47 protein-coding genes and 1 pseudogene (1 of these 48 running past the window's edge) are annotated in these 57,671 nt (G+C 36.2%); 23 read left to right on the top strand and 25 right to left on the bottom strand.

The annotated features are described in order from the left end of the window. The 3 genes in view from J5V48_RS03155 to bioC are tightly spaced (each overlapping or abutting the next) and all read left to right on the top strand, a layout consistent with a single transcriptional unit that may run on beyond the window. Window positions 1–512, top strand: the final stretch of a protein-coding gene (locus J5V48_RS03155; RefSeq protein WP_219937028.1) for an aminotransferase class I/II-fold pyridoxal phosphate-dependent enzyme. Its footprint begins 661 nt before the window's first position; 512 of the gene's 1,173 nt are visible here — the last part of the coding sequence; its start codon lies beyond the left edge, outside the window; it ends in the stop codon at window positions 510–512. Then, window positions 503–1,168, top strand: a complete 666-nt coding sequence (locus tag J5V48_RS03150; protein ID WP_219937026.1) for a pimeloyl-ACP methyl esterase BioG family protein — start codon at window positions 503–505, stop codon at window positions 1,166–1,168. Before J5V48_RS03155 ends, J5V48_RS03150 begins: the two co-directional genes overlap by 10 nt. Further along, entirely contained in the window at window positions 1,161–1,919 is a 759-nt protein-coding gene (gene bioC / locus J5V48_RS03145; protein ID WP_219937024.1) for a malonyl-ACP O-methyltransferase BioC, read from the top strand. The genes J5V48_RS03150 and bioC overlap by 8 nt, the downstream gene beginning before the upstream one ends. Window positions 1,920–1,928: 9 nt before the next feature. Here the strand turns inward: bioC and J5V48_RS03140 are convergent, their stop codons facing one another. The 8 genes and pseudogenes from J5V48_RS03140 to murJ all read right to left on the bottom strand — a co-directional run bounded on the left by J5V48_RS03140 (window position 1,929) and on the right by murJ (window position 9,373). Further along, the gene (locus J5V48_RS03140) at window positions 1,929–2,873 is read right to left on the bottom strand and encodes an AEC family transporter (RefSeq protein ID WP_219937022.1); all 945 of its coding nucleotides are present in this window, start codon (window positions 2,871–2,873) and stop codon (window positions 1,929–1,931) included. Between the two features lie 153 nt (window positions 2,874–3,026). After that, complete coding sequence (uspE, locus tag J5V48_RS03135) at window positions 3,027–3,962, bottom strand: universal stress protein UspE (RefSeq protein WP_219937020.1); 936 nt, start codon at window positions 3,960–3,962, stop codon at window positions 3,027–3,029. A gap of 142 nt (window positions 3,963–4,104) precedes the next feature. Continuing rightward, on the bottom strand, window positions 4,105–4,923 hold the full coding sequence (locus tag J5V48_RS03130) for a metal ABC transporter permease (protein WP_219937018.1): 819 nt from the start codon (window positions 4,921–4,923) through the stop codon (window positions 4,105–4,107). Continuing rightward, window positions 4,920–5,615 carry a metal ABC transporter ATP-binding protein gene (locus J5V48_RS03125; protein ID WP_219937016.1) on the bottom strand — a complete coding sequence of 232 codons (696 nt, stop codon included), beginning with the start codon at window positions 5,613–5,615 and terminating at the stop codon, window positions 4,920–4,922. The genes J5V48_RS03130 and J5V48_RS03125 overlap by 4 nt, the downstream gene beginning before the upstream one ends. Before the next feature lie 35 nt (window positions 5,616–5,650). Beyond that, window positions 5,651–6,552 (bottom strand): annotated as a pseudogene (locus tag J5V48_RS03115) (metal ABC transporter substrate-binding protein). 97 nt (window positions 6,553–6,649) lie between these two features. Continuing rightward, complete coding sequence (locus J5V48_RS03110) at window positions 6,650–6,958, bottom strand: hypothetical protein (protein ID WP_219937012.1); 309 nt, start codon at window positions 6,956–6,958, stop codon at window positions 6,650–6,652. A 277-nt stretch (window positions 6,959–7,235) separates the two neighbouring features. Continuing rightward, entirely contained in the window at window positions 7,236–7,781 is a 546-nt protein-coding gene (locus tag J5V48_RS03105) for a BUD32 family EKC/KEOPS complex subunit (RefSeq protein ID WP_219937010.1), read from the bottom strand. An 11-nt stretch (window positions 7,782–7,792) separates the two neighbouring features. Next, on the bottom strand, window positions 7,793–9,373 hold the full coding sequence (gene murJ / locus J5V48_RS03100; RefSeq protein ID WP_336244983.1) for a murein biosynthesis integral membrane protein MurJ: 1,581 nt from the start codon (window positions 9,371–9,373) through the stop codon (window positions 7,793–7,795). 1,470 nt (window positions 9,374–10,843) lie between these two features. Between murJ and J5V48_RS03095 the strand changes: the two genes are divergently transcribed. The 3 genes from J5V48_RS03095 to J5V48_RS03085 are packed head-to-tail and all read left to right on the top strand — an operon-like array spanning window position 10,844 to window position 14,495. Further along, a complete protein-coding gene (locus tag J5V48_RS03095) occupies window positions 10,844–12,106 on the top strand; it encodes an alpha/beta hydrolase (protein WP_219937008.1) in 1,263 nt (420 codons plus the stop codon). A gap of 15 nt (window positions 12,107–12,121) precedes the next feature. Continuing rightward, a complete protein-coding gene (gene proB / locus J5V48_RS03090) occupies window positions 12,122–13,237 on the top strand; it encodes a glutamate 5-kinase (RefSeq protein WP_219937006.1) in 1,116 nt (371 codons plus the stop codon). Window position 13,238: 1 nt separating this feature from the next. Beyond that, window positions 13,239–14,495 carry a glutamate-5-semialdehyde dehydrogenase gene (locus J5V48_RS03085; RefSeq protein WP_219937003.1) on the top strand — a complete coding sequence of 419 codons (1,257 nt, stop codon included), beginning with the start codon at window positions 13,239–13,241 and terminating at the stop codon, window positions 14,493–14,495. A gap of 315 nt (window positions 14,496–14,810) precedes the next feature. Here J5V48_RS03085 and J5V48_RS03080 read toward each other — a convergent pair whose 3' ends face one another. Further along, window positions 14,811–15,329 carry a PD-(D/E)XK nuclease domain-containing protein gene (locus J5V48_RS03080; RefSeq protein ID WP_219937001.1) on the bottom strand — a complete coding sequence of 173 codons (519 nt, stop codon included), beginning with the start codon at window positions 15,327–15,329 and terminating at the stop codon, window positions 14,811–14,813. A 307-nt stretch (window positions 15,330–15,636) separates the two neighbouring features. Here J5V48_RS03080 and J5V48_RS03075 point away from each other — a divergent pair, with 307 nt between their 5' ends. Then, the gene (locus J5V48_RS03075) at window positions 15,637–16,098 is read left to right on the top strand and encodes a CidA/LrgA family protein (RefSeq protein ID WP_219936999.1); all 462 of its coding nucleotides are present in this window, start codon (window positions 15,637–15,639) and stop codon (window positions 16,096–16,098) included. Window position 16,099: 1 nt separating this feature from the next. Then, entirely contained in the window at window positions 16,100–16,840 is a 741-nt protein-coding gene (locus J5V48_RS03070) for an LrgB family protein (protein WP_219936997.1), read from the top strand. Window positions 16,841–16,927: 87 nt separating this feature from the next. Here the strand turns inward: J5V48_RS03070 and modF are convergent, their stop codons facing one another. After that, window positions 16,928–18,397, bottom strand: a complete 1,470-nt coding sequence (modF, locus tag J5V48_RS03065) for a molybdate ABC transporter ATP-binding protein ModF (RefSeq protein ID WP_219936995.1) — start codon at window positions 18,395–18,397, stop codon at window positions 16,928–16,930. 280 nt (window positions 18,398–18,677) lie between these two features. Between modF and J5V48_RS03060 the strand changes: the two genes are divergently transcribed. Then, window positions 18,678–19,565 (top strand): universal stress protein, encoded by an 888-nt coding sequence (locus J5V48_RS03060; RefSeq protein ID WP_219936993.1) that lies wholly within the window; start codon window positions 18,678–18,680, stop codon window positions 19,563–19,565. 114 nt (window positions 19,566–19,679) lie between these two features. Here the strand turns inward: J5V48_RS03060 and ychF are convergent, their stop codons facing one another. The 6 genes from ychF to dksA are packed head-to-tail and all read right to left on the bottom strand — an operon-like array spanning window position 19,680 to window position 24,800. After that, window positions 19,680–20,774, bottom strand: a complete 1,095-nt coding sequence (gene ychF, locus J5V48_RS03055) for a redox-regulated ATPase YchF (protein WP_219936991.1) — start codon at window positions 20,772–20,774, stop codon at window positions 19,680–19,682. A 10-nt stretch (window positions 20,775–20,784) separates the two neighbouring features. After that, a complete protein-coding gene (gene pth, locus J5V48_RS03050; protein ID WP_219936988.1) occupies window positions 20,785–21,381 on the bottom strand; it encodes an aminoacyl-tRNA hydrolase in 597 nt (198 codons plus the stop codon). Continuing rightward, window positions 21,374–21,868, bottom strand: a complete 495-nt coding sequence (gene folK, locus J5V48_RS03045; protein ID WP_219936986.1) for a 2-amino-4-hydroxy-6-hydroxymethyldihydropteridine diphosphokinase — start codon at window positions 21,866–21,868, stop codon at window positions 21,374–21,376. Before folK ends, pth begins: the two co-directional genes overlap by 8 nt. Further along, window positions 21,868–23,406, bottom strand: a complete 1,539-nt coding sequence (pcnB, locus tag J5V48_RS03040; protein WP_219936984.1) for a polynucleotide adenylyltransferase PcnB — start codon at window positions 23,404–23,406, stop codon at window positions 21,868–21,870. Before pcnB ends, folK begins: the two co-directional genes overlap by 1 nt. Window positions 23,407–23,441: 35 nt before the next feature. Next, window positions 23,442–24,299, bottom strand: coding sequence for a tRNA glutamyl-Q(34) synthetase GluQRS (gene gluQRS / locus J5V48_RS03035; RefSeq protein ID WP_219936982.1), 858 nt, complete (start codon window positions 24,297–24,299; stop codon window positions 23,442–23,444). 39 nt (window positions 24,300–24,338) lie between these two features. Next, window positions 24,339–24,800: an RNA polymerase-binding protein DksA gene (gene dksA, locus J5V48_RS03030; RefSeq protein ID WP_219936980.1), complete on the bottom strand. Its 462-nt coding sequence runs from the start codon at window positions 24,798–24,800 to the stop codon at window positions 24,339–24,341. A gap of 424 nt (window positions 24,801–25,224) precedes the next feature. On the opposite strand from dksA, the gene mrcB reads away from it, so the two are divergent. After that, window positions 25,225–27,927, top strand: coding sequence for a penicillin-binding protein 1B (mrcB, locus tag J5V48_RS03025; protein WP_255557691.1), 2,703 nt, complete (start codon window positions 25,225–25,227; stop codon window positions 27,925–27,927). A gap of 116 nt (window positions 27,928–28,043) precedes the next feature. Here the strand turns inward: mrcB and J5V48_RS03020 are convergent, their stop codons facing one another. Together J5V48_RS03020 and J5V48_RS03015 are read right to left on the bottom strand one after the other, a co-directional pair. Further along, a complete protein-coding gene (locus tag J5V48_RS03020) occupies window positions 28,044–28,427 on the bottom strand; it encodes an EscU/YscU/HrcU family type III secretion system export apparatus switch protein (RefSeq protein WP_255557690.1) in 384 nt (127 codons plus the stop codon). Between the two features lie 8 nt (window positions 28,428–28,435). Further along, window positions 28,436–32,887: a hypothetical protein gene (locus J5V48_RS03015; RefSeq protein ID WP_219936978.1), complete on the bottom strand. Its 4,452-nt coding sequence runs from the start codon at window positions 32,885–32,887 to the stop codon at window positions 28,436–28,438. A gap of 247 nt (window positions 32,888–33,134) precedes the next feature. Here J5V48_RS03015 and J5V48_RS03010 point away from each other — a divergent pair, with 247 nt between their 5' ends. The 5 genes from J5V48_RS03010 (at window position 33,135) to pseI (ending at window position 38,385) form a co-directional block, all read left to right on the top strand. Continuing rightward, window positions 33,135–33,944 (top strand): MlaA family lipoprotein, encoded by an 810-nt coding sequence (locus J5V48_RS03010; RefSeq protein WP_219936976.1) that lies wholly within the window; start codon window positions 33,135–33,137, stop codon window positions 33,942–33,944. Beyond that, complete coding sequence (gene tyrA, locus J5V48_RS03005; protein WP_219936974.1) at window positions 33,944–35,077, top strand: bifunctional chorismate mutase/prephenate dehydrogenase; 1,134 nt, start codon at window positions 33,944–33,946, stop codon at window positions 35,075–35,077. The genes J5V48_RS03010 and tyrA overlap by 1 nt, the downstream gene beginning before the upstream one ends. Window positions 35,078–35,160: 83 nt before the next feature. Further along, a complete protein-coding gene (locus tag J5V48_RS03000) occupies window positions 35,161–36,456 on the top strand; it encodes a hypothetical protein (RefSeq protein WP_219936972.1) in 1,296 nt (431 codons plus the stop codon). 12 nt (window positions 36,457–36,468) lie between these two features. Further along, window positions 36,469–37,356, top strand: coding sequence for a protease HtpX (gene htpX / locus J5V48_RS02995; protein WP_219936970.1), 888 nt, complete (start codon window positions 36,469–36,471; stop codon window positions 37,354–37,356). A gap of 9 nt (window positions 37,357–37,365) precedes the next feature. Further along, window positions 37,366–38,385, top strand: a complete 1,020-nt coding sequence (gene pseI / locus J5V48_RS02990; protein ID WP_219936968.1) for a pseudaminic acid synthase — start codon at window positions 37,366–37,368, stop codon at window positions 38,383–38,385. Window positions 38,386–38,493: 108 nt separating this feature from the next. Here pseI and gap read toward each other — a convergent pair whose 3' ends face one another. Next, window positions 38,494–39,504 carry a type I glyceraldehyde-3-phosphate dehydrogenase gene (gap, locus tag J5V48_RS02985; RefSeq protein ID WP_219936965.1) on the bottom strand — a complete coding sequence of 337 codons (1,011 nt, stop codon included), beginning with the start codon at window positions 39,502–39,504 and terminating at the stop codon, window positions 38,494–38,496. A 606-nt stretch (window positions 39,505–40,110) separates the two neighbouring features. Between gap and malQ the strand changes: the two genes are divergently transcribed. From malQ to glgX, 3 genes are all read left to right on the top strand, one after another. Beyond that, window positions 40,111–42,309: a 4-alpha-glucanotransferase gene (gene malQ, locus J5V48_RS02980; protein ID WP_219936963.1), complete on the top strand. Its 2,199-nt coding sequence runs from the start codon at window positions 40,111–40,113 to the stop codon at window positions 42,307–42,309. Between the two features lie 37 nt (window positions 42,310–42,346). Beyond that, window positions 42,347–44,776: a 1,4-alpha-glucan branching protein GlgB gene (gene glgB, locus J5V48_RS02975; protein WP_219936962.1), complete on the top strand. Its 2,430-nt coding sequence runs from the start codon at window positions 42,347–42,349 to the stop codon at window positions 44,774–44,776. 182 nt (window positions 44,777–44,958) lie between these two features. Next, a complete protein-coding gene (glgX, locus tag J5V48_RS02970) occupies window positions 44,959–47,103 on the top strand; it encodes a glycogen debranching protein GlgX (protein WP_219936961.1) in 2,145 nt (714 codons plus the stop codon). Window positions 47,104–47,132: 29 nt separating this feature from the next. Here glgX and sppA read toward each other — a convergent pair whose 3' ends face one another. From sppA to J5V48_RS02950, 4 genes are read right to left on the bottom strand one after another with little or no spacing between them, the layout of a single operon-like run. After that, entirely contained in the window at window positions 47,133–49,139 is a 2,007-nt protein-coding gene (sppA, locus tag J5V48_RS02965; protein WP_219936959.1) for a signal peptide peptidase SppA, read from the bottom strand. A gap of 59 nt (window positions 49,140–49,198) precedes the next feature. Further along, on the bottom strand, window positions 49,199–50,137 hold the full coding sequence (locus J5V48_RS02960; protein ID WP_219936957.1) for an SPFH domain-containing protein: 939 nt from the start codon (window positions 50,135–50,137) through the stop codon (window positions 49,199–49,201). Between the two features lie 12 nt (window positions 50,138–50,149). Beyond that, window positions 50,150–50,563: an NfeD family protein gene (locus J5V48_RS02955; protein ID WP_219936955.1), complete on the bottom strand. Its 414-nt coding sequence runs from the start codon at window positions 50,561–50,563 to the stop codon at window positions 50,150–50,152. 4 nt (window positions 50,564–50,567) lie between these two features. Further along, on the bottom strand, window positions 50,568–50,876 hold the full coding sequence (locus J5V48_RS02950; RefSeq protein WP_219936953.1) for a hypothetical protein: 309 nt from the start codon (window positions 50,874–50,876) through the stop codon (window positions 50,568–50,570). Window positions 50,877–51,318: 442 nt separating this feature from the next. Here J5V48_RS02950 and guaB point away from each other — a divergent pair, with 442 nt between their 5' ends. From guaB to J5V48_RS02925, 5 genes are all read left to right on the top strand, one after another. Further along, window positions 51,319–52,785, top strand: coding sequence for an IMP dehydrogenase (guaB, locus tag J5V48_RS02945; protein ID WP_219936950.1), 1,467 nt, complete (start codon window positions 51,319–51,321; stop codon window positions 52,783–52,785). Window positions 52,786–52,849: 64 nt separating this feature from the next. Further along, a complete protein-coding gene (gene guaA / locus J5V48_RS02940; protein ID WP_219936948.1) occupies window positions 52,850–54,418 on the top strand; it encodes a glutamine-hydrolyzing GMP synthase in 1,569 nt (522 codons plus the stop codon). Between the two features lie 135 nt (window positions 54,419–54,553). After that, on the top strand, window positions 54,554–54,928 hold the full coding sequence (locus tag J5V48_RS02935) for an MmcQ/YjbR family DNA-binding protein (protein ID WP_219936946.1): 375 nt from the start codon (window positions 54,554–54,556) through the stop codon (window positions 54,926–54,928). Continuing rightward, entirely contained in the window at window positions 54,921–55,205 is a 285-nt protein-coding gene (locus tag J5V48_RS02930) for a DUF3795 domain-containing protein (protein WP_219936944.1), read from the top strand. Before J5V48_RS02935 ends, J5V48_RS02930 begins: the two co-directional genes overlap by 8 nt. A 208-nt stretch (window positions 55,206–55,413) precedes the next feature. After that, complete coding sequence (locus J5V48_RS02925; RefSeq protein ID WP_219936942.1) at window positions 55,414–55,920, top strand: GyrI-like domain-containing protein; 507 nt, start codon at window positions 55,414–55,416, stop codon at window positions 55,918–55,920. Between the two features lie 73 nt (window positions 55,921–55,993). Here J5V48_RS02925 and J5V48_RS02920 read toward each other — a convergent pair whose 3' ends face one another. Next, entirely contained in the window at window positions 55,994–56,374 is a 381-nt protein-coding gene (locus J5V48_RS02920) for a VOC family protein (RefSeq protein ID WP_219936940.1), read from the bottom strand. A 30-nt stretch (window positions 56,375–56,404) separates the two neighbouring features. Then, on the bottom strand, window positions 56,405–57,316 hold the full coding sequence (locus J5V48_RS02915; RefSeq protein ID WP_219936938.1) for an AraC family transcriptional regulator: 912 nt from the start codon (window positions 57,314–57,316) through the stop codon (window positions 56,405–56,407). Between the last annotated feature and the right edge of the window lie 355 nt (window positions 57,317–57,671).

Here is a 57,671-nt window from a genome sequence, read left to right as displayed (position 1 = left end):
GTCTTTGCGCATCTTTAGGTTTGGCAGATGAAATTGATTTTATTCTTGTAACTTTTGGAAAAGGTCTTGGTTCACAGGGAGCCTGTCTTGTTGCCAATCAGACTGCTGTAAACTATCTTATCAATACAACAAGATCTCTTATTTTCTCAACAGCATTATCTCCATTAAGCTTTGAACATAATGCATTCATGATAGAGTATATGCAAAAAAGAAATGATTTAAGAGAAAGGCTTTATAAGATATCAGAGTATATTCATCAGACTATAAAAGACTGCTCATTAGAAAATCTTTCACAATCTCAGATAATACCTGTTTTAACCTATAGCAATGAAAATGCATTAAAAGCCTGCTCACTATTCAGGGAAAAAGGTTTTTATGCAATGCCGATAAGGCATCCTACAGTACCGCAAAACAAGGCAAGATTAAGACTGTCTCTTAGTGCTGCCTTAAGTGATGATGAGGTTTGTGCTCTTGCAGATGCAATTAAGGACTGTAAAGAAAAATGCAGATAGAATTTTTAAATAAAAATGATAATTTTGATAATCTTCGACTGATCTTTTCAGGTTATGGTCAGGACAGAAGAATATTTGATTATCTTCTTGCTCAATATGAAGGTAACCTGGCTTTAGTATATGACTATCGCTCATTGGATTTTGATGAGTCCTTAATTACCCCTTATAAAACTATTGAGCTTTTTGCCTGGTCAATGGGTGTTATGATTGCACCTAAAGTGCTGCAGGCTCACAATCTTCTTGATAGAGTAGTAAAATCTACTTCCATAAACGGCACTGTATATGGAATTGACGATACGTTTGGTATTGCTCATGCAATGTGGCAGGCAACAATTGATTCTATCAACGAAAAAACAGCAATGAAGTTCTATCAGAGAATGTGTACAGATAAAGCTGTTTTTGACGAGTTTTTACCTTTTTCATGTCAAAGAAGTGTACAGGAGCTTAAAAATGAGCTTGAATTTATTCAGAAGATAAATCAAATCAAAGGTACAAATTTTAAGTACAATACTGCCTATGTTGGATTAAAGGACAGAATATTTCCGTCAGCAGCACAGCTTTGTGCGCTTGAAAATGTCAAAGAAACAAATGTAATTACAACACAGACAGGACACTTTGATATAAATCTTTTTAAACAGATCCTTATCAATGATTGATATTAAAAAACATATAAACAGACAGTTTTCAAAAGCCTGTGACACCTATGAGAGTGATGCTTTTATTCAAAAGAAAATGGCAGAACATCTTATGTCCATGCTTTGCAGTAAATCTTATTTTAAGATCCTGGAAATCGGCTCTGGTACAGGATATCTGACTTCCCTTATTGTAAATAAGCTTGATTATAAAAGTCTTTGTATAAACGATCTGTCCTTGAACATGCTTGAGCACTGTAAAAACAGGTTTGATAATAAAGTTCAGAACTATCTTTTAGGTGATGCTGAAACTCTTAAATTAAAGGATTGCTACTCACTGATCATTTCTAATGCATGTTTTCAGTGGTTCTCATCTTTAAAGAACAGTCTTGAAAACTTTAAAAATGCATTGGATAAGGATGGAGAGATTTTATTCTCAACCTTTATTGACGGAAACTTCAAAGAGCTTAAATCAACACTTGGAGTATCAATTGATTATCTTGATTTGAGTGCTATTGAATCTGTTTTAAAATCACTAAATCTTGATTATACAATCCAGACAAAAAGCGTAAAAACTCACTACAAGACTGTGAGAGAAATGCTAAAAAGCTTCAAAAACACAGGTGTAAGTGGTCTTTCAAATGCCACATGGACCAAATCAAAGCTCATTTCTTTTGAAAAGCAGTATAAGGATCTGTACTCTGATGATAGCGGTGTATATCTATCATGGGAGCTTTGCTTTGTTAGAGCAAAGCTTAAAAATCAACATCCTTAAAGCATTTCTTTACAGAACACTCATCAGTGCAGGAGAGAATGCACAGATTGCAGTGATTAGTACAACAGAGATAATTACAGACATCATGTTAAGATTTGCTGAATCCTCAGCAAACTGAGGTAATGATCTTATTGCTGTAATAGGTGCTAAAGACGTAATCGGTGCAAATACAATAGCAATTAGAATAAGTTTTACCATTGGTGAGTATGGTAATAAAAATGCTATTAAAAGAGCACTTACCAAAGCTGCTGAATATCTAAGGAAGATCATCTTTATGATCCTTGATATCTGATTGAATGTCATATTGAAGTTAAGGGCAATACCGATAACAAACATACAGATGAACGTGTTAGATGATCCCATTACCTTTACAGGATGCATAATAATAGATGGGATAGTAATATTCAGTGATGAGAAAACAATACACAGAATACAGCAGTATGATGTCACTGATTTTGACAGCTCTAGAGCCACCATTTTTAGATTAACTGGTTTACCAGAATCAAAACCTTTCTGATTGAAATAAAGTGCCATACAGTAGACACCGCCAAAACAGAAGAATGCATTAACAACATCGAAAAGGCATAAAGCTAAGAAACCTTCAGTACTTAAGGTGCTCTGCATAAAAGGCAGAATAAAGTTACCGATATTGAATCCACCAAGATTCAGCATTGAATAAACACAGAATTTCGGATCACGTTTGTATAGAAAATATCCAATAAGTGGAAAACAGAAACTTATAACGAATGCGATTGGTACAATAAAAAACAGACTGTATTCCATTTCAAGTCCACCTTGAGATCCTGAAAGAATAGCGCAAGGCAGTGTCACATACATAATCACATAGGATAGTTTTCTTGCAAAAGAAATGTCACACAGATTGAATTTTTTAAAGGTATATCCAATTAGAAAGATAAGTAATACAGTCGATGCATTTGTTAATGATTCTGTCATAGTATTCTTTTTTGTTTAGTTAGTTTGTGCCTATTCTAAAACAAATGTTTGCAGATCTCTAATATTTGAAAAAAATGGTGCAGAGAATAAAAAACAGGTACCAGATACGGTACCTGAATGATATAAATTGGAGCAGTTTTGAATATACAAAGGTTAAGCTTTTAGCTTGTCTTTATCTTTAATCAGTTTTTTGTTGAGTACAACAAGATCGGCTGCTATATCATCAACAATTTCCTCACAGGTATTACCAATAAGAGCTGCCATAAAACCCTGACGTCCTGCTGATCCAATAAATACTGTCTTTGCATCAAGCTCCTGACAGATAGCAGGGATTATTTCATCTGGCATGCCTTCTCTGATATGGCATCTTGCAACAGGAATATGATGTCTTGATGCAAAGTCGTGAAGTTTTCTTTCATGATCTTTTAAAACATTCTGTTCATATAATGCAGGAGAGTAGTGCGGTACTTCTAGCATTACACTTGGCAGGTATATAGGAGCAGAATTTACAAGATGAATTTCGCTTTTTGTAATTTTAGATAGGATCTGAGCCTCTCTTAACATTTCATTGTTAAGATGCAACTGCTGCTGCAATGAAAAATCTACGCAGACAACAATCTTTCCTCCAGTAGGCCATTCATGTTCTTTTGCAATTATTACAGGAACATTAGCGTTTCGAAGTATATACCAGTCAATTGGGGTAAAGATAATAGAATCAAGAATGCCATGCCGGTTTGCAGCTTTGATAATCAGATCGTATCCGTTTTCATTACTTTCTTTTATGATTGCCTGTCCTATATCGTGTCCTTTAATTATTTTTGGAATAATTAAAGCCTCTGAGTTTGCTTCAATTCTGTATTCTTCAATTGTTTCTTTCATATCTGAAAGAATTGATCCTTCAAGCTCAGCAGATACAGGGGCTATTTTCTGGCTTATCTGAAATATGTCAGATGAGAAGTCATAAACCACTCTTAAAAATGTGATAGTGCTGTGAGGATTTAATGCAGCAATATCCAAAGCTCTTTTTAATGCTACCTGTATGTCTTTTTTAGGCTCGGCTACTACGAGGATATGGCTGTACTTTTTCATTTTACTTCTCCTTATCTATCCTATAGCTTAACTATAGGATAGATAAGGAAAAAACACTAAATACTTAAGCACAAAAATGTGCGATGAGCACCAAATAGATGTTTTCTTTCGTTTTTTTAGTACTTTTGTAGATGAAACTGTATTAGCGGTTAAGTAATAATTTTAGTAAAAAATGAATTAAAAGAGAGAGCATATTTATAAGAACAATGCTGGCTCCTGTAGGTGTTGATAATTCAAATGAAAGTACAAGACCAATAAGAAAACATAGCATGCTTGCAATAAGTGAGTGAAATACAACAGCCTTATAGCTTTTAAAAATCATCATGGCACAAATTGCAGGCACAACAATAATATTGGAGATTAAAAGAGCTCCCATCATCTTCATGCCAAGAACGATTACAAGTGCACTCATAAGCGCAAGAATGGTATTAAAAAGCTTTACATTTACGCCTTGAACCTTTGCAAAGGTCATATCAAATCCAACAGAAAAGAAATTTCTGAAAAACATGAAAAATATGAGAAGTATTAAGACACTGGAAATAAGGCAGATATACATATCCTCATCTGTTAAAGACAGAATAGAGCCAAACAGGTAATTACATATATCAGTATTGATACCTTCTGTAACAGAAATAATCATTACACCAGATGCAAGCGCTGCTGTAGACATAACTGCTATTATTGAATCCTTCTGAATTTTTGTTTTACCTGGCAGATTCAAAAGCAAGAATGCACAGGTAAGTACTATTGGTATAGATACATAAAGAGCAGATGCGTTTAGTACAACAGAAAAACACAATGCACCAAAACCTACATGTGAAAGCCCATCTCCCATCATTGAGTAGTGTTTTAATACCAAAGATACACCGATAACACTGGCGCAGGCACAAAGAGCAACACCTGTAACAAGTGCTCTAAACATGAAGTCATACTCAAATATTGAAAAGATGCTGTCAATCATACAAGATGCTCCACAAGCTCCTTATATATAGGGGTTTTTATAAAATCAGTGCTTTTTCCAATAAATTTTACTGTATGCTCAAGACATAAAATTAAGTCAGCTTCAGAACATAGTCTGTTGATGTCATGACCTACCATGATAATGGCTGTATTGAATCTGTTTTTTACTGTTCGTATTGACTCATAGAGTCTTGAAGAAGCAATATTATCAAGTCCAGATGCAGGCTCATCAAGGATCAGAAGATCAGATCCTGTACACAGAGCTCTTGCAATAAGTACGGCCCTTTTCTGTCCACCTGATAATGAGTAAAAAGATTTTTTTAGTAATGAAGAAAGATTTAGTTCAGATACGACAGATTGAAAAAATTCTTTTTCCTGTCTGTTTAATCTAAAAGAGAAAAAATTCTGCTTAAAACCACTTTTGATTACTTCCTTAACAGTTGCAGGAAAATAGATATCATCTGAGTTTTTCTGTGCTACATAACCCAGTTTTATGTCAGAGCAAAAACTAAAAGAGCCAACAAATTTTCTGTTGTCATTGATGATTGTTTTTAAAAGTGTACTTTTTCCAGCACCATTAGGTCCTACAAGTGCTAAATATTCACCTTTTTTTAACGCGAATGAAACATCCTGCACAACTTTTTGCGCATCAAATGTGACGCTCAGATTTTTAACATTTAAAATTGTATTCATAGCAAAAAAGCAGGCAGACTACTGCCTGCAAAAGGTTAGTTTAAAGCTTCTATCAGATAATTAATATTTGATTCAAATAAAGATGCAACACTTACATCATTCTTTAACTGTTCGACAGTAACATTATGTCCGGTATTGAATGTGTAAACTTTAGCTTTTGTCTGTCTTGCAACAGTATTTGCAATCTGATCTGATGAAAGTTCGATTTTGAATATCACCTTGATATTGTTTTGAATTGTCTTATCAATAAGGAATTTTAAGGTGGCTGCAGAAACCTCGTTTTCGCTAGAACAGCCTTTGAAAGCTGCATAATAATCAAGGTTATAGTCTTTTCAAAATATAAAAGAGGGAATCTGTCTGCAAATATAAGCAGTTTGTTTTTTGACATATTGCTGATTTTAGTAAATTTTTTATCAAGCTCTACAAATTCCTTTATGTATTCAGCTGCGTTAGCCATATAAAACTGTGCATTGTCAGGATCAAGGCTGACAATTTTTCTGCAGAGTTTATTCAGGATAATGATGTCGTTTTTTGGGGAAGTCCAGACATGCTCGTCGTATTCAACCTCTTCATCAGAATCATGGTGATGATCATGCTCATTTTCATCTTCCTCTTCACTTTGCATGCCTTCTTTTGTTTCTTCCTCTCTTAGATTTACAGAAGATACAAATGAAAAATGTTGAATATGTTTGTTGGAGTTTTCAATGAGTTTTTCAATCCATTCGTCATTTTCACCACCGTTATATACGAACAGATCTGAATTTTGAATACTGATGATATCCTTTGGTGTTGGTTCAAAGCTGTGAGACTGAGCTCCAGGCTTTAGTAGCATGATTACTTTTGCTTTGTTTTTAACGATATGATTTACAAAATCATATTGTGGAAAACTTGTAGTAACAATATTCAGCTCTTTTGCTAGTGCATAATCAGACAGCATCAAAGAGCCTAAAAGAGCAAAAACTCTTAAAAGTTTAGATAACATTTAAAACCTCGTTTGGTAAAAAAAGAAAATAGAAAATAAAGAAGAGTTTTTTCTATTCTGTCTTTTTCACTTTTACGCTAACGAGTGTCTGTGCTGTATTCTCAGTTCTGTAGTCAGAATTGATGTAAAGATCAATTGAATTAAAAGCAAAATGACTTGCACTTATTTCATTTGGGGGGATTGGAGTCTGGCACTCTGCATTTATGGTATGTACATTCAAACATATTGAACAGCAGATTGGATCAGAGCAGTGATGATTGAGACTTTCTGTTTTTATGTGGATAAAAAACGCGTTTATAAACACATAACACAGTGTTATGTACAGTACTATGCTTAAACTGCTATTTCTGTTTATAAACATAATTTCTCCATCATCAGATTTGCAATTATGTCACAATTTTTTATTTGTACAAGGCAAAAATAGCTTGTGAAAGCAAATTCTAATATATGCGCAAATGCTCATATATAAAGGCTTTAAGAAGGTTGGTTATGATTTAATGTGTCATCTAGTTAAAAGTACACCTCTATAAAACAGCTTAACTGAAAAAATGTGTTTGCAGATTTGTTTTTGATGATAAAGAGCCTTTAGATAAAGAGAAGAAATAATGCTTTTTTCTAAAGGCTCTGAAGTTATTTGATTAAACCAGCTCTTTGTGGCTTTCGAGGTAATCAAGAAATTCTTTTGTTTTACTCCAGTATTTAATACCCCAGTTTTCAAAATTCCACTCTTCCATATAAGAATTGCACTCATAGTCTATATAGAAAAGTTCATCATTTTGAAGAACGAAATTTGTTGGAAAGTAATCAATATTTGTAGATGCAGGATATAGTTTTTCACACATCTGTCTTACCTGAGCAATGCAAGTTTCAGGAAGAGCATCTTTTGCAACCATAGAGAATACAGTTTCGCCTTCAATATATTCTTTTTGTATTGTTTCTCTTGAAACATCAACATCTATCATTTTTGGAAGTCTGATCCCAATATCTGACAGCTTTTTGTAATCGTTTATCTCAGATTCAATTTTGTTGCCGAATGTATAGTAATCGCAAGGTTCATGATGGATCTGCTTTACAACATATTTTTTTCCATCAAGAGTTGCAAGATATGAATAACCACCTTTTCCTTTGCCAAGTAGTTTTACAATTTCAAAGGTCTTATCGTTCACTGTTATTGTACTGTTCATAAAGGTTCCTTTTATTTTTTTAGTTGTTTGATTTTTATTCTTAATACCGTAGCGGTAGCTAAAAACACTACAGTTCCTGCAACTATATACAATGTAAGATATGTTGCAGCTTTAATTGTACTCATATTTACCCATTCAGAAAAGTCTGGTGAGGTTAATCGTAAAAATACGGCCATAATTAAACCGCTAATAGCGATTTTTGCGATAAATATCAGTGTCTGTAAGCTGAATGAATAGATTTTCTTTTTGTATAGGAAGAATATCAGCAGTGACAGATTTACAAAAGCAGCAAGTGCAGTAGACAGTGCAAGTCCCACATAATCTAAAGGAAATACCAGTATAAGGTTGAATACGATATTTGCCCCGATAGCAATTAAGGAGCATTTTACAGGTGTTTTTGTATCTTCAAGTGCGGCAAAGCCCTGAACAACAACTCTTACCATCATGATTGCAACAAGTCCTGAAACTGATGCTACAAGAGATGCCGATGACAGGAGCACATGATCAGCTGTGAATGCACCTCTCATGAAGATAACACGTAAAACAGGCTCTCTTAGTGCGATAAGACCACACATTGATGGGATTCCAAGAAAAATTACAAGTCTTATTCCCCAGTCAAGTGTGGATACATATTTATCCTTATTCTCCGTGATATTGATTTTTGAAAGAGCAGGTAGAATTACTGTTGAAATTGCAACAGCAAAGATTCCTATTGGAAATTCTAATAGTCTGTCAGAGTAGTAAAGATATGAAATGGCACCTGTTGCAAGGAAAGATGCAAGAGCTGTATTTACGATAAGATTAATCTGACTTGCACTTATTCCAAGAATAGCAGGAAGCATAAGAGTTCTTATCTTTTTTACTCCATCATGGTTCCATGAAAACTTTGGAATAATAAATAGTTTTAATTTAAGGATAAATGGGATCTGCAGACAAAGCTGAAGAATGCCGCCTACGACCATGGCATAGGCAAGAACCACATTAGGGTTTTCAAAATGCGGTGCTACAAAGAATGCTGCACTAATCAGAACAATATTCAAAACACATGGTGTTATGGCAGGGATAAGAAACTTGCCAAAAACATTGAGTACAGCGGATGTTAAAGCAGTAAGAGTGATGAATAAAAGATAAGGAAAAGTAATTTTTAATAGATAACTTGCCTGGATAAATTTCTGAGCATCTTCCTTATTATTAAGATAAGCTTCAAACCAGCCCCAGCCGAAAATGGCAGTTACAACAGGAGAGAGTATCATACCTGCTAGTGTTACTATAAGAACAATTGTTCCTAGAGTACCTGCAGTTTTATTTAAAAGATCTGACAGCTCTTCTTTTTCTTTATTCTCCTTTACCTTACTCATTACAGGCACAAATGCCTGAGAAAAAGCACCTTCTGCAAAAAGTCTTCTGAAGAAATTTGGAATTCTGTTAGCAAAGAAATAAATATCTGCTGATAAGGATGCTCCAAGCACGGAAGCAATTGCTATATCTCTGAACATACCAAGGATTCTTGACATGAAAGTAGCTGATGCAGTAATAGCACCTGATTTTAGCAGTTTTGATTTTTTTTGATTGTTATCTGTTGTCTGATTCACGGTTATATCTCTAAATAATTTAATGACGAAATTCTATCACAAATGAAATGGTCATAACCTGCTGTCAGACTAATAGAAAAGATGATGACTAAATTTTTGTGTTTTACCTAGTGGGAAAAAAAATGAAAAAAAGAAAAAAAGGTGAAAACAGGCAATATAACAATAGAAGAAAAGCTGTTTTAAAAAATGTTACTTGTTAATTTTAGACTTAGGAAAAAGATAGCAAAATCAATAAAAAACATAATAAATTTTCATTTGAACAAAAAAATGGAAGGTTAAAAATGTCACTTTCAGAATTGTAAAAAAAATGTAGAATTTTGAATAAAAATGAATGATGAAGAAATCTGTGGGAAACTCTGTGGAATGAGTGGAAAACTGTGGGAAACCTATTAAAAATCACGGACTCTAACTTGTGGGAAACTTTAATAAAAATGAAAATAAATAAATAAAATATTTGAATATCAATAAGTTAATAAAATGTTGGAAAATGTGAGCGATTGTACAAGAAAAATATGGTGCAAAAAATTAGAAATCGCATAGCAAAGCCACTTTTGTGTTTTGAGAATATATGTTTAAAAAATAAAGTATATAAAATAAAAAACGATATAAAACAACAAACTAATAATTAATAATCTTCTGTCAACAAGCAATATAAATCCCATAATTACAAAATTGTAAAAAACACTCTATATTTTTTATAATTTTTTCTTGTGGGAAACTCTGTGGGAATAAAAATTTTGACTTTTTTTTTAATAGTTGGTTTACATCAAAATTTTTTCTAATCAGTATTAGTTACTAATTAAAAATACTTATAAAACAATATGGTAGGTAAAAAATAAAACTTTAAAAAAGTTTTATAAAAGTGTGGGAAACTCCAAAAATAATTTTCCACAGGTGTGGGAAACTTTTTTTATTTTTCCCTAAAATACGTCTTTTTCCTTATAAAATGGCATTTCTTTTATTTTGGTTGTGGGAATTAAAGTTCTTAAAATTATTGATATAAAAGATAATTGTATTGACGATTATTCTATTAAACAAAACTAAAAAATATATAGAATAAATTTTCAAATGAAAATATTATAAAATAATTTCAAGTAGAACAATTAGTTAGTAAAAATGAAAATTTTACTTTTAGCTATTATTTTCATATTTTAAAATTCATTTTTTTTATTTCTTTTTGGCTTTCCATTTTTTTTTGCTCAGTACTTTTCCACAAATCTGTGGGAAACTCTGTGGGATGTGGTTGTTTTTGTGGGAAAAGTGCTATGCAAAGCCATTTGTATTTGTGGGAAACTTTTATTGAGTATAAAAAATTTCTTTAATTTTCAAATTGATATGCTCATTTTCAACGAAATTGGTTCTTTATATTTGAATGTTTGTGTTTTTTTTGTTCATGTATAAGTAAGTAACAAGTGATTTATTCTTGTCATTAGTATAAAATTGTATGACATTGTAACGGTATTTAATCTAATGGCTGAAGAATCACAGAATCTCTCAGAGATCTTATTTAAACCAAAGTTTGTATATAAGGAAACATCCACCATATCTAATGGAGGGTGTCCTTTGCCTAGAATTATCAAACAGGATAAATCATTTGGTTTTTCAAAGAATTTCTACAGACCTTTATTAAGATATGAGTGGGTTCTGTCTGGTGGTAATGCACTTGATATTGATGAGGCTCTATCAAATATAAGTGTTGCAAAAGGCCATAGAACCCGCGAATGCTTTGATACCGTTGAAGAATATGGTCCTGGAAACTGGATTTATGAATTCAGCTCAATTGCTCAAAAGAGAGTGAATCTTGCTCATGAGAATGAGGCTAATCGTGAATATGATAAGGCAAGTCATAACTATAGAATGGCTTCAAGATATTTTGCCATTGCGTCATATCCTAATTTAAAGGGGGATACCCTAGCTCTTCAGGCAGGTACACTTAGCCGTTCAACCTACAAGCAGATGTTTAAGGTGGATAATTCACTTGGCTATATAAAGGAAGAAACATTCAAGGTTGATTCAAAAGATGTAAAAGGATATCTGCATCTTCCATCATACAACGGCGTTTTTCCTTGTGTTATCTGTGTTTGCAACTATGAATTTGGCCCAACCTCCTTTTTCAGAATGTATAACAACTTTTTTAAAAAGGAAAAAATTGCAATTTTTGTTGTAGAACTTCCAGGCACAGGAGAGTGCGAAAAGCTTACACTCAGTGAACATTTATCTGCAGTTACTGAAAGTGCAATTGATCATGTAAAAAAACTGAATAATGTTGATTCATCAAAAATTGTACTTTTAGGATCAAGACTTGCTGCAACCTCATGTTTGAGAGCTTCGGTACTAAAACGCGATGATATTAAGGCTTTGTGCGTTGTGTTCCCATATATACACAGCGTATTTACAGATGCATCACTTTTAAAGTCATTCCCTTTATGCCTTAGATCATCTCTGTGTAATCGTCTTAACCTTGATGCTAGTTCTTGGGATACAGTTATCCCTCAGCTAAAAGCTCTTTCCTTAAAGGAGCAGGGACTTATCGGAGCCGGTGCAAAATGCTACTTTGATACATATGTAGGATTTGCAAGAAATTCTGTTGTCTCCAAACAGGATGAACTTCTTTTGAGTATGACATTTGAGCATCTGCAAATTGATGAATATGAAAACGGTGTTGCTGATATTACCGATAAAATAATGTTTGATAGAATATGTCAGTTTCTAAAAAAACAACTGTGTGAATAAATCTTAGGATTGGAAATGACCTCACTTAAAAACAAACGCATAATAATCAAGTTAGGTACCAGTACTCTTACATGTGGAATGAATCATTTGAATCGTGCCCATATGCTTGAGATTGTACGTACCGTTTCTAAACTGATAGAGCAGAAAGCTCAGGTGATTTTAGTTTCATCTGGTGCAATTGCTGCAGGCCGTGAGTTTTTAGGTTACCCCGATCTTCCAAAAGATGTTAGATACAAGCAGATGCTTGCATCAGTAGGCCAGGTAAAGCTTATTGAAGAATGGGAAAAACTGTTTTCTATCTATAATCTTAAGGTAGGTCAGATCCTGATAACCAGAGCAGATCTTGACAGCCGTGAGCGTTATCTAAATGCAAGAGATACCCTCTTTGCGATGCTTGAGATGGGCGTTATTCCTATTATTAACGAGAATGATGCCGTATCAATTTCTGAAATCAAGGTTGGTGACAACGACAATCTTGCTGCTTTATCAGGCGTTCTAGTTGAAGCTGATCAGGTTATTTTGCTAACCGATCAGAAAGGTCTTTACACTGGCGATCCTAGAAAAGATAAGAATGCAAAACTTATAAACAGTGTTGAAAAGATTGATGAGCACATCATTGAGATTGCAGGAGGATCTGGAACAACTCTTGGAACTGGTGGTATGGCTACAAAGATTAAGGCAGCATCAGTTGCAACAGAGGCAGGTGTTGAACTTGTCATTGCATCAGGCGCTGAACCTTCAATAATTCTTGCTCTTGCAAAGGGTAAAGGTGAAGGTACTTTCTTTAAACCATCATCAAAACCAGTGCTGGCAAGAAAATCATGGATTAGTACTGCAACAAGAGCACAGGGTACTATCGTTGTTGATGACGGTGCTGTAAAAGCTCTACTGAACAAAGGCTCTTCACTGCTTCCAAAAGGTATTGTTAAAGTTGAGTCTGATTTCCTTCGCGGTGCAACAGTTTTAGTCGCAGATGAAAAGGGCAATGTTCTTGCAAGAGGACTTACCCGTTATTCATCTGACGAATTAAATCTTATCTGTGGTAAGCATTCTGATGCTTTTGAGCAGATCCTTGGTTTTACTCATGGTGATGTTGCAATTCACCGAGACGATCTTGTAATAGTGAAATAAAATGTTTGATATTGTAAAAGTTGCTAAGGATGCAAAAAAGGCATCATACTCATATGGTCTTTTAGACACTAATACCAAAAATGCAGCTCTTTTAGCTGTTGCAAAAAGCCTTCGAGAAAATGAAGACAAAATTTTCTCTGTAAACGCTGTAGATGTAGAGAATGCCAAAAAGGCTGGTTACTCAGAAGCTTTAGTAGACAGACTTACCATTACAAAAGCAAGATTTGAGGAAATGGTTTGCGGAGTTGAAAAGGTTGTAAAGCTTTCAGATCCTGTTGGCAGAATCTATGATGGCAGAACAGTTGAAAGTGGCCTTCAGATTGTTAAAAAATCAGTGCCATTCGGAGTAATTGGTGTGATTTTTGAGTCAAGACCAAATGTAACTGTTGATATTGCAGCCTTATGTATCAAATCAGGCAATGCATGTATTTTACGTGGCGGTAAAGAGTGTCTTGCAACTAATGTTCTTTTGCATTCAATTATTATAAAGGCTTTAGAAAGTGCACGATTAGATCCAAATGGTGTCAGCCTGATCTCAGATACTGACAGAGAAATCGTATCAAAGATGCTCAAGCTGTCTGACTATATTGATCTGATTATTCCAAGAGGTGGTGTTGCTCTGCAAAGAATGTGTCAGGAGAATTCATCAATTCCTGTTATCATCGGCGGATTTGGTATTTCTCATATCTTTGTTGACAGCAGTGCTGATCTTTTAAAGAGTGCGGATATTGTGTTCAATGCTAAAACACAGAAACCATCAGCATGCAACAGCCTTGATACTCTGCTTGTTCATAAGGATGTGGCAGAGCAGTTTATTCCTTTAGTCAGTCAAAAACTCAAAGAGAAAAAGGTTACTCTTGTAACTCACAATGGTGCTGACAGATATCTTGGTGAGTATCCATACAGGCAAGAAGGTGATGATGAATCTTTCTTTGAAGAGTTCTTGTCTTTAAAGATGAATATCACCATTGTAAATGATATCTATGAGGTAATAGAGCACATGAGAGCTCATAATGCCCAGCATTCAGATGCAATTCTTACTGATTCAGCATCAAATGCAAAGTTATTTGCATCAGCAGCTCCTAGTGCATGTGTATATGTGAACGCTTCTACAAGATTCTCTGATGGTGGTCAGTTTGGTCTTGGAGCAGAGGTTGCTATTTCTACACAGAAGATGCATGCAAGAGGTCCTATGGCTCTTGAGGAGCTTACAACATATCAGTATGTCTGTCAGGGTGACTATCTGACCCGTAAATAAGGTCAATTAACTGAATCATAGACTATGATTTTGTAGGTCTTTTACGATATATCCATACTCATTTGATTAGGTCCGATCTTGGATCGGACTTTATGGTACTACAGCAAATACAGCAAGTCACTTTTAGATTTTTCATCAAAGTTTTTCAGCATTATCTATTCTGCACATCTGTATGTAGGTAATAGCTGAATTTTCACATATATCGATAGCAGATAGGATTACATTATTCATTGTTCCTTTACTGTATCATTTGTATATGTTTAATGTTTAATGTAGGCGTCACATTATAACTATAGATTCAATGTAGAAAGAATCTCACAATAAATCAACTTTCTTATACACTGTGATCTGACGTTTGTCCTTATCGCCATTGAAAACGCAGGCAATTTGTAATAGTTCTCTGTCTTGAAGATTTTCAAGACCGTAGTTCTTTTCTATAATCTGCTGTTCTGCATCCTTGAGTTTTTGCTGTTCTTCACTTGTTTTAACAGTGTATTTCAGTTCTAGCACAACTCTGCGTTTAGAGAAGTTTACAAGAATGTCGCTTCTGCCTTTGCAATTGTGCTGTTCGATTCTAACATCAAGATTTCTACCTAAAAGGTATACTTGTAGTAACGCTCTAAGAACAGACTCATTATCAACTGGATATTTATCGTATGATAAGGTTGATAAGACATCGTTGAACAGAGCAATAATATCTTCAACAGTGCCATTTTCAAAAACGTATCTGTTTTTTAATGAAAACGCAGAATTATTAGTATCAAATGACAAAAATCCATAAAAAGACACAAGTAAAAACAGATCATGCCCACCTAATGGATAATTAAATTGCATCCATAAGTTGCCCACCCTTAGATTTTCTTAAAGCCTTATTCTTAAGCCGTTTTGTATGAATTCACATTTAAAATGAATTAGGCAGGATCTGAATCGTTCAAATTCTGCCTATTTTTGATTTACTTTGGCTTTTGTATCAGCTTTTTAAGATCCTCTATTTGACGTATATATTGAGCTGTTTCATTGCTATTGAATTAAATCGGTTATCTGTAAATTTTACAGGACCGATTTTTTTTCATTTTGGTTAATCATCAATCTAATAATTGACTATAATGTGACGCAGTTAAAAATTTTATCGGAGATTGATATGTCTTTGCCAGATGAAAAAAGTCAGTCACTGCTAAGCAGAATATTTGCTTTCATACTTAGTTTTGCAATCTTATATGGCTGTCTGAGTCTTGGTCGTTATATTTCTCAGCTTCTACCTTTTGTTTTCCCAGGAAGCATTATTGGAATGCTTATTCTGTTTTTGCTTCTTGAATTGAAAATCCTTCGAATGCATTGGATAACACCTTGTGCCGATGTTCTTATGCGACATATGGTATTTTTATTCATTCCTGCCGCTGTTGGCATGGTTGCATATTTAAATGAAGTTTTTGACTCCGTTATGGTTATTATTTTCAATGTCCTTTCAGGTATTGCTCTTATCATTCTGATTGTAGGAAGACTGTTTCAGCACTTTACAGAGAATAAAGAACAAAGAGAGCAGCGTCATGAGCTTTATAAAAGAGCATCAAACATCAGAAAACTAAAACGCAGAGGTGCCTAGAATGTCATTTTCACAGATGTTAAGTGATCTGTTTTCAAATCATACAATGATTTATTATGTAGCTCTTCCTTTAACTGTAGTTCTTTATGTTGCAGCAAGATATTTGCAGGAGAAGAGCAATTTAGCTTTATTAAATCCTCTTTTAATTCCAATGATAGCAATCATTGTTCTTATAATAATGACAGATGCTGATGCTGAGGATTACCAGAAGGGGGCTTCAATTATCACCTGGCTTTTAGATCCTGCCATAGTAGCTTTGGCAATTCCTCTATATCTTAAGTTCAGAATGATTAAGGCTCAGGCCTTACCTATTCTTCTTTGCTGTACCATATCTATCATTGTGAGCTTCTTAATTTCATATATCAGTTGTCATCTGCTTTCTGTAAATGAACAGATGATCCCAACACTGGGGGCAAGATCGATTACAACTCCACTTGCTATGGATGTTTCATCAAGAACTGGTGGTATAGCCTCTGTTACAGCATGTATCGTTGTATGTGTAGGTATAACAGGTGCGATGATCGGTTTCCCTCTCATGAAACTGTTCCATATCCGTTCAGCTCAGGCTCAGGGCCTTGCAATGGGGGCTGCTGCGCATGCTGTAGGAACAAGTGCTGCAAACCAGGAAGGCCAGACTCAGGGTGCATACTCATCATTGAGTCTGATAGTATGTGGTATTCTTACATCTTTTCTTGCAACACCGCTTTTTATATTGTTCAGATATTTAGATTCACTGTTCTAGATATATAAAACTAAAACAAAAGGCTTCTGATATAAAACTCAAATGAGTATTCATTCAGAAGCCTTTTAGATCCTGTAAGGCTGTCAGTTATTTGCTCAGTGTTTCCTGTACTACCTTGAAGTTCTGCTCATTACCAATTCTTACAAAGCTCAAACGGTTTGTGAATCCTTCAGGTAAATCCTCCTGATGATGTGATACAAACAGAATTGATGTATTGCCATTATGCATAGCATATGAAATAAATGACTTAACAAGAGCTCTTGCATAACTGTCTAAGCCCTGCAGAGGCTCATCAAGGATAAGTAGAGGTGGATTCTTGACTAAAGCTCTTATGATAAGAACAAGTCTTTGCTGACCGAATGACAGAGATTTGAATCCAACATCTTCTTTATCTGACAGACCTGCAATTTCAAGCCATTTTTTAGCAATAGTAATTTCCTCATCACTAACCTTAGAGTAAAGACCTATAGAATCGTAGAATCCTGAAAGTACTACATTGATAACAGGACCGTTTACTCTGTAATCAAGATGCAGTGCACCAGATACAAGTCCGTAGTACTTCTTGATATCCCAGATTGATTCTCCAGAGCCTCTCTTGTAGCCGAATACGGTTACATCATTTGTATATACAAGAGGATTATCACCTGTAATAAGAGATAGCAGAGTTGATTTACCAGCACCGTTTGGTCCCATGATATGCCAGTGTTGACCTTTTCTTACCTCAAAATATAAATGATCAAGTACCTTTCTTTGATATTCGATATTTACATCCTTCAAGCTAACAATAACATCACCTTCAATTTCTGGGAGTTTTGCTTTCTCTGGTGCTTCAGGTAGAGTTACATCAGGAACATTTGCATAACCTAAAAGCATTTTTGCATCCTCGTCCTGTTCAATTTCTTCAAAGGATGCTAGCTTTACAATCTTGCAGTCACTTATGATACCCATTGATGTTAATGACTTGGGAATCTCTGATGGTCTGTTTACAATAAGAACCATTGGTGTCTGATAATCAGTATGCAACTGCTCGATAAGATTTAGCAGATCTGCTCTTGTCTCAACGTCAAGAGCATCAAAAGGAGTATCAAAGATAATCAAATTTGGCTTTGATGATAAAGCATGTGCAAGCAGTACCTTTCTTCCCTCACCGCCTGAAAGACTGCGGATTGACTTGTCAAGAAGAGGTTCTAATTTAAGAGCACTAACAAGCTTGTTTAAAACTTCCTTGTCATCATCCTTGAATATCATGTTTGGAGTGATGCCGATTTCCTCTTGAGCAGTAGTGCAGTCTGAATTTCTCATTTCATAGTCTGCCTCATACAGTTCAAGCTGCTTTTCAAATGAAACTAATACCGGATGATAATTAGTAGGTGCAACACCGCTTGATAATTCAAAATCTCCATTGAGTGCTTTTGCAATGGAGGTTTTTCCAGAGCCGTTGCCGCCGATAAGAACGATAAGATCGCTTGGGGCTATTGTTATATTTCCAATTTCAACGCTTCTGTTTTCGTCAATCTTAAAGATTGCATCTGTAAAACTGATAGTTCTTTGAGTCATAATTCTTTCCTATTAAACAATAGTTAGAATTATAGAACTATTGATAAATTTTGCAATGCAAAAAATATTATGTTGCAAAAAATGCAATTATACGGCTTTTTTCAAATTTTCTTTCTTGTATCAAACTGTTATTCACATTTTGAATAAAAATAAATCTACATCAAATAATTCATAAATATTTTTTCAAAACAATTATATTTGGTTTTAAAATCAAAGCTGTTAACACTATACTTTAGTTATATGTACGATAAAAATAATAAAACAAGCTGGGAGGTAAAGTATGTCAGCTCCTAATAAATTTGCAGTTCTGTTAAAGCCTAGTGATGTTCAGCCGGCACTAGATAGAGCAGCTCAGTATGCGCGTATGGTTCCAGAGATCGAGGTTGTAGCTATTCGTGTAATCAATGATTTTAAGGATTCGGAAAAGGAGCAGATAACTCTTCGAGAAACCTCTGCTTTTGAACAGTTAAAGAGAAAGTACTCAAGCATTCAGAATTTCACAATCAAGGTTGTGTTCAGTAAGGATGTAGCAAAGGGATTTATTGATGCAGCTCAGGAAGAGAACTGTGCTCTTGAGGTAATTTCTGCAAACAAGCGTCATACCTTAAGGGATATGTTCGTAAGTTCTATTGACAGCTCAATCATGAGAAAGAGCCGTTTACCACTACTTGTAGTAAAGCAGGCAACTCAGACTGCTACATTAGGACAGAATGTTATTCTTGCTATCGATTTTACAGAAGTTGCTCATATTGCAAAGCTAGATGAAGTTCTATATAAAGCTGCATCTAAATTTGCAAATGCATTTGATGGAGTTGTCCATGTTGCAAACTGCATCACACCTGAAAATTCTGGTTTAATGGGCGGTAATCTTGAACAGTCAAAGATTCTTTCATCTGTTGGTGCTGTAAGCCTTGATAAGATCCAGCATCAGTTAGCAGAGGAATTTGCAAAGAAGCATAATATCAAAAAAGAGAATATGCATCTTTTAAACGGCAGAATGGATGAGGAGATCCCTAGATTAAGTGAGATCCTGAATGCTCGTATGGTATGCATGGGTGCAACACCTAGAAGCACATTCTTCGGTTCACTTAATTCATCTGCAAGTGAGCTTGTTCTTGAACAGATTAAGGGTGATATCTTTATTGTCAATGCAGATACCTTAAAATAATCTGTAAAGAAAGTTAAACGAAAGCCAATGTTAATCTTTGGCTTTTTAGCAGGCAAAAAAAGACAGGCAATGCCTGTCTTTTTTTACAAGGTATACAGTCTATCAGATAGCCTTTTATACATTGAAGAGGAACTCAAACAGATCGCCATCCTGAACGATATAGTCCTTACCTTCAGAGCGAAGCTTACCAGCCTCTTTTGCACCCTGTTCTCCCTTGTACTTGATGAAATCATCATAAGCTATAGTCTGAGCGCGGATAAAGCCCTTCTCAAAGTCTGAGTGAATTTTACCTGCAGCCTGAGGTGCTGTAGCACCAACTTTTACAGTCCATGCACGAACTTCCTTTACGCCTGCAGTAAAGAATGTCTGAAGTCCCAATAGTTTGTAACCTGCTCTGATAACTCTATTAAGACCAGGCTCTTCAATACCAAGTGAATCCATAAATTCCTTTCTGTCTTCATCTTCCATTGACGCTAAATCAGCTTCAATAGCTGCAGATACAGGAACTACAATTGAGCCTTCTTCATCAGCGAGCTTCTTTACAGCATCAAGGTATGGATTGTTTGTAAATCCATCTTCTGATACGTTTGCAATGTACATTACAGGCTTGATTGTCAGGAAGTTGTAGTTTCTTAAAGCTTCACGATCAGCCTGTGTGAAATCTACAGTTCTTAACATCTTGCCTTCTTCAAGAGCGGGCATACATTTTTCTAATGCGATAACCTGAGCTAAGGCTTCCTTGTCACCACCGGTTCTTGCTCTCTTTTCCAGTCTAGAAAGAGCCTTTGAGCAGATATCGAGATCAGATAGTGCAAGCTCTGTATTGATAACTTCAATATCAGATATAGGATCAACATGGCCTGCAACGTGAATAACGTTCTCATCTTCAAAGCAGCGAACTACATGAGCGATAGCATCGGTTTCTCTGATGTTCATCAAGAACTGGTTGCCAAGACCTTCACCCTTTGATGCTCCCTTTACAAGACCTGCAATATCAACGAATTCCATTGATGTAGGAACAACTTTCTGAGGTTTTACAATCTTTGAAATCTCATCGAGTCTTAAATCAGGTACCGGTACGATACCAGTGTTTGGCTCGATTGTACAGAAAGGGAAGTTTTCTGCTGCAATACCAGCTTTTGTTAATGCATTAAATAGGGTAGATTTTCCAACGTTTGGCAAACCTACGATACCGCATTTAAAACCCATTTTTTATCTCCTAATTTGGCTTGAAACCGTTGATTAATGCTGTTGCTTTAGAAACGCCTTGAGTAAACAGCATTTCAATTCCGATAATAGCTGTCTGATAGGCATCGTCAATTTTGTTCTGATCGGCACTGTTTGGTCTTCCAAGTACCCAGCTTATAACGTCTTTTGATGGTGGTTTACCAATACCAAGTCTAAGACGGTAGTAGTTCTGTGAATTTGCAAGACATTTTGTGATTGATCTTAGTCCGTTGTGACCTGCAAGACCGCCTGCAAACTTAAGCTTCATAAAACCAGGCTCAAGATCAAGATCGTCATGAAGAACTAAAATTTCTTCAGGCTTAATCTTAAAGAAAGTTGCAAGGGCTCCAACAGCTCTTCCTGACTCATTCATATAGGTGGTTGGAAAGATGAATCTAACCTCGCTGTCTGCGATTTTACCTCTTCCTGTCAAACCTGAGAATTTTGCCTCAGGGGTTAATGTTACTGAGAATTTGTCACATAATTTAGTCAAAAGATCGTAGCCAATATTATGTCTTGTATGATCATACTCACTACCGACATTTCCAAGTCCTACGATAAGACGGATCTGACAGATATCTTTACTCATTGATCTTTTTTACACCTTCAATCTGGTCATATGGAAGTTTGTTTGCAAGCTCACTGACGCTCTGGTTATGTTTTGCAATTACGGCATCAGGTGCAATTTCCATCAGCGGAATAAGTACAAAAGCTCTTTCATGCATTCTTGGATGAGGCAGTATAAGCTCTTTTTTATCTGATATAACATCATCATAAGTAAGAATATCTATATCAAGAGTACGAGGTCCATCCTTGAAGAGTCTTACTCTTTTGTATTTTTGCTCTAAATCCTGAAAATGTTTTAATAGCTCTTCTTTTTCATAGGTTGTTTCTATAATTGCACAGACGTTTACAAAATCGTCCTGATCAAGATAACCTACTGGCTTTGTGCAGTACAAAGAAGACGCTTTTAAGGAAGTTACCTTATCAAGAGATGATATATCCAAAAGAGCGTTTTTGATAAGAGATTTACTGTCTCCCATGTTAGAGCCAAGTGAAAGAAATGCAACAGCCATTATATATCCAGTTTCATTGCCTTACGCCATTCTTTGGCTTTTCTTAACTGTTCCTGTCTTTCTTTTGATGTATATTGCTCATCATCAAAAGACGTATTTGCTCCTGTTGCCTTTTTCTTTTTTCTCTTCTCAAGCTTTAAAGCTTTCTTTTCTCTCTTTGCAATCTTGCGCTGTTCTTTTTCCTTCATTCTCTGCAAAGCAAGTTCTTTTGCTCTTTGATAGTATGGTCTTAACAGTGTGACCATAGGCTCAAGATATGGCTCGAAGTATGATCTGATAACCAGAAAATCAAAGGCTGCTCTGAAAATACCTTTTTCAGATAGTGCAGCTGCTGCTTTTTCGTTTGCTGTATCAAACTGAATCTGTGTTCTCCACATTGATGTTATGCTTTCAGTTGTAGCATAAGGAATGTCTGTAACACTGTACTGAGCATTGAGTACATTGTTAACAGCAATGGTTGTAAGCTCAGTTAAAGTCAGAGGTTTTATAGAGTATTCATTTTCTCTTTCAAGCTCATAATATGACTGTCTGAAAACAGGATAGAGCAGTACAGAATACAGAAAATGCGGCATATTAGGCTTTTTGATAGCAGAGCGCGCATCTGAGCTTTTAAGTGAATATTCAACAAAGTCTGTATATGCCTTGTTGTTTAAAAGCTCAACTGTTCCTGGAAATAACAGCTCAAAGATACCATACTCTCTTAAAATGCAGAAACTTTCATATCCATGTCCGGTTAAAAAGATTTTGTTAACCTCTTCATACATACGGGCATTTGAAACCTCAAGAAGATTCTCTTTAAGTTTCTGTATTGGCGCACTTGTTCTTTTAGTTATCTTGAATCCAAGTTTTGCACTGAATCTTAGAGCTCTTATCATTCTTACCGGATCTTCAAGATATCTTGTACTTGGATCGCCAATCATATCGATCTGCATTTTTACAAGATCATAAAGACCACCAGTGTAGTCATAAATGAGTCTTTGTTCAGGATCAAGATATAGAGCATTTATGGTAAAGTCACGGCGCTGAGCGTCCTGAGTGATGCTCTTACCAAAAACGTTGTCTCTTAAAAGCATGCCAGACTGATCGGAGACTCTGTTTGACATCTTTGGGCTGACACCTGTTTTTGCCTGCACCTTGTTATTTCGGAAAGTTGTTATTTCGATAATTTCGTTTCCGCGTATTGCATGGACAATCTGGAAACGTCTTCCGATAATTCTTGAGTTTGGAAGTATCTTTACAATCTGATTTGGTGTTGCATCTGTTGATACATCAAAGTCCTTTGGGTTTTTTCCAAGCAATAGATCTCGAACACATCCACCAACAAGATATGCCTTAAAACCGCTAGCTTGTAATAATCTTATGCACTTTACCGCTTTTTCTGAGAGTAAAGACAGATCTAATCCAAGTTCATCGGTACTTATTGTATAAGCTGACAGCTTCTTTTTGCTGCTTTCCTTGTGCTGTTTTAACTGTGCAACATCAAGCTTTAAAAGTGGAATGTTTATTTTTTCTTCTCCGAATAAAAAAATTTGTGACATTATACCATTTTTTTCAATTCTATGAGTTTTAAAAATCAGTTAATTGAAATCACCTTATCGGTTGTATTTATACTGCTTAAAGTAAATCTGTCTGCTGCTTTTTGTAAAATCTGTCTGCAGCTTAGAGTATGCAGGTTTGATATATCCTGATTTAAAAATTCAAGTGCCTTTATCAGTACTTTTTCTGGTGCCATCAGATCAAGTGCAGCTTTTGAATGATTCTGTTTTGACAGCTTGTGATTCTCATCCATAAGCGCAAGCGGAATGTGCAGATAATTAGGTTTACAGGCTTTAAAAGCTTCGTACATTTCAATCTGAACCGGAGTTATATCTATAAGATCAGCTCCTCTTACGATTTCTGTAATGCCCATATCAATATCATCTGTAACGCAGGCAAGATTGTAAGAGATTATTCCATCCTTTCTTATAAGACAGACAGTGTTTTGAATGTTATCTACAAAGACTTCCCCTCTTAGAGCATCATTAAAACTGCCTTTATTGTTTTTAACCTTATAAAACAGAGCTGTATTATCAGATTTTTCTAGATGTAAGGATGAACAGGTGCAAGGTCTTTGTTTAAGCAGGGCCCTTGTACAGCTGCAGTAGAAAGCTTCATTGTTTGTGAATAGATAGTCTCCTTGCTTTAAATATCTTTTGGTGTTTTGTGTTTGAATCAGGACTTCTCCATCAAAGACAAAACCAAGAGTATTCAAATCGTCAAGAATTGCTTTTGTATTTCCAGTCTTGCATCTTTCAAGATCAAGATCTTCTATTCTAAGACAGCAAAGACCATCCTGGCTTTTTGCTCTTAAAAAAGCAGCAACGGCACAGACAATTGAGCCAAAATGTAATCTTCCTGATGGTGATGGGGCAAATCGACCTTTATAAGTCATAAAAAAAACAGGTGGCTTATACCACCTGCTCTTGTTAAATTAGCCTTCTAGCTGCTTTTCTTTGATTTCTGCCAATGACTTGCAGTCAACGCACAGATCAGCAGTTGGTCTTGCTTCAAGACGCTTGATGCCGATTTCAATACCGCACTGCTCGCAGTAACCAAACTCATCATTCTCAATCTTAGCTAAAGTCTTATCAATCTTCTTGATAAGCTTTCTTTCACGGTCACGAGCTCTTAGCTCTAAAGCAAACTCTTCTTCCTGTGATGCTCTGTCTAGAGGATCTGGGAAGTTTGCAGCCTCACTCTTCATATGACCTACTGTACGATCTACCTCGTTGCGAAGCTGATCTCTCCAAGCGGTAAGGATCTTCTTGAAATGAGCCTTCTGGTTCTCATTCATGTACTCCTCACCTGGCTTCTCCTGATATGGCTCTACACCAGCAATAGCCAGTGGGCCCATAGATGCAAAAGATGCAGCATTCTTTTCGTCGCTTGCCATAGTTGTTTTCCTTATACCGTTCAGTTGACAGTTTAATCTTTAAATTAAGTATGCTGTAAAAAACTTTAAAATCAAGTTTTTATATTTAAAAACCTTTTAGAGCTTGCAATTATGCTAGAAATATTAATATCTATCAAGAAAATATCTCAATAATTTGAAGTATATATCGATCCTTGTTCAATATTTTTTCACATAATTCAAAATTCGAGCAAAATATCATTGTTTTGAATTGACTTAACATTTTTGCAAATTAGGACACAACTGCAAGAATAATTTTTTTCAAAAATACATTCGGAAATTGTTTTTTGAACAGCTAATTTTGTTAAAAGGATTTAAATGGATAATTGCTCTTTTGATTATTTGGTAATTAGAACAATCATCTTTTGTTATAATATGCGTATTCACGTATAAAAAAGCTGTAGACATGGATAACAAAAACGATTTTATAACTCATTTCTCTGCTGTTGATGAAGAAGACAGACAGAGAAGTGCAGAAGTTGAAGATGGAAGAGTGGAACCATCATTTGGAGATGGCTCATCAACTTTATATGCAAAGGCAGATTCAGACAGTAGAGTAGCTCCGTCATTTGGAGAAGATAAAACTCGTGAACCGTCAGGTGTATCTGATGAACGTATAAATCAAAGCATTGATACTCAGGCAGGTTCAAGTCCTTTAAGTGATGAATCAAATAATGCATCTGATCGTGAGTTTATTGGTAACTCACAAAAAGATGATAATGAAGATATGAAAAAAGATAACAAAAAAGATAACAAAAAAGAAGTTCCAAACAAGAATAATAAAAAGGACAATGATTCAAAAGGCAAAGGTCAGAAAAGCATAAAAAAACGTTTTGTCCTTTTCTCTTTAAAGTCATTTGCAGCTGCACTTGCTATCATCTTCATTCTTTTTATTTATTTTGATTCTGTAATTCTCTCAAGATTCGGTGTTGATGACAAATGGGTTTTACCTGCTGTTGTTTATTCAAGACCGCTTGAGTTATATCCTGATCAGAAACTTTCCCTGAAGGAAATGGAGTATGAGCTTGAATTATTAAAATACAGAAAGGTTAAGAATCCAAGAATTCCCGGTGAATATGCTGTTAATGCTTCAGCATCTAGAATTGTTCTTATAAGACGTCCTTTTGATTTTCCTGATTTAAAAGAAGACAAGATAGCTCTTGTAATTGATTTTAACTTGCACAGAGTTGCAAGCATCAAGAATGCTGATACAAGAGAAGAATTAGGCTATGTAAGAATGGATCCGGTTTTATTAGACAGAATAAACCGTATCGATCCTACTGAGGACAGAATCTTTATTCAGTTAAGCGAGGTTCCTCCTGCACTTATCACAACACTTCTTGAGATTGAAGACAGATCATTTAGAACCAACTGCGGTGTAAATTTCCTTGCAATTGGAAGAGCCTTTGTAAAGAACACTCTGGCAGGTGGCGTAGTTGAAGGTGGCTCTACAATTACTCAACAGCTGGTAAAGAATTATTTCTTGAATTCAGAGCGCAGCTATATCCGTAAATTCAAAGAGATCATCATGGCGCTGATAATGAATCAGCGTTATACAAAAGATCAGATCCTTGAAGCCTATATGAATGAAATTTATTTAGGTCAGAACGGAAAAGCCGGTATTTACGGCTTTGGCTTGGCATCCTATTTTTATTTTGGTGTGCCAGTATCAGAGCTGACTCTTGATCAGATGGCTTTACTTGTCGGTATCATCAAGGGACCTTCATATTACGATCCATGGAGACATCCTGAGAAAGCACTTGAAAGACGTGATGTTGTTTTATCTGTCCTGAAAAAGCGCAATGTTATTACACAGACAGAATATGAGCAGTACAGTGCAAGACCATTGGGTGTAATAAAGCGTGGTTCAATGAACTACTCAAAGACCCCTGCATTTATGGGTGTTCTTAAAAAAGAGATTGCATCAAAAAAGGAATTTGGTCCTGACTTTTTGTCTGGTAACGGCATCAAGATTTTTACAAGTCTTGATCCACAAAGTCAGAAAGCTGCTGAAAATGCTGTTGAAAAAGAGCTTGGTGCAATTGAAAGAGAAACAGGACGTAAAGGCCTTGAAGCTGCTATGGTTGTAAGCTCCTGGAGAACTGCTGAGGTATCAGCTGTTGTAGGAAGCAGAACTCCGCAGTATGCTGGTTTTAACCGAGTTTTAGAAGGTCGCCGTCAGGTTGGCTCCATTATCAAGCCATTTGTATATCTGACTGCATTCCATAACGGAATTCATTTAGGTACTATGGTAAATGATGTACCAATTTCAATCAAACTTTCAAGTGGAAAACTCTGGCAGCCAAAGAACGATGATAAACAGACTCACGGTCTGATACCTACATATGTTGCTATGGCTCGTTCTATGAATATTCCAACCGTAAAAATCGGTATGAGAGTAGGCCTTAACAATGTTCGTCAGACACTTATGAATGTGGGGCTGGAAGATAACAGAATTCCAAACTATCCATCACTGTTCTTAGGAACCATTGAGCTGACACCATTTGAGGTTGCTCAGATTTATTCATCACTGGCAACTGATGGTGCTTATAAGGATCTGACAACATTAAGAACAGTTGTTAAAGATGGAAAGGTGGTTTATGAAAGATCCAATTCAAGACTTGAAACAACTATTGATCCTAGAGATTCTTATCTGACACTTTATGTAATGATGCAGGCAACAAAGATTGGTACAGGCAGAAGAATTGGAAGACTCTTCCCTAATGTTAATATTGCAACCAAGACAGGTACCACAAATGACAATCGCGATTCATGGACTGTAGGTATTGATTCAGATCAGGTTGTTGCAACCTGGGTTGGTTTTGATGATAACAAGTCAACCGGTCTTTTCGGTGCATCAGGTGCAATGCGTGTTTACGGCAGATTCTTAACTGAGCGCGGTGTAAACTCACTTGAACTTAATAAACCTGATGGTATCAAGTTTGTTAACTTCAATCAGGAGGGTAATATCGTATCAGATGAGTGTCTTATCCCAAATCTCAATTATCTTCCTGCAAGAATAGACAAGATACGTTATGTGAAAACAGACTGTGCATTCTCAACAAGCTCTGAGTATACACCAGTTCCATTTTCTTCTTTCACTAACTGATGATATCTGATAATTCTTAAGACATTGTAAAAAGTTAATCAAATAAAATTGCAGAACTTACCTATCTTATAAGTTCTGCAAATTTCATCTGATAGATAATTTAAGAGACTAATTTTTTATGCATTGGTATTAACAGCAGTGCTGCCATCAGGTCTCTTGTAGGTATCGGGTGTCTTGCCCTGAAGAATATAGCTAAAAGAAAGAATTACAGCGATGATTTCAAAAAGCTCTTTTGGTACGTCTTCGCCTTCTTTGAGATTTTTAAGCTGATTTAAAAGAGCAGGATCTTTATGAACATATATTCCAAGCTCTTTTGCCATTTCAATGATAGCCTGAGCCTTACTCTCATATCCAAGAGAGCTTACAAATGGTGATGGTCTATCCTTGCCATAGGAAATGGCAACAGCTGCTGTAGCTGATTCATATGTCTTTTTAAAGGACATATCCTCATCAGTTACATTAATTTTGTTTTCATTATCGTTACTGCTGTTTTGTTCCATACAATCTCCTAGGCATCAACGCTGAATGTTTCATTGAGTTTTCTGCCATTGTCAGCAGCACTAAAAGAGTTCTCCTGACTGTTATTCATATGTATAGTACCAAGTCTTGTGCTTACAGAGCGGGTAGTGATACCAATATCCTGCAGAGTTTTCTGAAGCTTTGGCAACTCATTTTGAACTCTTTCAAGGCCCTGCATGTTTTCTGCAATAACTGCAATCTTGATTTCAGGAAGCTTTGCAACTGCTTTGATTTCAACGGCACCAATATCTTTCAAATCGAATGCGAAATTAAGATGCCATGCTTTCTTTCCGTCTTCTTCAACGACAGGGTAAGCATTGAATCCACCTTCTTTTCCACCATCATAATTAGGAGGAAGTGGCACATACTGGAACATAACAGGAAGATTGTCCCTGTTAGGATTCTGCATTCTGCTTATCTGCTCAAATGTCTTGTCGATAAGTGAACTTACAGTATGCTTGCTTTCTTCTTTTAATATCTTTTCTGCATCCTTTGAAAGTTCATGATCAAAATCAGCTGCATCATCATCAAGATCAACCGCTTTCTTCAAGAAAGAGTCAACAGATTTACCAAGCTGACTGAATCTTATTGCAAGAAGTAAAAATGCCCACTGATGCATTGCAAGAGCCTGTGTCGAAGATGGTGACATCGGTCCTTGAGTAAAGTTTAACCAGTTTGATACAGAAGGCAGATCTTTTACAGGATCTGATAACTTATCTAAAAGATTCTTTGCTTCATCTCTTAATTTCTGTGGTAGAGCTGTATTAGACAGCTGAATCTTTAATTCATTGGTAAAATAATCTAAAGGTGAGCCCTTTGGATAATTACTGTTTAAAGTTACCGTCATATTCTCAGGATTTACTGCGCTGTCAGTATGAACTTCAACCTTATGCGCTTTCTTTGATGAGAACAGGGATGAGAGTTTTGACAGAATTGAAGATTTCTCTTTTACCTCATCAACTTCCTGAACAACGCTCTTTTCAGGAATTGGCTCTTCATTTCCCTGAGTAATAGCTGCAGCTCCTGCAGTTTTTTCAGGAACAGCACTTATTTTCAGCTCTTCACTGATACTGTCAGTCTTTTTAGCTGATATATGAGAAAACTCACTATCAGATTCTTTTAATACATCTGATGGAACAACACTGTCTTCAAGTTCATTTGAAGGTATAGTTCCAAGAAGCATTTTTGTGCTGAATTCTGTAAGTCTGTTATTGTTTCTTGAATCAACAAAAGCAGTGCTATCAGCAGATCCTGTTTTTACATCAGTTTGCTGAATATTTGTGCTATCAGGTTTTACAGTCTGATCTAAAGAGGAGTTGTTTACTTTTTCAGATACCTTTTCAGGAGAATTTGATATGCCGCTGTTCTTGACTGCATTTTCAGCATCTGTTTTTGTAGGTTGCGCAGTAAATGGTTTATCAGTTGTAAATATTGAAGGCTTTTTTAAGCTTGCATATTCAAGATCACCTTGTTGATCAGTGCTCTTGTACAGTTCAAAAGATGGATCCTGATCTGCACTTTGTGTTGCATTCTTTACATCAGAAACTGATGCATTAAACTCTGGCATATTTTTTATGTTGAAGCTGTTATTTTTACCTTCAATCTTAGAAAATGCAGATTCATCAATGGTTGTAGTTGTATTGTTAAATGGATTTACAACGCGCATTGATGTGTTGTTATTGTCAAAGAAATTTTCTTCTGTATATGTAACAGGAGGATTGTGCTCAAATGTATTGTTTACAGGGATCTTATTATCTGCCTGAACAGCTGCATCAGCTGTACTCTTTGGGGGTTCCTTCTGAGTGTTCTGCTGTACTGGTATCTTAGCAGATTCGTTTGTAACATCATCAGCAGGAGTATCCTGTGTGTCAACAGGAGGCAGAGTATAAGAGGTCTGTTTACTATTTGCTTGTGAATTTTGAACCTGTTTTTGTATTTGATCTGAATCTTCATTGACATCTTGAACAGAGCTGTTAGCTGTAGCTGCAATATTATTCTGCGCTGTAGCCTCTGTCTGAGTCTGCTGCTTTGTCTGTTCATTATCAAATGATGCAGTATATAAAGACTGCATTTTGTTCAATGAATCAGTATTGGCTTTTACTGTTTGTGCTGTATCTGTTTTGTTATCTGCAGCCCCAATAAGTTTAGCTGTTAAATTATCAATACTGATATTCTGATTTACAGAAGGATCATTATCATCCTGTACGTTTGTAGTCTTTGTGTTTATCTGATTTTCTTTTAAAGATTCAGATTTCTTATCAGATGTATCAGAGCTGAAAGCTGTTTTCTCATTTTCATTTGCACTGCTGTCATTTTTTACAGTATGTGCTTCATCCAGAGTTTCATCTGTATTCTTTAGCTCTTCATACAACTCAGCTTTAATCTGTGAATTCTGCTTTTCTGACTGTATAACCTTTTGCTGATTTTCGGTTAAATCATCAGTTACCTTAGTATCTGAAGCCTTATTTAAAAGATTCTCATGCTCTGAAAACTCTTTAGTCTTCTGCATAACCTCTGATTGAACAGCATCAGAGTGAAGTGATTCTGACAGAGTAGATGGAGACAGAGCTTTAGCTGATGCATTTAGACTGGTTTTTGCATAGTCTGACACTTTTGTGTCATGATTGTATTCAGATGTATCCTTTGTATCTTCAATATTCTTTATCTGATACACAGAATCGTGCTGATTCTTTGCAGATGCCAGCATCTGATCTTTCACAGTCTGTTTGAATGCTTCTTTAACCTGTTCCTTTGTATCCTGAAGTTCAGATATAAATGTATTTTTAAGTTCTTTTATTACATTTGAATCAATATTTTCGCTACCTTTTGTAGCTAATTGTTCTTGTACATTTTTCTGAATATCTAATACTGCCTGACGAGTTTCCTTAAAGGAATTGTTGCTCTCTTCAATCTTTGACTGCATTGCGGCTTTAAGCTCATCAATAGCCTGCTGAGTTGCGCCCTTTATTTGTGATGTTTCACTTAAAGCCTGTTTTACAGCAAGACTTGTAGATTCTTTTACAAGATCGTTGTTTTTGGCAATCTGTTCAAGCAGTGATGATTTAAGCTCGCTTACCGCCTCTGTAGCTGCTTCTTTTGCACTGTTCTTTGTCTGTTCAAGAGATAATTTTATTGTTTCAGCAATGGCTTCTTTTACAGCCTGTCTTGCCAGTTCCCTGATATCGTCAGCACTTAGAGCATTAACAGAATTATCAAGAGCAGGTCTTGCACTGGCAGTCTGTGTTATTTCAGCTATCTCAGTTTTTTTTGTTTCCTGAATAGGAGCAGCTTTAGGTGCAGGATCTGGCAGTTTGCCCTCATTTACAATACGCTGTCTTTCTTCTCTGAACTGAGCCTGAAGTTTTGCAGCTCTTGCTGATAATTCAGATAAAGACAGTTTAGAGGCATCAACACTGCTATCTTCAGCACGGCTTATATTCTGTGTCTGTGACTGCGCCTTAGTATTTTCAGTATCTTTAACGCTTTGTGCTACAGGTTGAGTATTATTCTGAGCATCTTTTGATGGAGGGATCAGATTGCCTCTTCTGGCACTCTGAGCCGCCTTCATGATAAGTTCACGAATTCGCTTTGAGGTATCCTTTGAAATCTCATCTGGAACTTCAGTTTCAGTTTCTTTTGAAGATGCGTTTTCCTTATTTTTCTTAAAGATATCAAGATAGGTTGAATCCTCTGGGAATTCATCAAGAGCCTGTCTTAGATATCTTGTCATTATCTGTGGCTTGGTGCTTCCTGGTACAATCTTATTAATAGTCTGTACCTTATCAAGCTTTTCAAGAATTTCTGGCTGATTGCTCTTTACGTAGGCAATGGATGCATTTAAAGCTTCAGATGTAGCCTGATTCTGTCTTAATGACAGTTTTTCTTCAGGTAAATAAACATCTCTTATTGCAAGGTCACGCTGAAGACCTGCTCCCATGTTCTGAGAATCTGTAAGATTTACAACACTCTGGCAGATGAATTTTGACAGATTCTTTCCTGCTGCACTGCCTTCTGATAAAGGCTTTGGCAGTTTTTTAAGATCTGTTTCAAGTACAGTGCTTGCATCTTTTGAGCGAACTAATGTCTTTGATGTGGATAATGCCTGTGCAACTTTTTCTTGCAGTTCAGGATCTCTGTTTATTACAGCAACAGTAAGCTTTCTGTAATGACCTATCTGTGCACTGTCTGCATCGAAAGGAGTGCTTTGTATTGAATTTTGATCAGTGATGTAACCATTCAATGAGCCCTGCAACTGAGTAAAAGTTCTTGCATGGCTTTCTGTTAGGAGGCCTTTGTGTCTTGATATGATGCTTAAATAATTGGATGTTGCGTTTACATTGACGCAAGCCCCCTTCTGACCTTCATCACTCCTGTTAGAATCTGTATTTGAGACAGAACTGCCTGCTGCCTGTGATTTTAAATCTACTTCTAAACTATCCATTTGAGACATTAAAAAAAGTTACACTCACTATTATTCTTATTCTATCAGAGATACAACTGCATAAGATAATTAAAACTTCACGTTTTTTATGATTTACTGCTTAATTTTTAAAGATTTATTGAAATAAATCAGAATCTTGATATTTTTTGTTTTTTTTCTTTTAGATTTTGCCTGAATTGTACTATCGATCTGAGTGTATGCGTGCAATAACATGATAGAATTAAGCAAATAGAAAGGATTTTACACTATGAATATCAAGATTATTTCTCTGGTTTTAGGAGCTTTTGTTTTTACTCAGAGTGCAATTGCTTCTCATTCTTCGTATTCACCAATGTCTCCAAGAGTATTGTCTGTTAAGGCAAGTCATAGCGATTACAGTTACGGACTAAGCGTACTTCCTGGAAACAGTATTGATTCATTTGAGAAGATCAATAGAGATCTGCCATGGAAAACCAATTATGAGATTCTTGACAGATATATGTTAAGACCGGTTGCCCATGGATACAGGAAACTGCCTTCATTTGCAAGAAGTGGTATACATAATTTCTTTTCAAATATTTCAGATCTTGTAAGTGCACCAAACAATCTATTGTTAGGTGAATTTTCTGACTCATCAAAATCATTTGCAAGATTCTCTATAAACTCAACCATAGGTGTTTTAGGTCTTTTTGATGTGGCAAAGCTTATGGGGATTGAAGAGAAAAAGATGTCCTTTGATACAGTAATGGGCAGAGCAGGAATTGATCAGGGTGCCTATATTATGGTTCCATGTTTAGGACCTAAAACTGAAAGAAGTATACATGCATCAGGTGCTGATAACTGGCCTTACTATTTTATTGACCCAGTTACAGGTCTTGTTCTTACTGCTGTAGATGTGGTTGATTCAAGAGCCGCACTCATAGAATATGAGGAGATGGTTGATAAGTCAGTTGATCCTTATGCGACAACACGTTCTACCTATCTTATGTATGCACAGGGTAAGGTTGACCCTAACGCGTCAGTAGAAAACAAGAAAGATGAAAACGTTGAAAATTATCTAGACGAGATTGATGAATAATGAGTATTAAAGAGCTTGAACAAACAAGAGAGCAGATTGACGAAATTGATGCAAAACTTGTGTCTCTTTTAAAACAAAGACTCGATCTTGTAGCTAAGGCTGCAGAAATTAAAAAAGATACAGACTATCCTGCCTTTGATAAAACTCGTGAAAGTTATGTACTTCAAAGAGGAGAATCTCTTGCAAAGGAGAGTTCTGTTCCTGAAGGTCTTGTAACTGATATTCTAAGAAGAGTTCTAAGAGAAAGTTACAGACTAAATTCAAATACTTCATTTTCATATCCAAGAACACTTAAAACACCTGGCGATGTCGTTATTGTCGGTGGTAACGGTGGCATGGGCAGAATTTTTGCATCCTATTTTGAAAACTCTGGTTATAAGGTTTTTTCATTTGGCCACAGAGGCTGGGACAAGGCTCCTGAATATCTAAAGACTGCAAAAATTGTTATTGTCTCTGTACCTATAGATATAACTGTTGATGTAATAAAGCAGTTATCTCCTCTTTTACGTGAAGATCAGATCCTTTGCGATTTTACATCTGTTAAAGGTCCTATTGTTGATGCAATGATGAAATATCACAAAGGTCCTGTACTTGGATTGCATCCAATGTTCGGTCCTGATGTGAAGAGCCTTATAAAACAGGTTGTTGTAACTGTTCCTCAAAGAGACGAGAGCGCATCAGCGTTCTTAGTAGAACAGCTAAGACTCTGGGGGGCTCAGATATGCAAATGTAATGCTTTAGAGCATGATAGAGCAATGAGCATCATTCAGGCTCTTCGTCATTTCTCAACTTTCAGTTATGGAAATTTCTTAAAGACAATTTCTCCAGATCTAAACAAGCTTATAGCTCTATCATCACCAATCTACCGTCTTGAGTTAATGATGGTTGGTCGTCTGTTTGCTCAGGATCCTAGATTGTATTCAGATATCATTATGTCTTCAGAGGATAATTTAAGACTGATTGAAGCATTCGTCGAATCTTTAAGACAGGATCTTGAGTATGTAAAAAACAGAGATTATGAAGGTTTCACAAAAGCATTTTTGAATGTGCGTGAGTATTTTTCTGATTTTGCTCAGGTTGCCTTTAAGGAGAGTGGTTCAATTCTTGCCAAGCTGCAGGATGAAAGAAGCTGATGAAAAAATTCATAAAATATCTTACTGCTTTTCTGTTTTTAGTACTTGTTATTTGTATATCCTGCGCAATAGTTGCAAGCTATATGTTTGACAATAAAATAAACCAGGCACTAAAAAAGTTTAATGACAAACAGAATAAGCTTGAACTGTTTTATGAATCAAAGGCACATACTGTTTTTTCAAAAAACGGACTTTTATTTGTAAATATCAGCAAAACACCTTTAGGTCCTGTTAAGCTTTGTTTTGATCTTAATCTTGATTTTTCACTTCATGGAGTAAGTGCAAAGTTTAACTCTGTAAGACATAAGGGAAATCTTGATGAAATTCTTAGAGCTTATAATATTCCATCATTAAAGATTGCAGGCTCTGCAAATTTTGATCCTGTCGCTCTAAAAGGATCTTTTGATGTAAATGTTGACGGTTTTGACTATCAACTTTCAGATGGTGCCTGTTCTATTGGCTCACAAAAACTGTATGCAAAAAATTCTTCTTTAAATTCAGTCAATGTTATCTATGAGACAAACGGCATAAAGTGCGAATCTTCTAAACTGTACAATGCACGTCCTGCGTATATAGCCTTACTTGAAGATCTGAAAGTATCTCAGAAGATAAATATAGACAGAAAATCTAAACAGTTTTCATTGGATGCTACAAATATTGATATTAAAAAATTACTTTTAGATTCATCAACTCTCTACCTTATAGGCTTTGAACCTGAAGATAAAGTTAAGGATAAATCAATTAGAGACAGGATTGATCTAAGCAACGTTTCATTGAAGACAAAGCTTTTAAACAAGAGTTCTGGTAACTATTCAATTTTCATTGATCTTAATAATTCACTCAGTTTTGCATTCCCTTACATGAAAGAGAATAAAGTCGTTAATGGATATGACTTTAATGATATGCATACATCATTTGAATTCGGTCAGTTTAACTTGAAAAAGCTAGAACAGATTTTAAAGTTTGGTGAATATATTGAACTTCCTACGGCCTTTAGCAATCCAATAGAAATGAATGTTAAGGATTATTCATTTTCATTAAATGGCGCAAAAGCTCGTACCTCAGGTCTTATGAAGGTATTGTTCAAAAATGACATATCTGTAAAGGATGTTTATCTTGATTTTTATCTTGAGAGTGAGAAAAAACTCATAGATGAATATCTTGCAAAAGAGTATCTCTCATCCTTTAATATAATGCTTAACAATTCGCTTATTTCAAGAAATAACGATTTTTATAAAACACACTTTGTATTTAAGGATAAAAAAGTAACTTTCAATGATAGAGAAATGGATTTCTCATCTGATGAAACACAAAATGATGACGAAATTCTTACTGATGAAAGTCATCTTGATGAAAATATCCAAAGTGAGATTCAGTAAAGGAAAAAGATTATGCGTATAGCTTTATTTTTAGGAATGCAGCTTGCTGTTGTGCTGTTAGTTGGTATTGTAAGTTCTGTTTTAATGAACCTGTTTTCAGTTCATATTGACAGCATGAGTTATTACTCACTTTTATTTTTGTGCATGATCATGGGAACTGTCGGCTCTGTAATTTCTCTTTTCATGTCAAAGATGATGTGTAAAACAGCCTACAAGGTAAAGTGCATTACTAATCCTGAGAATTCACAAGAAGCTTTTTTATTAAATACTATTAGTGCACTGTGCGCAAAAGAAGGTATAAAAATGCCAGAGGTTGGCATTTATCCATCTGCAGATCCAAATGCTTTTGCAACTGGAGCAACAAAGGACAGTGCTCTTATTGCAGTTTCTACCGGATTATTAAATTCAATGAGTGAAACTGAAATCAAAGGTGTACTTGGCCATGAGATAGGTCATATAAGAAACGGTGATATGGTGACCATGGCTCTGTTGCAGGGGGTATTAAATACCTTTGTATATTTCTTTTCATTCATCGTATCTCAGATTATTGTTTCAGCAATGCAGAAAAACTCAGATTCAAGAAATTCTTTTGCAAGAGGAGCATCTTTCTATCTAATTAATTCTCTGATGCAGATGGTGTTCGGTCTTATTGCAACTATGATCCTTATGTGGTTTTCAAGATACAGAGAATACAAAGCGGATGCATTCTCTGCAGATCTGTCTGGCAAGATGTGCATGATCAGCGCACTTGAAGCACTCAAAAGAGGAATTCAGCCAGAGAAAAAAGAAGAACAGTCCTATATGCAGGCTCTTTGCATTAATGGTGTATCAACAGTGTCTGAATTATTCATGTCACATCCACCACTTGATAAGAGAATAGCTGCACTCAAGGAAATATAAGGAGAAAGTATGGAAGCAAAACATAAAGGTCCTGTAATTGTTGCTGAATTGTCGGGCAATCATAATGGCTCAATTGATAGAGCAATTGAGCTTATGGAATTGGCTCATGACACTGGTGCAGATGCTGTAAAAATACAGACCTATACAGAGGATAGTCTAACTCTTGATTCAGACAGACCTGAGTTTCAGTTAAAAGGAGGTCTCTGGGGTGGTCAGAGCTATTATGAGCTTTATAAGAAAGCAAAAACACCTCGTGAGTGGATGAAACCATTATTTGCTCATGCAAAAGCTCATGGTATTTTGCTGTTCTCATCTCCATTTGCAAAAGAGGACGTAGATTGTCTTGAGCAAGCAGGTTGTCCTATTTACAAGATTGCATCATATGAGCTTAATGACACTGGCCTTATAGACTATGTTGCATCAAAGGGTAAGCCTATGGTGATGTCAACTGGTCTTGCAAATGAAGAAGAAATTGATAGAGCAGTTAAGATTGTAAGAGACAGAGGAATAAGCGATCTAACATTGCTTCACTGTGAAAGTAGATATCCTGCAATCCCAGAGCTGTTCAATTTGAATTCCATTCCTTATCTTAAGGATAGATACAACTGTAAAGCAGGATTGTCAAATCATGCACTAGGTGATGTACTAGATATTGCAGCTACAGCAATAGGTGCAGATATGATTGAAAAGCATTTTACAGATGATAGAGCAAATGGTGGTGTTGATTGTGCATTCTCAATGGATGTTTCTGATTTAAAGAAACTTGTTGAAGATTGCACTATTGTTTCACTTGCACTTGGAGTAAAAGAAGTTCATCTACATGATGAAGATATAGCTGAAAGAGGTGGAAGACGCTCAATCTATCTTGTAAAAGAGATTAAAAAAGGTGAGATCCTAACTGATAAGATGGTTAAATCTGTAAGACCAGCTTTAGGATTAGAGCCTTATCGACTTGAAGAGGTATTAGGAAAAAAGGCAAAAGTTGATTTACCATCAGGTATACCTTTAAGATCAGAGGATTTTGAGTAGAGGATTTTTTTTACTTCTAAAGTTCTTATTTAATCATTGTTGATTTGATTCAAAAAAAAGCAAAAGCCCGGCAGTGCCGGGCTTCTTCATAAAAGAGATTAGCAAAAATTATTTGCCTGACTCTTCCATGCACTTGATTAACTCAAGAACCTTGTTTGAGTAACCGATTTCGTTGTCGTACCATGATACTAACTTAACGAACTTGTCGGTTAATGCAATACCAGCCTTCTCATCGAAGATAGAAGTGTGGGTGTTGCCTAAGAAGTCTGAAGAAACAACTGCTTCATCAGTGTAATCCATAATGCCCTTCATTGAACCTGAAACAGCGTTCTTGATAGCAGCACAGATGTCTTCGTATGAAGCACCCTTCTTTAAGGTACAGGTTAAGTCAACTACTGAAACGTCAAGTGTTGGAACACGGATTGACATACCAGTTAACTTGCCGTTTAACTCTGGGATAACCTTACCAACAGCCTTTGCAGCACCAGTTGATGAAGGGATGATGTTACCAGCAGCACCACGGCCACCACGCCAATCCTTTAATGAAGGACCGTCAACAGTACGCTGAGTAGCGGTTGTTGAGTGAACAGTGGTCATTAAGCCCTGCTCTAAACCGAACTCGTCGTTGATAACCTTAGCTAAAGGAGCTAAACAGTTAGTGGTGCAAGATGCGTTTGAAACGATGTCCTGACCTGCATAGGTGTCGTTGTTAACACCCATAACGAACATTGGGGTTGAATCCTTTGAAGGAGCTGACATAACAACACGACGTGCACCAGCCTTGATGTGCTTACGTGCTAATTCGTCTGTTAAGAAGAAACCGGTTGACTCAACAACGTACTCTGCACCGATGTCGCCCCAGTTTAAGTTCTCTGGATCACGCTCTGCAGTGATACGGATGGTGTTGCCGTTTACAACTAAGTGACCATCTTTAACTTCAACCTTGCCCTGGAACTGACCGTGCATGGTGTCATACTTTAACATGTATGCCATGTAGTCTGGTGGTAATAAGTCGTTGATACCAACAACCTGAATACCTAACTCTGGACGATAGATTGAAGCACGGAATACGAAACGACCGATACGGCCAAAACCGTTAATACCAATTTTAATAGTCATATTTAATGTTACCCGTAGTTAACAATTGACGAAAAATAAAAAAAATACAGTAAAAAGATACTCTATTTACTAACTTTGTCAAGTTTGAGCACTTTTTACTACTTTCATGAAAGTGCTTTTTTACAAAGCTGTAAAAGTTTAAACAATTTCAGAGAAATTTTAAATATTTTTTTTGAAAATATTTTGTAAAAAACAGTTTTTTATTGTTCTGTAAGTGTGTATGCAAAAATAACTTATTGAATTAAAAGTATAAAAAACGTTAATTTTTTACAAAAGACTTAATGAGAAAATTTATTGTTTGAAATAACGTTTGCAGTATTTTGGTGAATAAAAAATTACTACTTGATTTTCTTATAAAAAAGATGAGATGTGTCACAAAAGTACAGAATTTGAGCTTCGTCAATACACAATATTAAACATTTTTGAATAAAAATAACAAAATCGGACTTACATCATATTTTTTTATAAGAATTTGCCTAAAAAGCCTTATTTTATGTGCATATTTGCAGAGATTAATTTATCATATATCTTTGAGCTTACTATTACTAAAAATATGAGCTTGGCAAATTCATTTAGACAAATTAAGAAAATTAAGTGGTACATTCCATGATAGACATACAGAAATTAGCAGATGACAAAGGCGTAGCTAGATCATATATCGATGCGAACAATGTTCTGCAGCATATTGATGGCGAGTATCGTAAGAACGCACTTGAGATTCTGGGTTATCCAGTAAATGACCAGAAGGCTCTTGAGAAGGTTCTTACTGAACAGAAGAGAGCTACCTTCAAGAATATGGTTGATCCTGTAACTGTTATCAACGATCAGGATTTCAAGCAGTTCTATTTCAGAATCGAAGAGAGTGCTTCTGAAGATGAGAATGCAACTGTAACAGTTGTAGTAAAGTTAGAAGATGGTAGAAAGATTGAGAATACCGTTCTTCTTTCAGAAGTTGAAATTGCTCAATACGAAACCTTTGAAGGTGTTACTTATGACACCCGTCGTTACAAGCTGATTTCACATTTCCCATATGGCTATCATGAATTATCAGTAAGCGTAAATTCTAAGAATGTAAACAAAAAATCAGCTGTAATGAGCCTGATTGTTACCCCTTACAAGATGTATCTTCCAGAGGAAATTGCATCAGGTAAGCGTGTTTGGGGTGTAAGCTCACAGTTATATTCAGTTCGCTCTCACAGCAACTGGGGTATCGGTGATTTTGCTGATTTAAAACAGCTTCTTTTAGGTGTTAAAAAGTGTGGTGGCGAGTTTGTTGGTTTAAACCCAATGCACGCAGGCTATCCATATGATCCAAATTCTGTAAGTCCATATTCACCTTCATCAAGAAACTATATCAATATCGTATATATTTCTGTAAATGATGTTCCAGAATTACTAAACTGCCCTCAGGCACAGGAACTCATTCACTCAGAGCAGTTCCAGCAGAAACTTCGCGTATTAAGAGAGAAGGAATATGTTGATTACCGCGGCGTTCTTGAGTGCAAGTTAGAAGCTTTACGTTGCATCTTTGACAATGTAAAGGTTGACGACAAGCGTTCAAACAGAGGTCTTAAGTTCTTAGACTTCGTAGAGCAGGGGGGCGAGGATCTTCAGAACTTTGCAACTTATGATGCTCTTATGAAGCACTTCCACGATGAAGGTAAGTTCGTAAACTCATGGGAACAGTTCCCATCTGAGTATCATGATATTCACTCTCCATTCGTAAAAGCATGGGCAAAAGAGCATGAATCAGATGTTAAATTCTTCTGCTACTTACAGTTCCTGGCTTCAGAGCAGTTAACTGCTGCTTATAAGGCTGCTAAGGAAGCTGGCATGCTTATCGGTACATACCGTGACCTAGCAGTTGGTGTAGCAAAGCAGAGCTGCGACGTATGGGGTGATGTTGCTAAGGTATTCAGAACAAACGGCTCTATCGGTTGTCCTCCAGATCCACTAGGCCCTCTAGGTCAGAACTGGGGTCTTGCTCCTATGTCTCCTGAGGCATTAAAGCAGAATGCTTACAAGCCACTTATCAGAATGTATAAGTCAAACATGAAGTCATGTGGTGCAATGCGTATCGACCATGCTGCAGGTTTATACAGATTATGGCTGACTAGAGTAGGTGATCCTGCATCTAAGGGTGCTTATGTTCACTATGATTTACATGATCTTCTGTCAATCCTTTCATTAGAGTCACACAGAAACAAGTGTCTTCTAATCTGCGAGGATTTAGGTACTATCCCTGTTGAGTTAACCAAAGCTTTAAGAGCATATGGTGCTTTATCTTATAAGACCTTCTTTGATGGCGTAGCAGAGGATGGTGGTTTCATTGCTCCTAAGGATTATATTTGCGAGGCAATGTCAGCATTAACAACTCACGATATGCCAACATTAGTAGGCTGGTGGAACTACTACGACTTATCATTAGGTCAGCAGTTAGGTATCTACAAGCCAGAAGAAGCTCAGGCTCTTCAGAGCGCAAGAGCAGTTGCAAAACAGCGTATTCTTGACAGTATGCACGGCTTAGGCTCTATAGCTGATACATATCCAAAAAATGTTGCTGATGCTAAGATGGATGATGTTCTATCAACTGCAATGCAGGTTCACTTATGCTCAGGCTCTTGCTATCTGTTCAGCACACAGGTAGAAGACTGGATCGGTGTAGATAAGCCTGTAAATATCCCTGGTACCTTAGATGAGTATCCAAACTGGAGAAGAAAGCTTACTAAGGATCTTGAGGATATCTTTGAAGACAAGAAAGTTCTTGCTATGACTAAGGCTATGACCGAAGCAAGAAACAGATAATAAAAACAAAACAATAAATATTAGGAGTGTACGTTCAATGTTAATTGACGATTTAAATAATGCCAGGGTTGGCAATCCTTTTGAAACATTAGGTCTTCAGAAGGTTGAAGGTCAGAACGGTTATGTTTTAAGAGCATGGCTTCCTGATGCAAAGGGTGTAGATGTATATACAATTGATGGCAAGAACAAGGTTGCAACTTTAAACCTTGTAAACCCAGATGGTTTATTTGAGGTTCAGTTGAATGTGGACCAGCCATTCCACTATATGTTCAAGGTGTACTATCAGGATTCACAGGTTGATGTGATCGATCCTTATCAGTTCCGTGATGAGGCATTCTATGGCTTATCAACCATGAATGAGGATCCTGCAAATATCTATAAGACCTTAGGTGCTCAGCTTATTGAAGTAGAGATCGACGGTGTAAAGATTAAAGGTACTAAATTTGCTGTATATGCTCCATCTGCTACTGCTGTAAGTGTTATCGGTGACTTCAATTTCTGGGACGGCCGTCGTTTACCAATGGCACGTTCTTTATTAGGTCACTGGGTATTATTCGTACCAGGCTTAGGTGCAGGCCTTCGCTATAAGTATGAAATCAAGGATCCATATGGCAACAGACTTCCTCACAAGGCTGACCCAGTCGGATTCTTCCATGAGCAGTATCCTTCATTTGCTTCTATTATTTCTGATCAGAACAGCTATACATGGCACGATCAGGAGTGGCAGAAGTCACAGCTTAACAACAAGCTTGAGCAGCCAATCTCAATCTATGAGCTACACTTAGGTTCATGGAAGCGTGATGACAATGGTCAGCCTCTGTCATACAGAGAACTTGCTGTTGATCTGTTAAATTACGTCAAGGAAATGGGCTACACTCATATTGAGCTTATGCCAATAATGGAGCATCCTTTCTCAGGATCCTGGGGTTATCAGCCAACAGGTTTATTTGCTCCAACATCAAGATTTGGTTCAATCGATGACTTCAAGTTCTTCGTTGACACTTTCCACCAGAATGGTATCGGCGTTATTCTTGACTGGGTTCCTGCACACTTCCCAACAGATGCTTTTGGTCTGGCTAAGTTTGATGGTACCTGTGTTTACGAATATGAAGATCCACGTCGTGGCTGGCATCCTGACTGGAATTCATTAATTTATGATTTCGGTCGTGATACAGTTCGTCGTTTCCTTATCGCTTCTGCATTGGTATGGCTTGATAAGTACCACATCGATGGTCTACGTGTTGATGCCGTAGCTTCAATGCTTTACTGGGATTACTCAAGAAAAGATGGTGAGTGGATCCCTAATGTAGATGGCGGTAATATCAACTATGAGGCTGTAAGCTTCTTAAAGTGGTTCAATGAAGAGGTATACAAGAAGTATCCTCATGCAATGACCATTGCTGAGGAGTCAACAGCATTTACCGGCGTTTCACGTCCAACATATGCAGGTGGTTTAGGCTTCGCATTCAAGTGGAACATGGGTTGGATGCATGACTCTCTTGAGTATATGCAGACTGATCCTTTCTTTAGAAAGTATCATCATGGTGAAATGTCATTCTCAATGATCTATGCATACAATGAGAATTTCGTTCTTTCAATTTCTCATGATGAAGTTACTCACGGCAAGCATTCTCTGTTATACAAGATGCCTGGTGATGAGTGGCAGCAGGCTGCAAACCTACGTGCATATTTAGGTTTCCAGTACGCTCATCCTGGTAAGAAGTTAAACTTCATGGGTTCTGAATTCGGTCAGGGCTCAGAGTGGAACGAGGCAAGTCAGTTAGACTGGTGGTTACTCAAGTATCCAAAGCATCAAGGTATCCAGAAGCTTGTTAAGGATCTGAACAATCTATACAGACGCGAGCCAGCACTATGGAAGACTGACTATGATCCAGAGTCATTCAGATGGCTTGATGTAAATGACGCTGAGCACAGTGTATTTGCAATGATGCGTTCTAACGGTGATGACCATATCTTCTCTGTTACAAACTTCACTCCAGTACCTTACGTAGCATATCGTTTAGGTGTGCCAGAGCCTGGTACCTATGAGGTGATTTTTGATTCTGACAGTAAAGAGTACTGGGGCAGTGGCTACGGTACTGGCTCAGTAAGGGTAGTTGCTTCAAATATCTCATGGCAGAACAATTATCATTCTATTGTTCTTGATCTTCCTCCTTTATCAACTATTTTCATCAAGAAGGTAGATGAAAAAAAAAATAAGCTAGAGGATAAAAGTGAGAAATCTGCTCCTAAGGTAGAGGCAAAGAAGTCAACTGCAAAGAAGACAACAGAAAAGGCTGCTACTGAAAAGAGCGCAACTTCAAAGAAGGCTGCTGAAAAGAAGCCTTCTGCAAAGACTGCATCTAAGAGCAGCACTGCAAAGAAAGCTCCAGCAAAGAAGAGTGCAACAAAGTCTTCAACTGCTAAAGCTTCTGGCACTGCAAAAAAGACTGCATCTAGCAAATAAAAATAATTGATCAAAAATAGCTACATTGTTGAAAGACCATGTAGCTTTTTTTATTATCAAAAGGATTGATTTTCTTGATTGAAGCTAGAAAAATAAAAAATTAGAAATTGATTTTCTTGCAATAAGTAAATTGCTTAACTAATCTTAAAAATAATAATTACAATTAACAAAGTGAATACCTTATGAAATCACAGAGCACAGACATAGATTTAAGACTACTTCCATTAGGCGCAACACCAAAAAATGGCGGTTGCTATTTTGCAGTATGGGCTCCTAATGCTTCTTCAATTATTCTTCATATCTATACAAAAGATGAAAAGGAAATTACCTCAATTCCTTTAAAGGAAAAGCGTGGTGGTGTATGGTATGGTTTTATTTCTGGTGTTAGCGTAGGTGATTTATATGCCTATGAAGCGCTTGGTGAATACAGTCCTGAAAAAGGTCTGTTCTTCAAAAAGGACAGATATCTTGTAGATCCATATGCAAAGGCTCTATCAAAACCTTTTACATATAACATGAACAAGTATCTTCATGACAATGCCAACTTTATTCCAAAGGCAATTGTTGTGAATAATGATTTTGACTGGCAGGGAGTAGAAAAGCCTACTTTCGGTCGTGATTCTCTTATTATCTATGAGTGCAATGTAAAAGGTCTTACAGCAATACATCCTGATGTTCCTGTAAATCACAGAGGCAAGTATCTCGGTGTTATACACGATAGTGTAATAAAACATCTAAAAGATCTTGGAATTACAGCTGTTCAGTTTAATCCTATTGCAGCATTCATATCAGAACCTCATTTGGTTAAGAAAGGATTGGTAAATTACTGGGGATACAATCCAGTCTGCTTTATGGCCCCTGATCCAAGATATGCTGTAAATCCATTAGACAGCTTGAACGAGTTTAGAACAATGGTTCGAGAGCTTCATCGCAATGGCATTGCAGTTATTCTTGATGTTGTATACAACCATACCGGTGAAGGCGGTAGAGGTGGTCCTGTTCTCAGCATGAAGGGGTTTGATGCTCCAAGTTACTATACATACAACAGAAATGCTGACGGTTCACTCAACTGCAGAAGCTATAGAGATGTAACTGGGTGTGGTAATTCTGTGAATGTTGATGCAAGACCAACTTTAAATCTGGTTCTTGATTCAATGAAGCACTGGATTACAGAAAATCAGATTGACGGATTCAGATTCGATCTTGGTGTTACATTATGTAGAGAAACTCATGGTAACAGTTTCCATGAGTATGATCATAACAGTGCATTTTTAAAGTCAACTTTCTGTATTGAATCAATTGCAAGTTCTCTTCTGATTGCAGAGCCTTGGGATTGTGGTCCAAACGGTTATCGTTTAGGTCAGTTCCCTGCAGGCTGGTCAGAGCAGAATGATAAATTCAGAGACACTGTAAGAAGATTCTGGAGAGGAGATAATGGTCTTATTGGTCAGTATGCAACAAGACTATTGGGATCTCGAGATATCTTCACATCTTCATATAGATCAATCAATGCAAGTGTTAACTTTGTAACCTACCATGATGGATTCACACTTGAAGATCTAGTTTCATATTCGACTAAATACAATGATTTGAACGGTGAGAATAATCTTGATGGAACTATGGAGAATTTCTCATCTAACTGTGGTGTTGAAGGCCCTACAGATGATAAGGAAGTATTAGCCCGTCGTGATCTTTTAAAGAGAAATATGATGGCCAGTGTCATCATGGGACAGGGTATACCTCATATTCTCTCTGGTGATGAGCTTTGTAAAACACAGAATGGTAATAACAATGCTTACTGTCAGGATAATGAGATTTCCTGGAATAATTGGAATGAAACAAAAAGAAGCAAGAATTTCAAAAAATTCATTTCAAGACTTAATAAGTTAAGACGATCTTCAAAAATGATACGAGAGCTTACTCTTGCTGGTGATTATTATCATGTAGGCTCTAACAGTTATGAAGCTCATTGGTTTAAACCAGATGGTAGTGCAATGGATTCTGGAGCATGGAACGATCCAAATACAGATGCAATTACCTTAACCGTAGGTACGACTGATAACAGTTTTGATACTGAACACTGGTGTTTTATCATCAATCAGCATTATAAGGAAGTTGAATTTATTCTTCCTCCACCACCACTTGGATACAAGTGGATTGAGGTTGTTGATACTTCAGATGAAACCGGAGCTCCTTCAAATGGAATTGAATCCTATGTAAGAAAATTAGACTGCCCATGTATTGTTGCTTATTCTCTTGCAAAAGAAGATCAAAATTCATTAGAAGAAGATGCTATAAAGGTCTTAAAAAAAGCTGGTAAGTATTAAAAATAGTATCGGAGTGTTTTTTTATGAGTTTAGTTGAAATCAACACTTACAGGGCTTATTGCCACCATACCTTTTTGAATATTAGGTTTATCTTTTGCACTCTTAATAACATCAAGAGTTAGTTTTAGATATTCATTAGGTATAAAGGTGTAAGCCTTTGAAGATAAAATTGTCTTTATCAGAGACATCCCGTTGTCGTCACCTGCTCCGATATGTACTACATTTACATTTGGATGTTTACGTCTTGCAAGCAGTTTCTTTTCTTTAACCAAAATCTGGTTAATATTTCCAATATTATCAACAAGACCAAGTTTCCTTGCATCATTAGCCAAGAAGATCCTACCTTCAGCAAAGTCCTTTGGATCTTTAAGTCTTAATTTATATTTGCTGTGCTTTACAAGAGTAAGAAACTTCTTGTAGGTAGACATAATCTGATATGCATATAAAACTCTGTTTTCCTCAGGCATTTTTTTTGCGATAGAGTAGTTTTCAAATTCGGATGTAGATACACCATCATGATATACGCCATGATCGTTCAGGAAAACATGAACATCAGGAATTACTGCAAAGACACCGATTGAGCCTGTAATTGTATCGTGTGTTGCGTAGATTGTATCTGCGGCAGTTGATATCCAGTATGCTCCGGATGCTGCAATAGAATTCATAGAAACAATAACTTTAACATTTTTTCTGTATTTAAAGTCATTAATCATTGCTCTGATACTTTCTGATGCTGTGACAGAGCCACCACCTGAGTTAATGTAAAAAATTAAAGTTTTCAGATCTTTGATTTTTTCAGCCTTTTTCAACTGATCTTTTATGTTTGCAGGTGTGAAGGCTTCTTTATTATCAGAATGATCTGTGATTGTTCCAATACCGTATATAACAGCAACTGTTGCAGTTGTTTTCTTTTTATCAGAAATCTTGCTGTCATGGTATTTTAGATAATCATCATACATGACATAAACTTTAGAAGGATTTGTTTTGTTTACGGCATATTTTTTTGCATATTCATGGGTTATAGTTATTTTATCCTTTAGATAATCTACAACCTGGCATTCATTTAAAAGCTTTGCTTCATCGCCATCAAATTTTGCAAGTAAATCTAAGTATTTTTGCTCATTGGAGAAAAGAGCACTCAGCTTGTTTCTTTCATTCTTATTTGGAAGCTCCGATAGGTACTCTTCCCAAAGACCGTTAACAATGCCGGTATATTCCTCTTTTACTTCATCAGACATACTGTTTGATGTTAAAGGTTCAACAGCAGATTTATATGAACCTGCCTTTATTACAAGAGGTTTTATGCCAAAATTTTCAAGTGCATCTTTAAGATAAATATTTGATAAGGACATACCCTTGAAATTTAGATTGCCAAGTGGATGCAGAACAATTTTGTCGCAGGCGTTAGCAATAATGAATGCACCTTTTGTATAACTGTTTGAATAGGATGTAACAGTTAATGAAGGTCTTATCTTTTTAAGATTATTTACTGCTTCAGCTATTCTTGATGCTGAGCTGAATGTAACTGAATACAGGTTGCTAAGATCAATAAAAATTTCTCTTACAGAATTATCCTTTGAGGCATACTTAAGGGCCCTTTCCACACTTAAAACATCTGTGCTGCTTGTATTGTTTAAGTTTTTTTCAAGCTCCTTTGCAAGTCTTGAATAACCATCTGATGGTTCAGGAGCATCGCTTATTGTTCCTGAAAGATTTAAAAAGAGTACAGGAGCAGATTTTTTGCTGACAGTAGCTACTTTCTGTAAATCAGCATTTTCATCTACAAGGGAATCACAGGCTTTGATACCGATGATAGCCAGTAAAAGAATAATGATGAAAAGTGTGTTTAAAACAAGATTTCTAATAAAAGTGATAGCAGAGCCTACAGCAAGCAAAGCCTTACAAAAACCGCTATGGCCGTTATTAGATGTGTTTGCCTGAGTAGCATTCTTTTCAAAAGATGTCTTTTTTTGCTGATTAGACTGCGAGATCATTGAATCTGACAGTTTTGTATAGTCGACAGTTTCTTTATTCATAATGATATTTCAATAAAAAAACAAGGCACGCCTTGTTTTTTTTTCTAGATTTTTAATTATTACTTGTGCTTGGTGCCTTCAATAATTTTCATAACAGAGCCTACCATACCAGATACATCTGACAGGTTGTTTGGTACGATAAGTGTGTTATTTGTTTTTGCAAGTTTTGCAAAGGCTTCAATATACTGTTCTGCAACCTTCAGGTTAACAGCTGTGCTACCACCTTCAATCTCAGTTGCTTTTGCAATAGTTGCAATAGCCTGAGCTGTTGCGTTTGCAATTGCGATTGTAGCCTGAGCCTTACCTTCAGCTATGTTGATTTCAGACTGCTTTTCACCTTCAGATTTTGCAATTGCAGCTTCTCTTGCACCGTTTGCAAGATTGATCTGCTCTTGTTTTTTACCTTCAGATTCGAAAATAACAGCTCTCTTTTCTCTTTCTGCTGTAATCTGTCTTTGCATAGCCTGCAAAATAACAGCAGGTGGAGTTAAATCCTTGATTTCATATCTTAAAACTTTTACACCCCAGTTTAGAGCTGCTTCATCAATAGCAGATACAACCTGATTGTTTATTACATCTCTTTCTTCAAAGGTTTCATCTAAAACCATTTTACCAATGACAGAACGTAAAGTTGTCTGTGCAAGCTGAGTAATTGCAACAAGATAGTTAGATGTACCATAGCTTGCAAGTTTAGGATCTGTAACCTGGAAGTAGAGAATACCGTCAACAGTCAGCTGAGTATTATCTCTTGTGATACATACCTGACTTGGTGTATCAAGTGGAATTTCCTTTAATGAGTGCTTATAGGCTACCTTATCAATAAAAGGAATAATAAAGTTAAGACCTGGATTTAAGATCTTGTGAAACTTTCCTAATCTTTCAATTACCCATGCAGTCTGCTGAGGGATAACATTAATAGCCTTGAATGCAAAAATCAGGGCTATAACAATAAATATAAGAGCGACAATCAGTCCGCTTGAAGTTGCATCTTCAGTCATTTCCTTTCTCCTTTATTTTAAAACCAGTCGAGTTCCGTCAATTTTTTCTATTTTATGTTGTCCTTTTGTAATAGGCGCTCCGTCAGCTTTATATGCAGTCCATAGAGCACCTCTGTATTTAACCTTTGCAGTGCCATCTTCCAATATGTTATCAACAAAGACTATCTGATCCTCATCGATATTGTCTAATGAAATTTTGTTATTCAAAAGAGCTATTTTCTTTCTATAAAAATAGGCACAGATAACACCAGCAATAATTACAATTGCTCCTAGTGTGCACTGAATAGTAAGTGGACAGCCAAAGAACGCACAGGCAGATGCTGTAAGAGCGCCTAGTAAGAAAGCAATAAGATAAACTGATGCCAGCATCATTTCAGTTCCTAAAAGAACCAGTGCAATTATCAGCCATATTAAATACTGTTCCATTCTTTTACTCCTTTTGCTGTTTCGCTCTTTTTCTTATTGAAAAATAGATGATAGCTATAAAAAACAGTAAGAAAACATATTCGCTGAATATATCAAGAAAAATCATTATAAAAAACAGCATCAGTCCTAAAAAAACATAAATTCCACGATTTTTTGCCTTGGATTCTTCTTTTATCGCTTTTTGCACGGTTCTTTTACCTGTTTTTGATAAAACAGTGCTGTTGTTTTGTATTTTTGCTTTATCTTTGACTGCTGTATGTTTAATTCTATTTTCAGAATATGTTACTTCACATCTGCCATCTTTATTAGTCATAGCAGAAGAATCATTTTTAGAGAAGTTATTTGAGCAAAGCAGAGTATTTAGATTCTGCTTTAGGATTTTGTCGATAAGAGCAACATAGTCGCCGTTGACAACCTTATATCTGTCCATATGCTTATATAGTAGTTTTTATAATCATTTCTTCAATAGTAGCACAAGATTATGAAGATAGCTTAAGAATTATATTATTGCTGTTACAAACATAGCCTTAAAAAAAATCTGTTTTTGAAAAAAACAGTCAAAAGTTTTTTTATCTTTTATGTCATTTTCTTGTATAATGTCACATCAATTTAATTAAGCAAATAATGACAGTCCGGTATCTCGGACTTCTTTATACAGATGCAGTGCATAAAATGTACTGCAGTTAAAAAATATAGTTTTAAGGGATTCACCTTAATATTTGCAATATGCATTATCCTAAACCTGGAGGAATAATATGTTACGCATTATGGAAGAGGCTCTAACATACGATGATGTTTTGTTAGTTCCTGCACACTCAACTGTTTTACCAAATACTGCAGATCTTCGTACTAGATTAACCTCCAATATTCAGCTGAATATCCCTATGATTTCTTCAGCTATGGATACTGTTACTGAGTCTAATCTTGCAATTGCATTAGCTCAGGAAGGTGGTATCGGTTTTATTCATAAGAATATGTCAATTGAGCGTCAGGCTCAGGAAGTTGCTAAGGTTAAGCGTTATGAGAATGGTATGGTTATTAAGCCAATTACTGTTCATCCTGAGGCAACAATTGATGAAGTTCGTCAGATGGCTGCTAAGAATGGTTTCTGCGGTTTCCCTGTTGTAGATGACAATCAGAATCTTTTAGGTATCATCACAGGTCGTGATACCCGTTTCCTTACAAATGGTAAGGTAAAGGTTCATGAGGCTATGACACCTAAAGATAGACTAGTTACTGTTCGTGAAAATGAGTCTCGTGAAAATGTTCAGGCTTTAATGCAGAAACACCGCATTGAGAAGGTTTTAGTAGTTGATGATGCTTTCCACTTAAAGGGACTCATTACTGTTAAGGATTTCCAGAAGTCATCTAACAAGCCAAATGCATGTAAGGATGCTTTAGGTCGTCTACGTGTTGGTGCTGCTATCGGTGCTGGTGCAGGTAACGAAGAGAGAGCAAAGGCTTTAGTTGAGGCTGGTGTTGATGTTCTGTTAGTTGACTCATCACACGGTCATTCTCAGGGTGTGTTGGACAGACTTAAGTATTTACGTAAAGAATACCCAGAATTACAGATTATCGGTGGTAACGTTGCAACAGCTGCTGGTGCTTTAGCTTTAGCAGATGCAGGTGTAAATGCTGTTAAGGTTGGTATTGGTCCTGGTTCTATCTGTACAACTCGTATTGTTACAGGTTGCGGTGTTCCACAGATTACTGCAGTTTCAAATGCTGTTGAGGCATTAGAAGGTACCGGTATTACAGTTATTGCTGATGGTGGTATCCGTTACTCAGGTGATATTGCTAAGGCTCTTGCTGCTGGTGCTAACTGCGTTATGGTTGGTTCTATGTTTGCAGGTACTGAAGAAGCTCCTGGTGAAATTGAGATTTATCAGGGCCGTTCATTCAAGTCATACCGTGGTATGGGCTCTTTAGCTGCTATGTCTAAGGGTTCAGCAGACCGTTACTTCCAGTCAGACAATGCTGCTGACAAGTTAGTTCCTGAAGGTATTGAAGGTCGTGTAGCATATAAGGGCCTATTACGTGGCATTATTCATCAGCAGATGGGTGGCTTACGTTCAGCTATGGGCTTAACAGGTTGTGCTACTATTGATGAGTTACGTACAAAGGCTCAGTTCGTTCGCATTACAAATGCAGGCTTCAATGAGTCTCACGTACATGATGTAACCATCACTAAGGAAGCTCCTAACTACCAGAGCCACATTTAATCGATTTTATTTGTACCTGCTTTAATGCAGGTACATTCCTATCCATCAATTAAGAGTTCAAAATATGTCTTCACAGAACATCCATTCTGAAAAGATCCTGATTCTGGATTTTGGTTCACAGGTTACTCAGCTGATTGCTCGTCGTGTACGTGAAATCGGTGTTTATTGTGAAATCTATCCATATGATGTTGATCTTAATCTTATTAAGGAATTCAACGCTCAGGGTATCATCCTATCTGGTGGTCCTGAGTCTACAACTGAGCAGGGCTCACCTCGTGCCCCATCATATGTTTTTGAAGCTGGCGTTCCTGTTCTTGGTATCTGCTATGGTCTTCAGACAATGTCTGTTCAGTTAGGTGGTAAAGTTCAGGGCTCTTCAAAGCGTGAATATGGCCATGCTACTGTAGAAATCAAAGAGAAGTGTCCCTTATTTGATGGTTTAACCGATCATGAAGGTGAGAACAAACTTGATGTTTGGATGTCTCACGGTGACAAGGTTACATCTATTCCTGATGGCTTTGTTACAGTTGGTAGTACTGAAACATGTCCATATGCTGCAATCTACAATGCACAAAAGCAGTACTATGGTGTTCAGTTCCATCCTGAAGTAACTCACTCTAAGCAGGGGGGCGAAATCTTACGCAGATTCGTAATTGATGTATGTAAGTTACACGGTTTATGGTCTCCATCTGCAATTATTGATGATGCTATTGAGCGTATCCGTAAGCAGGTTGGTGACAGAAAGGTTCTTTTAGGTCTTTCAGGTGGCGTAGATTCTTCTGTTACAGCTTTATTACTTCAAAGAGCTATTGGTAAGCAGTTAACTTGTGTATTCGTTGATAATGGTCTTTTAAGACTCAATGAAGGTCTTCAGGTTAAGCAGATGTTCGAGCCTATGGATCTGAACTTTGTTTATGCAGATGCATCTGATAAGTTCCTTGAAGCATTAAAGGGTATTTCTGATCCTGAGCTTAAGCGTAAGGCTATTGGTAAGACCTTTATCGATGTTTTTGCTGAAGAGGCAAGAAAGCTTGAAGGTGTAGATTTCCTTGCACAGGGTACAATTTATCCTGATGTTATTGAGTCTGCAGCAGCGAAATCAGGTAAGGCTCATGTTATCAAGTCACACCACAATGTTGGTGGTTTACCAGACGATTTGAAGTTTGAACTTGTTGAACCATTACGTGAGCTTTTCAAGGATGAAGTTCGTCGTATTGGCGTAGCTTTAGGTTTACCAGAGGCTATGGTAATGCGTCATCCATTCCCAGGTCCAGGTCTTGGTGTAAGAGTTTTAGGCGAGGTTAAGAAAGAGTATCTTGATTTACTTCGTCAGGCTGATGCTATCTTCATGGAAGAGCTCAATAAATCAGGCTGGTACCACAAGGTAAGTCAGGCATTCACTGTATTCTTACCAGTACGTGCTGTTGGTGTTATGGGTGATCACAGAAGTTATGACTATGTGGTTTCATTAAGAGCAGTTAAGACAATTGATTTCATGACTGCTAAGTGGGCTGAGTTACCATATGAGCTGTTAGGCCACATCTCTAACAGAATCATTAATGAAATCAATGGTATTTCAAGGGTTGTTTACGATGTTTCAGGTAAACCTCCTGCAACAATCGAGTGGGAATAACTCTAGATATTGTTAACTATATAAAATAAAAGAAAAAGTAATATATTTTTTTCTTGAAGGACGGCAAAATAGCGATAAATATAAATGCGTTATTTTGCCGTTTTGTTTTACTTTTACAAACAATAAGGAAACAAAATGAAATATCCATGGATTGACGAATTCCTACTTTCAAAGGCCGGTGTAACAAAAGATCTTCAAGCAGAGTGGAACTGGATTAGGTATATGATTGGAGGAAAAATGTTTGCTGCAGTCTGTCTTGATGAGACTGATACTCCATACTATATAACTCTCAAACTCGATCCGCTTGAAGGAGATATGCTAAGGCAGGAGTATGAAGATATTATTCCTGGCTACTATATGAACAAATCTCACTGGAATTCTGTTAAAGCAAATGGCTCTATTAAAGATGAATTATTAAAAGAGCTATTAGATAAATCATATAATCTAGTATTTGAAAAACTAACGAAGAAATTGCAAAAACAAATATTGAGCGAGGAAAAAAATGGATAGTCTGATTAGCTGTTGCGGTTTGGATTGTTCAAAATGTCATTTGTACAAGAATATGTGCGAAGGTTGTAATGCCTGTCATGGTAAAGTTTTTCATGCACCAAAAGGTCTGGCCTGTCCTATATATGAATGTGCAGTTAATAAAAATGGATTTGAGTCTTGTACAAACTGTAAAGATCTTCCTTGCTTGATCTGGAAAAACACAAGAGATCCTTCCTTATCTGATAAAGAATTTGAAAATAGTATTCTTCAGAGGATCAAAGTTCTTAAGAATGATTAATTCTCAAAAAGATATTACCATCAATCCTTAATTGTTCAATCAGATTTACTCTGATTGGACAAACAAAACTAAAAATTGACAAGTTTTAAATCAGCCTAACTCCTAGAATTTACCTTGTACAAGGAAATCAGATGAGTTGATTGATTCAATATTCATCATACATTAAGTCCTTAGTATTGTTATTTTTTCTTTTTATAAGGTAAATGATATGAAAGTTAAATTTGAAAATGTGCCAAACATGAAATTGGCTGGATTTAAGACTCGTGCCTCATTTGATAATGCATCTAAAGTCCTTCCTGAATTTTGGAAAAATTGTTTTTCAGCTAATCTAGAAAAATTATATTCAAATGGATATAAGGCTAAAGATGCTTTTGAAGAATTTTTAATAAATAGTAGAGTCGGAAGCTTTGGCTGCTCAGTGTCAGTGAATGAAAATGAATTTGACTATTTAATCTGTGGTGAAGTTTCTAATGATAAAGTTCCAGACAATCTGTCTGTTGCAGATATACCATCAGGTCTTTATGCAAAGGTAACATGTACAGGTGCTGTACCAGAAAGTATAACAAGTGCATTAAACTGGATCTTTAAGGAGTATTTACCAGGTAATCCTGAAATTGAGTTTAGAAATGCACCTGTACTTGAATACTATCCACAAGGAGATTGTTTTGATCTTGCTTATCAGTGTGAACTATGGATTCCTGTAACTAAAAAGTGATTTTGAAATGATTTTTATAATTCTCTGTAGCTAAAAGATTTAAGGCAGACAATAGAATTGTCTGCCTTAAAAATTAAATTGTTATTTCAACAATAAGATTATCTTCAGCCTGAATGCAGGATTCATAGTAACCATCACCGGTTCGTCTTGGTCCTGATAATAGCTTATATCCGGCATCTACAATCTGTTTTGTAAGTTTATCGACTTTACTTTGTGATCCGACTGAAATTGCAAGATGAACAAAACCGAATCTTTCATTGTAATGACCATAATCGCTAATGGAATCCATATGCATAAGTTCAAGTCTGGCTCCAGAATCAAAACTTAAAAAATATGATTCAAATCCTATTTTGTTAACATATTTTTCGTTAGAACGTGCTTCAAAAAACTTAACAAAGAATTCCTTAGTTTTTTCAAGATCGTTACACCATGCAGCTATGTGTTCAATTTTCATAAATATATTCCTTATGTGTTATAGTGAAATCTATTCATCCTTTTGCTTTAGAGGAACCCAGATTTCGCATTTGTAGTTCTGATCCTGAATATCACCATTTGTATAATATTCAAGCACGGGGCCTTGCGATAGTTCGTATTTTGGATTTCCTGGCAACCATTTAGTAAAAATTTCATTATTTACAGCCTGTATGCTTTCATGTAGAGGTCCTACAGATTCGAATTTTGCATAAAGACCATCAGGAATTTCTAAAACTTCCAGACCTAATTGAGAGGCTTCAATATCTGAGTTTTTTAAAACTCCTAAAATTCCGTATTTGAAATGCTCACCTTCACAATCAAAGGATGCTCCAAAACAGCCGATATTATTTTCGATTACAGCTTTTTGCAAATCAGTAATCTGGTTGCTTGAGATTACTGATTGATTCATTTTCCAGCATTTGCTAAGAATAGAGTTTAGTTTTTCTTTCCAAAACACTGGTATTTGTTTATAAGCTTCATCAAAAGTGAAAGTTTTAGTAAAACCAATAAGTTTTGTAGATTTCAAATTCTCAAATCTAACTTTTAATTTTCCTCCACCTGATATACTGATGGAAAAGGAAATTGGCTGAAATACCTTTATTCTTTCAGGATGTTTTTTCAAGTTCAGTGGAGTTAAACCATGAAATCTGTAAAAAGCTTTAGAAAAACTTTCTGGTGTTGTATAACAGTATTTGACTGCAGTATCGATAACTTTTGCGCCTTTTAATATTTCAACTGCTGCAAGGTAAAGTCTTCTGTTTTTTACATATTGACTGATTGACATACCTGTCATTATTTCAAAACCTTTATTTAGATAAACAGAGGATATGCCAGCATGACTTGCAACATCAGCAGTACTTTCTGATAGAAGATTTTTTTCAAGATAGTCAATTGTTCTATTTAAGGCAGAAAGCCATTCCATAAATACTCCTGATGATTAATAACAGATGTTTTGATTATATTCAGAATAAAAAAATAAAACTGTCAATTTTTATAAAAATCTGTCCAAATCGCTTAAAAAACAGATTTTATGGAACAAATTTGAGTAAACAAAAATAAGAACCGCATAAATAAGCCATTTGCCTAAAAATTATCAAAAATTTTACAAAAAATTAAAAAAGTATTTGACAAGATTTTAAAAAAGTCTATAATGCATTTCCGTTGTCACGAACGACAACGAACATTAACCAAGCGTTAATGCAGATCTTTAAAAATCAGTACGGACAATCTGTGTGGGCCCTCGGAAGAGGGACAAAAAAACGAAGTGCAGAAGGCGA

Origin of the sequence: Succinivibrio faecicola (assembly GCF_019448115.1) — a bacterium.
In the GTDB taxonomy this organism is placed as follows: Bacteria; Pseudomonadota; Gammaproteobacteria; order Enterobacterales; family Succinivibrionaceae; genus Succinivibrio; species Succinivibrio faecicola.
The sequence above is the reverse complement of the archived record's forward strand: the minus strand, read 5'-3'. Positions and strand labels throughout refer to the sequence as shown.

What these genes read in the sequence shown, in the direction of transcription:
- tyrA (WP_219936974.1), top strand. Translation starts at nt 33,944, where the DNA reads ATGAGTATTAAAGAGCTTGAACAAACAAGAGAGCAGATTGACGAAATT.
- gap (WP_219936965.1), bottom strand. Translation starts at nt 39,504, where the DNA reads ATGACTATTAAAATTGGTATTAACGGTTTTGGCCGTATCGGTCGTTTC.
- ychF (WP_219936991.1), bottom strand. Translation starts at nt 20,774, where the DNA reads ATGGGTTTTAAATGCGGTATCGTAGGTTTGCCAAACGTTGGAAAATCT.
- J5V48_RS03020 (WP_255557690.1), bottom strand. Translation starts at nt 28,427, where the DNA reads ATGGAACAAAACAGCAGTAACGATAATGAAAACAAAATTAATGTAACT.
- J5V48_RS03085 (WP_219937003.1), top strand. Translation starts at nt 13,239, where the DNA reads ATGTTTGATATTGTAAAAGTTGCTAAGGATGCAAAAAAGGCATCATAC.
- guaB (WP_219936950.1), top strand. Translation starts at nt 51,319, where the DNA reads ATGTTACGCATTATGGAAGAGGCTCTAACATACGATGATGTTTTGTTA.
- J5V48_RS02935 (WP_219936946.1), top strand. Translation starts at nt 54,554, where the DNA reads ATGAAATATCCATGGATTGACGAATTCCTACTTTCAAAGGCCGGTGTA.
- mrcB (WP_255557691.1), top strand. Translation starts at nt 25,225, where the DNA reads ATGGATAACAAAAACGATTTTATAACTCATTTCTCTGCTGTTGATGAA.
- J5V48_RS02960 (WP_219936957.1), bottom strand. Translation starts at nt 50,137, where the DNA reads ATGACTGAAGATGCAACTTCAAGCGGACTGATTGTCGCTCTTATATTT.
- pseI (WP_219936968.1), top strand. Translation starts at nt 37,366, where the DNA reads ATGGAAGCAAAACATAAAGGTCCTGTAATTGTTGCTGAATTGTCGGGC.
- bioC (WP_219937024.1), top strand. Translation starts at nt 1,161, where the DNA reads ATGATTGATATTAAAAAACATATAAACAGACAGTTTTCAAAAGCCTGT.
- J5V48_RS03000 (WP_219936972.1), top strand. Translation starts at nt 35,161, where the DNA reads ATGTTTGACAATAAAATAAACCAGGCACTAAAAAAGTTTAATGACAAA.
- uspE (WP_219937020.1), bottom strand. Translation starts at nt 3,962, where the DNA reads ATGAAAAAGTACAGCCATATCCTCGTAGTAGCCGAGCCTAAAAAAGAC.
- J5V48_RS03105 (WP_219937010.1), bottom strand. Translation starts at nt 7,781, where the DNA reads ATGAACAGTACAATAACAGTGAACGATAAGACCTTTGAAATTGTAAAA.
- J5V48_RS03150 (WP_219937026.1), top strand. Translation starts at nt 503, where the DNA reads ATGCAGATAGAATTTTTAAATAAAAATGATAATTTTGATAATCTTCGA.
- dksA (WP_219936980.1), bottom strand. Translation starts at nt 24,800, where the DNA reads ATGGCAAGCGACGAAAAGAATGCTGCATCTTTTGCATCTATGGGCCCA.
- modF (WP_219936995.1), bottom strand. Translation starts at nt 18,397, where the DNA reads ATGACTCAAAGAACTATCAGTTTTACAGATGCAATCTTTAAGATTGAC.
- J5V48_RS03110 (WP_219937012.1), bottom strand. Translation starts at nt 6,958, where the DNA reads ATGTTTATAAACAGAAATAGCAGTTTAAGCATAGTACTGTACATAACA.
- J5V48_RS03125 (WP_219937016.1), bottom strand. Translation starts at nt 5,615, where the DNA reads ATGAATACAATTTTAAATGTTAAAAATCTGAGCGTCACATTTGATGCG.
- J5V48_RS02955 (WP_219936955.1), bottom strand. Translation starts at nt 50,563, where the DNA reads ATGGAACAGTATTTAATATGGCTGATAATTGCACTGGTTCTTTTAGGA.
- J5V48_RS03075 (WP_219936999.1), top strand. Translation starts at nt 15,637, where the DNA reads ATGTCTTTGCCAGATGAAAAAAGTCAGTCACTGCTAAGCAGAATATTT.
- J5V48_RS03060 (WP_219936993.1), top strand. Translation starts at nt 18,678, where the DNA reads ATGTCAGCTCCTAATAAATTTGCAGTTCTGTTAAAGCCTAGTGATGTT.
- J5V48_RS03095 (WP_219937008.1), top strand. Translation starts at nt 10,844, where the DNA reads ATGGCTGAAGAATCACAGAATCTCTCAGAGATCTTATTTAAACCAAAG.
- J5V48_RS02920 (WP_219936940.1), bottom strand. Translation starts at nt 56,374, where the DNA reads ATGAAAATTGAACACATAGCTGCATGGTGTAACGATCTTGAAAAAACT.
- J5V48_RS03080 (WP_219937001.1), bottom strand. Translation starts at nt 15,329, where the DNA reads ATGCAATTTAATTATCCATTAGGTGGGCATGATCTGTTTTTACTTGTG.
- folK (WP_219936986.1), bottom strand. Translation starts at nt 21,868, where the DNA reads ATGGCTGTTGCATTTCTTTCACTTGGCTCTAACATGGGAGACAGTAAA.
- J5V48_RS02930 (WP_219936944.1), top strand. Translation starts at nt 54,921, where the DNA reads ATGGATAGTCTGATTAGCTGTTGCGGTTTGGATTGTTCAAAATGTCAT.
- J5V48_RS02915 (WP_219936938.1), bottom strand. Translation starts at nt 57,316, where the DNA reads ATGGAATGGCTTTCTGCCTTAAATAGAACAATTGACTATCTTGAAAAA.
- malQ (WP_219936963.1), top strand. Translation starts at nt 40,111, where the DNA reads ATGATAGACATACAGAAATTAGCAGATGACAAAGGCGTAGCTAGATCA.
- pcnB (WP_219936984.1), bottom strand. Translation starts at nt 23,406, where the DNA reads ATGTCACAAATTTTTTTATTCGGAGAAGAAAAAATAAACATTCCACTT.
- J5V48_RS02950 (WP_219936953.1), bottom strand. Translation starts at nt 50,876, where the DNA reads ATGACTAATAAAGATGGCAGATGTGAAGTAACATATTCTGAAAATAGA.
- J5V48_RS03070 (WP_219936997.1), top strand. Translation starts at nt 16,100, where the DNA reads ATGTCATTTTCACAGATGTTAAGTGATCTGTTTTCAAATCATACAATG.
- gluQRS (WP_219936982.1), bottom strand. Translation starts at nt 24,299, where the DNA reads ATGACTTATAAAGGTCGATTTGCCCCATCACCATCAGGAAGATTACAT.
- guaA (WP_219936948.1), top strand. Translation starts at nt 52,850, where the DNA reads ATGTCTTCACAGAACATCCATTCTGAAAAGATCCTGATTCTGGATTTT.
- glgX (WP_219936961.1), top strand. Translation starts at nt 44,959, where the DNA reads ATGAAATCACAGAGCACAGACATAGATTTAAGACTACTTCCATTAGGC.
- htpX (WP_219936970.1), top strand. Translation starts at nt 36,469, where the DNA reads ATGCGTATAGCTTTATTTTTAGGAATGCAGCTTGCTGTTGTGCTGTTA.
- J5V48_RS03140 (WP_219937022.1), bottom strand. Translation starts at nt 2,873, where the DNA reads ATGACAGAATCATTAACAAATGCATCGACTGTATTACTTATCTTTCTA.
- sppA (WP_219936959.1), bottom strand. Translation starts at nt 49,139, where the DNA reads ATGAATAAAGAAACTGTCGACTATACAAAACTGTCAGATTCAATGATC.
- glgB (WP_219936962.1), top strand. Translation starts at nt 42,347, where the DNA reads ATGTTAATTGACGATTTAAATAATGCCAGGGTTGGCAATCCTTTTGAA.
- J5V48_RS03130 (WP_219937018.1), bottom strand. Translation starts at nt 4,923, where the DNA reads ATGATTGACAGCATCTTTTCAATATTTGAGTATGACTTCATGTTTAGA.
- pth (WP_219936988.1), bottom strand. Translation starts at nt 21,381, where the DNA reads ATGAGTAAAGATATCTGTCAGATCCGTCTTATCGTAGGACTTGGAAAT.
- proB (WP_219937006.1), top strand. Translation starts at nt 12,122, where the DNA reads ATGACCTCACTTAAAAACAAACGCATAATAATCAAGTTAGGTACCAGT.
- J5V48_RS02925 (WP_219936942.1), top strand. Translation starts at nt 55,414, where the DNA reads ATGAAAGTTAAATTTGAAAATGTGCCAAACATGAAATTGGCTGGATTT.
- J5V48_RS03015 (WP_219936978.1), bottom strand. Translation starts at nt 32,887, where the DNA reads ATGGATAGTTTAGAAGTAGATTTAAAATCACAGGCAGCAGGCAGTTCT.
- J5V48_RS03010 (WP_219936976.1), top strand. Translation starts at nt 33,135, where the DNA reads ATGAATATCAAGATTATTTCTCTGGTTTTAGGAGCTTTTGTTTTTACT.